Origin of the sequence: Massilia cavernae (genome assembly GCF_003590855.1) — a bacterium.
GTDB lineage: Bacteria > Pseudomonadota > Gammaproteobacteria > Burkholderiales > Burkholderiaceae_D > Telluria_A > Telluria_A cavernae.
In genome coordinates this window covers 1-52,743 of sequence record NZ_QYUP01000020.1, presented here as the reverse complement: position 1 = coordinate 52,743, position 52,743 = coordinate 1, and the positions used below count along the sequence as shown (strand labels likewise).

Annotated in this window: 41 protein-coding genes and 2 pseudogenes; 19 read left to right on the top strand and 24 right to left on the bottom strand. The window is 64.1% G+C overall.

Going from position 1 to position 52,743, the window contains the following annotated elements:
- Window positions 1–209 precede the first annotated feature (209 nt).
- Together D3872_RS02515 and D3872_RS02510 are read right to left on the bottom strand one after the other, a co-directional pair.
- Window positions 210–629 (bottom strand): acyl-CoA thioesterase, encoded by a 420-nt coding sequence (locus tag D3872_RS02515; RefSeq protein ID WP_119809318.1) that lies wholly within the window; start codon window positions 627–629, stop codon window positions 210–212.
- On the bottom strand, window positions 626–1,402 hold the full coding sequence (locus D3872_RS02510) for an SDR family oxidoreductase (RefSeq protein ID WP_119809317.1): 777 nt from the start codon (window positions 1,400–1,402) through the stop codon (window positions 626–628). Before D3872_RS02510 ends, D3872_RS02515 begins: the two co-directional genes overlap by 4 nt.
- Before the next feature lie 162 nt (window positions 1,403–1,564).
- Here D3872_RS02510 and D3872_RS02505 point away from each other — a divergent pair, with 162 nt between their 5' ends.
- The gene (locus tag D3872_RS02505) at window positions 1,565–3,241 is read left to right on the top strand and encodes an electron transfer flavoprotein-ubiquinone oxidoreductase (RefSeq protein ID WP_182915652.1); all 1,677 of its coding nucleotides are present in this window, start codon (window positions 1,565–1,567) and stop codon (window positions 3,239–3,241) included.
- Window positions 3,242–3,246: 5 nt separating this feature from the next.
- Window positions 3,247–4,194 (top strand): alpha/beta hydrolase, encoded by a 948-nt coding sequence (locus D3872_RS02500; protein WP_119809315.1) that lies wholly within the window; start codon window positions 3,247–3,249, stop codon window positions 4,192–4,194.
- Window positions 4,195–4,216: 22 nt separating this feature from the next.
- On the opposite strand, the gene D3872_RS02495 is transcribed toward D3872_RS02500, so the two are convergent.
- The 4 genes from D3872_RS02495 to D3872_RS02480 form a co-directional block, all read right to left on the bottom strand.
- On the bottom strand, window positions 4,217–6,346 hold the full coding sequence (locus D3872_RS02495; RefSeq protein WP_119809326.1) for a putative bifunctional diguanylate cyclase/phosphodiesterase: 2,130 nt from the start codon (window positions 6,344–6,346) through the stop codon (window positions 4,217–4,219).
- 234 nt (window positions 6,347–6,580) lie between these two features.
- Entirely contained in the window at window positions 6,581–7,234 is a 654-nt protein-coding gene (locus D3872_RS02490; RefSeq protein ID WP_182915651.1) for an amino acid ABC transporter permease, read from the bottom strand.
- Between the two features lie 4 nt (window positions 7,235–7,238).
- On the bottom strand, window positions 7,239–8,030 hold the full coding sequence (locus D3872_RS02485; RefSeq protein ID WP_119809324.1) for a transporter substrate-binding domain-containing protein: 792 nt from the start codon (window positions 8,028–8,030) through the stop codon (window positions 7,239–7,241).
- Between the two features lie 79 nt (window positions 8,031–8,109).
- Window positions 8,110–8,541, bottom strand: a complete 432-nt coding sequence (locus D3872_RS02480) for a hypothetical protein (protein ID WP_119809314.1) — start codon at window positions 8,539–8,541, stop codon at window positions 8,110–8,112.
- A gap of 119 nt (window positions 8,542–8,660) precedes the next feature.
- Between D3872_RS02480 and D3872_RS02475 the strand changes: the two genes are divergently transcribed.
- Window positions 8,661–8,870 (top strand): DUF3460 family protein, encoded by a 210-nt coding sequence (locus D3872_RS02475; RefSeq protein ID WP_229459122.1) that lies wholly within the window; start codon window positions 8,661–8,663, stop codon window positions 8,868–8,870.
- A gap of 37 nt (window positions 8,871–8,907) precedes the next feature.
- Here D3872_RS02475 and D3872_RS02470 read toward each other — a convergent pair whose 3' ends face one another.
- The 3 genes from D3872_RS02470 to D3872_RS02460 all read right to left on the bottom strand — a co-directional run bounded on the left by D3872_RS02470 (window position 8,908) and on the right by D3872_RS02460 (window position 10,475).
- On the bottom strand, window positions 8,908–9,204 hold the full coding sequence (locus D3872_RS02470) for a DUF378 domain-containing protein (RefSeq protein WP_220476865.1): 297 nt from the start codon (window positions 9,202–9,204) through the stop codon (window positions 8,908–8,910).
- An 83-nt stretch (window positions 9,205–9,287) separates the two neighbouring features.
- A complete protein-coding gene (locus tag D3872_RS02465) occupies window positions 9,288–9,923 on the bottom strand; it encodes a YcbK family protein (protein WP_119809313.1) in 636 nt (211 codons plus the stop codon).
- Window positions 9,924–9,944: 21 nt separating this feature from the next.
- On the bottom strand, window positions 9,945–10,475 hold the full coding sequence (locus tag D3872_RS02460) for a GNAT family N-acetyltransferase (RefSeq protein ID WP_229459121.1): 531 nt from the start codon (window positions 10,473–10,475) through the stop codon (window positions 9,945–9,947).
- 225 nt (window positions 10,476–10,700) lie between these two features.
- Between D3872_RS02460 and D3872_RS02455 the strand changes: the two genes are divergently transcribed.
- The 4 genes from D3872_RS02455 (at window position 10,701) to D3872_RS02440 (ending at window position 13,676) form a co-directional block, all read left to right on the top strand.
- Window positions 10,701–11,717, top strand: a complete 1,017-nt coding sequence (locus D3872_RS02455) for a sulfate ABC transporter substrate-binding protein (protein ID WP_119809311.1) — start codon at window positions 10,701–10,703, stop codon at window positions 11,715–11,717.
- Window positions 11,718–11,997: 280 nt separating this feature from the next.
- The gene (locus D3872_RS02450) at window positions 11,998–12,882 is read left to right on the top strand and encodes a serine hydrolase (RefSeq protein ID WP_119809310.1); all 885 of its coding nucleotides are present in this window, start codon (window positions 11,998–12,000) and stop codon (window positions 12,880–12,882) included.
- A 164-nt stretch (window positions 12,883–13,046) separates the two neighbouring features.
- The gene (locus D3872_RS02445) at window positions 13,047–13,328 is read left to right on the top strand and encodes a type II toxin-antitoxin system RelE/ParE family toxin (protein ID WP_119809309.1); all 282 of its coding nucleotides are present in this window, start codon (window positions 13,047–13,049) and stop codon (window positions 13,326–13,328) included.
- A 15-nt stretch (window positions 13,329–13,343) separates the two neighbouring features.
- On the top strand, window positions 13,344–13,676 hold the full coding sequence (locus tag D3872_RS02440; RefSeq protein ID WP_119809308.1) for a HigA family addiction module antitoxin: 333 nt from the start codon (window positions 13,344–13,346) through the stop codon (window positions 13,674–13,676).
- 52 nt (window positions 13,677–13,728) lie between these two features.
- On the opposite strand, the gene recD is transcribed toward D3872_RS02440, so the two are convergent.
- The 5 genes and pseudogenes from recD to D3872_RS02415 form a co-directional block, all read right to left on the bottom strand.
- On the bottom strand, window positions 13,729–15,240 hold the full coding sequence (gene recD / locus D3872_RS02435; protein ID WP_229459120.1) for an exodeoxyribonuclease V subunit alpha: 1,512 nt from the start codon (window positions 15,238–15,240) through the stop codon (window positions 13,729–13,731).
- 100 nt (window positions 15,241–15,340) lie between these two features.
- A complete protein-coding gene (locus D3872_RS02430; protein ID WP_119809307.1) occupies window positions 15,341–15,682 on the bottom strand; it encodes a hypothetical protein in 342 nt (113 codons plus the stop codon).
- A pseudogene (recB, locus tag D3872_RS02425) lies at window positions 15,679–19,313 on the bottom strand (exodeoxyribonuclease V subunit beta). Before recB ends, D3872_RS02430 begins: the two are co-directional and overlap by 4 nt.
- The gene (gene recC / locus D3872_RS02420; protein ID WP_119809306.1) at window positions 19,310–22,690 is read right to left on the bottom strand and encodes an exodeoxyribonuclease V subunit gamma; all 3,381 of its coding nucleotides are present in this window, start codon (window positions 22,688–22,690) and stop codon (window positions 19,310–19,312) included. The pseudogene recB and the gene recC overlap by 4 nt, the downstream one beginning before the upstream one ends.
- 67 nt (window positions 22,691–22,757) lie before the next feature.
- Window positions 22,758–25,817, bottom strand: a complete 3,060-nt coding sequence (locus D3872_RS02415; protein WP_119809305.1) for a CHASE domain-containing hybrid sensor histidine kinase/response regulator family protein — start codon at window positions 25,815–25,817, stop codon at window positions 22,758–22,760.
- A 212-nt stretch (window positions 25,818–26,029) separates the two neighbouring features.
- Here D3872_RS02415 and D3872_RS02410 point away from each other — a divergent pair, with 212 nt between their 5' ends.
- Window positions 26,030–28,084 carry a prolyl oligopeptidase family serine peptidase gene (locus D3872_RS02410; protein ID WP_229459119.1) on the top strand — a complete coding sequence of 685 codons (2,055 nt, stop codon included), beginning with the start codon at window positions 26,030–26,032 and terminating at the stop codon, window positions 28,082–28,084.
- A 17-nt stretch (window positions 28,085–28,101) separates the two neighbouring features.
- Here D3872_RS02410 and D3872_RS25515 read toward each other — a convergent pair whose 3' ends face one another.
- Window positions 28,102–28,254 (bottom strand): hypothetical protein, encoded by a 153-nt coding sequence (locus tag D3872_RS25515; RefSeq protein ID WP_182915653.1) that lies wholly within the window; start codon window positions 28,252–28,254, stop codon window positions 28,102–28,104.
- 643 nt (window positions 28,255–28,897) lie between these two features.
- On the opposite strand from D3872_RS25515, the gene D3872_RS02405 reads away from it, so the two are divergent.
- On the top strand, window positions 28,898–29,170 hold the full coding sequence (locus D3872_RS02405) for a helix-turn-helix domain-containing protein (RefSeq protein WP_229459118.1): 273 nt from the start codon (window positions 28,898–28,900) through the stop codon (window positions 29,168–29,170).
- On the opposite strand, the gene D3872_RS02400 is transcribed toward D3872_RS02405, so the two are convergent.
- A complete protein-coding gene (locus D3872_RS02400) occupies window positions 29,145–29,882 on the bottom strand; it encodes a helix-turn-helix transcriptional regulator (protein WP_220476864.1) in 738 nt (245 codons plus the stop codon). The two genes, D3872_RS02405 and D3872_RS02400, sit on opposite strands and share 26 nt — an antisense overlap.
- A gap of 402 nt (window positions 29,883–30,284) precedes the next feature.
- Between D3872_RS02400 and D3872_RS02395 the strand changes: the two genes are divergently transcribed.
- Both D3872_RS02395 and D3872_RS02390 read left to right on the top strand, forming a co-directional pair.
- Window positions 30,285–35,180: a response regulator gene (locus D3872_RS02395; protein ID WP_182915650.1), complete on the top strand. Its 4,896-nt coding sequence runs from the start codon at window positions 30,285–30,287 to the stop codon at window positions 35,178–35,180.
- Window positions 35,176–35,970 (top strand): CheR family methyltransferase, encoded by a 795-nt coding sequence (locus D3872_RS02390; protein ID WP_307719391.1) that lies wholly within the window; start codon window positions 35,176–35,178, stop codon window positions 35,968–35,970. Before D3872_RS02395 ends, D3872_RS02390 begins: the two co-directional genes overlap by 5 nt.
- An 11-nt stretch (window positions 35,971–35,981) precedes the next feature.
- On the opposite strand, the gene D3872_RS02385 is transcribed toward D3872_RS02390, so the two are convergent.
- Entirely contained in the window at window positions 35,982–36,560 is a 579-nt protein-coding gene (locus tag D3872_RS02385; RefSeq protein ID WP_119809303.1) for a glutathione S-transferase family protein, read from the bottom strand.
- A 113-nt stretch (window positions 36,561–36,673) separates the two neighbouring features.
- On the opposite strand from D3872_RS02385, the gene D3872_RS02380 reads away from it, so the two are divergent.
- Window positions 36,674–37,348, top strand: a complete 675-nt coding sequence (locus D3872_RS02380; protein WP_182915649.1) for a YceI family protein — start codon at window positions 36,674–36,676, stop codon at window positions 37,346–37,348.
- Here the strand turns inward: D3872_RS02380 and glpD are convergent.
- Window positions 37,327–38,861 (bottom strand): annotated as a pseudogene (glpD, locus tag D3872_RS02375) (glycerol-3-phosphate dehydrogenase). The gene D3872_RS02380 and the pseudogene glpD sit on opposite strands and share 22 nt — an antisense overlap.
- A gap of 65 nt (window positions 38,862–38,926) precedes the next feature.
- Entirely contained in the window at window positions 38,927–41,020 is a 2,094-nt protein-coding gene (locus D3872_RS02370; RefSeq protein ID WP_119809302.1) for an NAD(P)-binding protein, read from the bottom strand.
- Between the two features lie 124 nt (window positions 41,021–41,144).
- On the opposite strand from D3872_RS02370, the gene D3872_RS02365 reads away from it, so the two are divergent.
- From D3872_RS02365 to D3872_RS02360, 3 genes are read left to right on the top strand one after another with little or no spacing between them, the layout of a single operon-like run.
- Entirely contained in the window at window positions 41,145–41,702 is a 558-nt protein-coding gene (locus D3872_RS02365) for a phosphohydrolase (RefSeq protein WP_229459117.1), read from the top strand.
- 56 nt (window positions 41,703–41,758) lie between these two features.
- Window positions 41,759–42,010, top strand: coding sequence for a hypothetical protein (locus D3872_RS25165; RefSeq protein WP_147373766.1), 252 nt, complete (start codon window positions 41,759–41,761; stop codon window positions 42,008–42,010).
- The gene (locus D3872_RS02360; RefSeq protein WP_119809300.1) at window positions 41,986–42,861 is read left to right on the top strand and encodes a PAS domain-containing protein; all 876 of its coding nucleotides are present in this window, start codon (window positions 41,986–41,988) and stop codon (window positions 42,859–42,861) included. The genes D3872_RS25165 and D3872_RS02360 overlap by 25 nt, the downstream gene beginning before the upstream one ends.
- A gap of 61 nt (window positions 42,862–42,922) precedes the next feature.
- Here the strand turns inward: D3872_RS02360 and D3872_RS02355 are convergent, their stop codons facing one another.
- Window positions 42,923–45,007: an ATP-dependent helicase gene (locus D3872_RS02355; RefSeq protein WP_119809299.1), complete on the bottom strand. Its 2,085-nt coding sequence runs from the start codon at window positions 45,005–45,007 to the stop codon at window positions 42,923–42,925.
- A gap of 488 nt (window positions 45,008–45,495) precedes the next feature.
- Between D3872_RS02355 and D3872_RS02350 the strand changes: the two genes are divergently transcribed.
- The gene (locus D3872_RS02350) at window positions 45,496–46,167 is read left to right on the top strand and encodes a fimbria/pilus outer membrane usher protein (protein ID WP_119809298.1); all 672 of its coding nucleotides are present in this window, start codon (window positions 45,496–45,498) and stop codon (window positions 46,165–46,167) included.
- Window position 46,168: 1 nt separating this feature from the next.
- Here the strand turns inward: D3872_RS02350 and D3872_RS02345 are convergent, their stop codons facing one another.
- Together D3872_RS02345 and D3872_RS02340 are read right to left on the bottom strand one after the other, a co-directional pair.
- Window positions 46,169–47,086, bottom strand: coding sequence for a GGDEF domain-containing protein (locus D3872_RS02345; protein WP_119809297.1), 918 nt, complete (start codon window positions 47,084–47,086; stop codon window positions 46,169–46,171).
- 61 nt (window positions 47,087–47,147) lie between these two features.
- The gene (locus D3872_RS02340; protein ID WP_119809296.1) at window positions 47,148–50,003 is read right to left on the bottom strand and encodes a response regulator; all 2,856 of its coding nucleotides are present in this window, start codon (window positions 50,001–50,003) and stop codon (window positions 47,148–47,150) included.
- Window positions 50,004–50,371: 368 nt separating this feature from the next.
- Between D3872_RS02340 and D3872_RS25160 the strand changes: the two genes are divergently transcribed.
- Window positions 50,372–50,557: a hypothetical protein gene (locus D3872_RS25160; protein ID WP_147373765.1), complete on the top strand. Its 186-nt coding sequence runs from the start codon at window positions 50,372–50,374 to the stop codon at window positions 50,555–50,557.
- Between the two features lie 34 nt (window positions 50,558–50,591).
- On the opposite strand, the gene D3872_RS02335 is transcribed toward D3872_RS25160, so the two are convergent.
- Window positions 50,592–51,416, bottom strand: coding sequence for a PEP-CTERM sorting domain-containing protein (locus D3872_RS02335; protein WP_119809295.1), 825 nt, complete (start codon window positions 51,414–51,416; stop codon window positions 50,592–50,594).
- Window positions 51,417–51,834: 418 nt separating this feature from the next.
- Complete coding sequence (locus tag D3872_RS02330; protein ID WP_119809294.1) at window positions 51,835–52,065, bottom strand: hypothetical protein; 231 nt, start codon at window positions 52,063–52,065, stop codon at window positions 51,835–51,837.
- Window positions 52,066–52,293: 228 nt separating this feature from the next.
- Between D3872_RS02330 and D3872_RS25510 the strand changes: the two genes are divergently transcribed.
- Window positions 52,294–52,470 (top strand): hypothetical protein, encoded by a 177-nt coding sequence (locus D3872_RS25510; RefSeq protein ID WP_182915648.1) that lies wholly within the window; start codon window positions 52,294–52,296, stop codon window positions 52,468–52,470.
- A 40-nt stretch (window positions 52,471–52,510) separates the two neighbouring features.
- On the top strand, window positions 52,511–52,743 hold a 233-nt coding region (locus tag D3872_RS02325; RefSeq protein ID WP_147373764.1), incomplete at its 3' end, for a chromate transporter.

Here is a 52,743-nt window from a genome sequence, read left to right as displayed (position 1 = left end):
CACCAGCGGCACCATCAAGATTGCTGCGGTCACGAGCAGGATCTGGATCAGGCGTTTGGTAATTGGCGGCCGCACCTGGTTGCCGCCATTGCCGGTCATGGTTTTCATGGCCTCGTCCTTTCGGTTGGCAAGCCCCATTTGTCCTGATTCTAGCGCACTGCCCGCGCTTTTTGTTATTCGATCAGCCACAAAAATACGATGCTGGCCGCTTATTCCGGCTCCGGCAACAGCTGCCGCAAGGCATCCGGCAACGGCGCCGATTTCTCGGCCGGGAAGTTCACCCAAACGACCTTGGCGCCGCCATCGGCATGCAGCGCGCCGGCCACGCCGTCGGCGCCGACCAGCCGTATCTCATGATACATCTCGAAGCTGGAGCGTCCCGCCGGGCCGACCAGCGTGGCCACCTCGATCTCGCCCGGATACTTCAGCTGCTTGAGGAACGAGCAGTGCGCATTGACGATGACCGGCCCCTCGCCTTCCGGGTTCGGCGCGCTGGAAATGGATTCCAGCCACGCGATCCGCGCCTGTTCGATATACCTGAAGTACACCGTGTTGTTAACATGGCCCATGGCATCCATGTCGCCCCAGCGGATCGGCATCCGCGTCGTGTGCACCAGCTTCCTGGTCATTGGGCGGTCATGCCGTCGTCGGCGGTGATGATGGCGCCGTTGATGAAGTGCGACTCCTCGGCCGCCAGCAACAGCAGCAGGCCGTCGAGGTCTTCCGGCTTGCCGGGACGCTTGCGCGGCAGCATGTCGATCAGCTTCTTGCCCTGCTCGGTCGCGAAATATTCCTCGTTGATCTCGGTCGAGATGTAGCCGGGGCAGATGGCATTGACGTTGATGCCGTACTTGCCCCACTCCACCGCCATCGCCTTGGTCATCTGCACCACGCCGGCCTTGCTCATGCAGTACACGCCGATCTGCGGCATCACGCGCAGTCCTGCCACCGACGCGATATTGATGATGCGGTGCTGCTTGCGCGGGTCGCCCTTGGCGCGCTGGATCATGCGCTTGGCCGCCTGCTGCGCAACGAAGAACGATCCGCGCAGGTTGGTGTCCATCACATAGGAATAGTCTTCGGGAGTCACGTCGAGCAGGCGCTGGGTGGTCGACACGCCGGAGTTATTGACCAGGATATCAATCGGTCCCGCTTCGGTTTCAGCATGCGCCAGCGCCGACTTGATGCTGCCAAGGTCGGTCACGTCAAGCGTCACCACGTGGGCCGCGCCGCCATCGGCTTCGATTTCGGCGCGCAGCTCCTTGAGGCGGTCGACCCGGCGCGAGGCCAGCACGACCTGCGCGCCGGCACCGGCCAGGGCCTTGGCAAAACGGGCGCCAAGGCCGCTCGAAGCGCCCGTAATCAGCGCGATCTTTCCTTCAAAGTTAACTTCGATGCCCACGTCGGCTCCCTGTGCAATGTGCTGGTGAATGCGTAATCATTACATAAAATACAGGGATTAGATTACTGCATCCAATAAACCCCGTAAAATGCGGCCAACCTTGCAATCAAATCAAAAAAGCCGCACACTCGTGCTAATTTTTTTAAATTCCTTTACCAAACCATGACAGAGCCTATCAACCTTCTCGAACAATACGGCCCGCGCGAAGCAATGGAATACGACGTTGTGATCGTCGGCGGCGGTCCCGCAGGCTTGTCTGCGGCTATCAAACTGAAGCAAATGGCGGCCGAAAAAGGCCAGGAAGTGAACGTCTGCGTACTTGAAAAAGGCGGCGAACTGGGCGCGCACATCCTGTCGGGCGCGGTAATGGACCCGCGTGCGCTGACCGAGCTGATCCCGAACTGGAAGGAACTGGGCGCGCCGCTGAACACGGAAGTGACCGAAGACCGCATCCTGTTCCTGACCGAGAAGAAGGCCTACCGCACGCCAGGCTTCATGGTCCCTGCCTGCTTTGAAAACCACGGCAACTACGTCATCTCGCTGGGTAACGTGGTGCGCTGGCTCGGCCAGCAGGCCGAAGCGCTGGGCGTCGAGATCTTCCCGGGCTTCCCTGCCGCCGAAATCCTGTACAACGACGACGGCTCGGTCAGGGGCGTCGCCACCGGCAACATGGGCGTCGACCACAACGGCAATCCGAAGGCCGACTTCCAGCTGGGCATGGAACTGCACGCCAAGTACACGCTGTTCGCGGAAGGCTCGCGCGGCCACCTGGGCAAGCAGCTGATCGCCAATTACAAGCTGGACGAGGGCAAGGACCCGCAGTCGTACAGCATCGGCATCAAGGAACTGTGGGAAATCGATCCGGCCAAGCACAAGCCTGGCCTCGTGATCCACACCACCGGCTGGCCGCTCAAGTCGGACACCTACGGCGGCTCCTTCCTGTACCACATGGAGAACAACCAGGTGGTGGTCGGCTACGTCATCGGCCTGTCCTACGAAAACCCCTACCTGTCGCCATACGAGGAATTCCAGCGCTACAAAACGCACCCGGAAATCCGCACCTTCTTCGAGGGCGCCAAGCGCATCTCGTACGGCGCGCGCGCGATCACCGCGGGCGGCTTGCAGGCGCTGCCGAAGCTGGTGTTCCCGGGCGGTGCGCTGATCGGCTGCGACGCCGGCTTCCTGAACATGAGCCGCATCAAGGGCAGCCACGCCGCGATCAAGAGCGGCATGCTGGCGGCGGAATCGGTATTCGCCGCATTGGGCGAGAACCGCCAGTTCGACGAGCTGGCCACCTATCCTGCCGCCTTCGAAAAATCGTGGCTGCACGAAGAACTGCATGTCGCGCGCAACGTCAAGCCGTGGCTGTCCAAGGGCCTGTACCTGGGTTCCGTCATGACCGGCATCGACCAGATGCTCCTGCGCGGCAAGGCGCCGTGGACGCTGCACCGCAACTACGGCGACCACCAGTGCCTGAAACCGGCGGCGAACTATGCGCCGATCGCTTACCCGAAACCGGACAACAAGCTGACCTTCGACCGCCTGTCGTCGGTGTTCATCTCGAACACCAACCACGCGGAAGACCAGCCGGTGCACCTGACGCTGAAAGACGCTTCTGTCCCGGTCGGGATCAACCTGGCCCAGTACGCCGGTCCGGAGGCACGCTACTGTCCTGCGGGGGTGTACGAGTTCGTCAAGACTGACGAGGGCAAGGACCGCCTGCAGATCAACGCGCAGAACTGCGTGCACTGCAAGACCTGCGACATCAAGGACCCGACCCAGAACATCGTCTGGGTGACGCCGGAAGGCGGCGGCGGCCCGAACTACCCGAACATGTAAGCGGGATGGCAGCCTTGTTTTCGCTGCGCCGGACCGTCCCGGCGCTGGTCCTTGGCGCGTGCGCTGTTACCGCGCACGCTTCGGATGACGCCTTCCGCGCCGCCGTGGTCATCGATCACGGCTACGACGTACACGCCGGCCAGACTTATGCCAGCGTGAGCGGGCGTGAGCTGAAGCTGGACGTGTACACCCCGGCCGCCAAGCCTGTTGACGCGATTCCGGTCGTGATCAACATCCATGGCGGCGGCTGGGTGTTCGGTTCGCGCGAAGGCGCGTCGCTGACGGCCCTTCCCTACATGCAGATTGGCTTCGCGGTCGTGAACATCGAGTACCGCCTCGCGAAGACGGCGCTGGCGCCTGCCGCGGTGGAAGATGCGCTGTGCGCGCTCCAGTGGGTGGGCCGCAACGCCAAGCGCTACAACTTCGACCTAGGCAAGGTGGTCGTCACCGGCACGTCGGCCGGCGGCCACCTGGCGCTGGCGACCGGGATGATCAAGGGCGATTCGCCGTTCACCAACCAGTGCGCGGCGAACGAACCTGCGTGGGCGGGGCCTTACGTGAACGTGGCGCCGAAGGTGGCGGCGGTGATCAACTGGTACGGGATCACCGATGTGGCCGACATGCTGCAGGGACCGAATGTGCGCTCGTACGCGGTGCAGTGGTTTGGCAGCATGGCGGACCGGATGGCAGTGGCGGCGCAGGTGTCGCCGCTGTCGCACGTGCGCAAGGATGGTCCGCCGGTGCTGACCATTCATGGCGATGCGGATCCGCTGGTGCCGTATGCGCATGCCACGCGCTTGCATGCGGCGTTGAACAAGGCGGGGGTGAAGAACCAGCTGGTGACCATCAAGGGCGGTGGCCACGGTGGATTCACGCTCGAGCAGCATATCGATGCTTACGAGGCCACGCGCGCGTTCCTCGGCAGCCTGGGCATCGTCCCAGCCGCCAAATAAGTTTGCCCTAAAGCCGCGCAGGCTAGGCCAGCGCCTTTCGCGACTCCCTGGCCATCTCCTCGAACTCCCCGGCCGGCAGGGGATGCGCGAACACATACCCCTGCGCGTAATCGCACCCCGCCTCCGCCAGCAGCTGCCGCTGTCCCGGCGTCTCCACGCCCTCGGCCACCACCTTCAGCCCCAGCTTGTGCGCCATCGCGATGATCGCCTCGCACAGCGCCAGGTCGCCGTCATCGGTCTCCAGCTGCGACACGAACGACTGGTCGATCTTCACATAATCGATATCGAACTTCTTCAGGTGCGACAGCGATGAATACCCGGTGCCGAAATCGTCCAGCGCAACCTGCAGCCCCATCGCGCGGTATTGCTGAAGGCGCGCCAGCACCTGCTCGGCGCCCTGCATCAGCACACTCTCGGTAATCTCGATCACGATGCTCTGGCGCGGCAGGCCCAGCTGCTCCAGGTAAGTCAGCCAGCCGTCGTACATGTCGGCGTCGCGGCGGAACTGCACCGGCGACTTGTTGACGTTGACCTGGAACGAGGGATCGATGCTCGCCTGCCACGCATGCGCCTGGCGCGCGGCCTCGCGGAACACCCAGTCGCCGATGTCGACAATCATCCCGTTCGACTCCGCGAACGGGATGAACTCCGCCGGCCCGAGCAAGCCGCGGGTCGGATGGTGCCAGCGCAGCAGCGCCTCGGCCTTGTGGACCGCGCCGGTATGCAATGACACGATGGGCTGGTACAGGATCTCGAACTGCCCGGCGGTGATGGCGCGGCGCAGGTCCGCCCCCATGTTCTGGCGTGCCTGCGCGGCCTCCTGCAAGTCGGGCGTGAAGTAGCTGAAGCGGTTGCGGCCGCCGTTCTTGGAGGCGTACATGGCCTGGTCGGCGCGCGCCAGCAGTTCGTCCAGGTCCTTCGCATCGGGCGGATACAGCGCGATGCCGACGCTGGCCGAAATGAGTACGCGCTGCCCGCGCAGGTCGAACGGCTTGGACAGCGCCGCGATGATGGACTGCGCGATGCGCTCCACGCTGCTCACATGGTCAAGCCCGGACAGGATGACCGTGAACTCGTCCCCGCCCATCCGCGCCAGCGTGTCCGATGAACGCACGCAGGCGCCGATGCGGCGCGTCGTTTCCACCAGCAGCGCGTCGCCGGCGGCGTGGCCTTGCTGGTCGTTGACTTCCTTGAAGTGGTCGAGGTCGATGAACAGCAAAGCCAGGAAGGCGGCGCTGCGGTCGGCCTTGCGGGTCTCCTGGCGCAGCCTGTCCATGAACATGTGGCGGTTCGGCAGGCCGGTCAGGTAGTCGAAGTTCGCCTGCTGCCAGATTTGTTCGGTCGAGGCCTTGCGGTCGGTGATATCGGTGACCATCGCCAGCGCGCCGAGGTAGTTGCCGGCGGCGTCTAAAATCGGGCTGGTCGACATCGTGGTCCAGACCTCGCGCGCTTCCCGGCTGATGAACTTGAACTCGTGGCGCTCCGCGATGCCCTGCTGCCTGCGCCCGATGTTCCGTTCGAGGAGGGCGCGGCCTTCCTGGTCCATGAAGGCGACCAGCGGCCGGTCCAGCATTTCCTCGATGTCGTAGCCCAGCATGGCGGCCATTTTCGGGTTGACGAAGGTGGTGATCGAGGCGGCGTCGATCTCCCAGATGCCTTCCTCGGCGCTGTGCACGATGCGGCGGAAGCGTTCCTCGCTGCGTTCGAGCGCGGCCAGCTTGCCCTCGGCCCGTTCCACCACCACGCGGCAGGCCTGGCCGCTGCCGTCGGCGCTGGCCAGCAGCGTCACTTGCAGCGGCGGGCGGGTACCGACCTGCAACAGGAGCCGGCATTGCAGCGGCGTTTCACTATTGAGCGCGCGGCTGAAGAAGCTGTCGAAATCGGGCAGGTACGCCGGGCTGATGAAGGAGCGCAGCTGATGCCGCTGGGGCGTGGCGCGCGGGATGCCGAGCATTTCGGCGCCCACCAGGTTGGCCTGCAGGATGCCGTGGTCCAGGCCGACCACGAAGTAGCCGACCGGCGCCAGCAGGTACAGGTCGTTGTAGTAGGCCTGCTCCTCCTCATGGCGCAGACGGTCGACGGTGACGCCGCTGACATCGGTTACCGGTTCGGCGGCGAGCGGGTACAGTGGGTTGGGATCGGCGAAAAGCATGCCGTCGCGGGACGCATAAGGAGCGGCAGCAAAGGAGCGGCCGGCTATGCGGACCTGCGGCCGTCCGCGCGGAGCGCGCGTTGCGTCGGAAACCAGGGACACCGGATCATGATCGTTTTCCATCTCACCTCGCAAGTGGAACGTCAAACCGTGTTGCTCGAAAAGCTAGACTAGCATGCGCAAACAGATTCTGTCGAGCATGCCTCATTGATCCAGGCTTATTGGTTTACCTTGCTAGTGTGCCCGGTTCAGGCGGCGCTCGGCGCGCCGCTGGAGTGCTTCGAATGCAAGGCTGAGGCACCAGTAGATCAGCGCCGCCGCTATGTACAACGGCAAGGGCTGGAAGGTGGTGGCGATGACTTCCTTGGTGGCCAGCATCAGTTCCGTCATCGTGATGACCGACACCAGCGAGGTGTCCTTGATCAGGCTGATCAGGGTATTGCTCATCGACGGCACTGCCACCCGCAGCGCCTGCGGCATCACGACGTGGTGCAGGGTCTGCCAGTAGCCCAGCCCGAGGCTGAAGCTGGCGCGCCACTGGCCCACGCTGATGCTCTGGATGGCGCCGCGCAGGCTTTCGGACAGGTAGGCGCCGGCATTGAGCGACAGCGCCAGCACGCCCGCCGTCACCGGCGTGAATTCGATGCTGATGCTCGGCAAGCCGTAGTAGATGACGAAGATCTGCACCAGCAGCGGCGTGCCGCGCATGATGCTGACGTACAGGGAGGCCGGCCAGCGCACCAGCGCCAGCTTCGACAGGCGCATCACGGCGACCGGAAAGCCGATCGCCAGCCCGCCGACCATCGAGGCCATCGCGAAGATCAGGGTGTAGCCGGCGCCGGTCAGCATCACCGGCGCGGCTTCGCGCAGCAGTTCGAACAGGTCCACCGGCTTATTTGGCAGGACGGCTGACGTCGCTGCCGAACCACTTGACCGATATCTTCTTGAGGCTGCCGTCGGCGGCGCCGTCCGCCAGCGCCTTGTTGACCGCGGCCTTGAACTGCGGGTTGCCCTTCTTGAAGGGGATGCCCATGCGTTCGACCTGGCCGACGCGTGCGCCGGCCTTGATCGGCAGCTTCGAGTTGTTCAGCAGGTAGGCGACCATCAGGCTGTCGTTGAGCGCCGCGTCGATGCGGCCGACCGCCAGGTCCTGCAGGTTCTCGGGCGCGGCCGGGTAGCTCTTGACCTCGATGCCCGGCACCGCCTTGGCCTGCTGCTCGAACACGCTACCCTGCCCCACGCCCAGTTTCTTGCCCTTCAGGTCGGCCAGGCTGGCGTAGGCGGCCTTCTCGTTCTTGCGGATGATCAGTTGCGGGCTGGAATAGGTGTAAGGCTCGGAAAAATCGAACACTTCCTGGCGCTTCGGCGTCATGCCGACCTGGCTGACGATCACGTCGTACTTGCCGGCGCCCAGCCCGGCCAGGATGGCGCTCCACTCGGTGGTGACGAATTCCGGCTTCAGGCCGAGCTTGCCCGCCACCAGTGTCGCCACGTCGACGTCGTAGCCTGCCAGCTGGCCGGTCTTCGGGTCCTTGAAATTGAATGGCGGGTAAGTGCCCTCCATCGCGATCCGCAGCGTGCCGCGTGCCTTTGCCGTGGCCAGCAGGTCGGCCGCCGCGGCGGGCAGCGCCAGCGACATGGCGATCAGGGCGGCGGGAAGGAGCAAGGCGCGGCGGCGGGTCATGGTCATGCGGTTCACCAATCAAAACGGGTTGAATCTGGCTTTATAACCCAAAACGCCTCATGTGCATAGAAGCAATGTTTCAGCCGTAGCCCATCTTGCGGTGGAGTGAGCCGAAACGGTGGCCAACCACCAGCGTGGTGCTCTCGACCAGGCAAGACAGCCCGATCACCAGCTGGATCAGCTTGTCGTCGGGCAGCGTCCAGTAGTCGGTGCCCGGGTCTTCGGCGCCGGTGGCGGCGACAATCAGCGGCGCGATCCAGCGCGCATCCTGGTCGACGTCGAGCAGGACGGCGTCCGCGGCGCTGTGCAGGTAGATGTTGCCGCCTTCGGCCAAAGTGAAGCAGACCCCGTAGCCGGTTTCCTGCGGGCCGATGTTCTCCTGCAGGCTGCGGTTATGCTCGTCGATCCACAGTTCGACGTCCTGCACGGTGTCGAGGTGAATCCAGGGGCGGGGACGGAAACGGGGCTTGGCCTCGCCATCGGGCGCGCCGTTGAGTGGGTCTGACTTCATTACACCAAGGAAAATTAACAGCAAGGGCACGTATGCTACGGCATTTCCCCGGCGCCGTATATGCCGAACTTGTTGCCTTGATCCTTAGTCAAACTAGAATGGAAACAGGAGGAAGAGTCATGAAGCCACAAGGCGAATACCGCGTAGGGCACGGCGGCTACGTGTCCGAGTACCAGCAGTTCCTTAACCGCTACACGGCCGAACATCCAAGCCTGGAGGAGGATCAGTTGCGCGGCTGGTATATCTGGTGGGACCACCAGGTGGACTTTAACGAGCTGGACAAGGAACGCAAGGATACCGTGCCCGATAAGCCCTACCACTACGAGTAGGAGTCGTGCGAAGTCCGGCCGGTTCAGGCCTGCCCGCCTAAGGCGCGGACAGGTCGCGCCGGCTTGCTATCTTGGTGGCGAGGTAAATGCCATACAGCGAGGCCAGCCCGACCAGGGCATACACCAGGCGCGACAGCGGGCTCTTTACGCCAAACAGTTGTTCCACCAGGTTGTAGTCGAGGGCCCCGACCAGCCCCCAGTTGATGCCGCCGATGATCATCATGACCACGGCCGCCCAGTCGAGCGAGTTAAGTGCCGCCGCATGGGCAGCAAGGCTTGCGCTGCGCCGTTCGGGGATTTGGCGCCGCTCCATGGTTTCCTTTTGGGTCGCCATTGCGTACCTCCTGTGGCTGGTCGCCGGTAAAGGCATATAGCTAAGACAGGAAATGGCGGCCCAAGGTTCGAAATAAAAGCGCGTCAGCCCTTCCAGGTGCGCTTGACGCCGGTATCGGCATGGATCCAGCCGCCCTGCGCGCTGTTGCGGTAGTAGAAACCGACGCCGCCCTGGCGGAAGCTCTTCACCAGCTCGCCCAGCACCTCCGGGTTCAGGCTGGCGATACGGATGTCGGCCGCCTTGCCGTCCATGTGCAGCGACTGGCGCGCGGCCGGGATGCCCTGCTCGATCAGGCGCGAGTTGGACTTGGCGGTGCGGTAGCCGGACAGGATCTCAAGCGGCTGCGTCATGCCGTAGCGCGCGATGAAGGCCTGGGCGCCCCACAGGGTTTCGAACAGCTTGGGATCGATCGGCGCGGTTTCCTTGCCGTTGACGTCGCGCATCAGGTGGCACAGTTCCTGGTAGGCCGAATCGATGATCTCGCCGTCTTTCCAGTACAGCACCCTGGCGCGCTCACCGCTGGCCGGGCGGGTGACGCTCAGCGTGCGCGGACGCAGCCAGAAGTCGATGTCGAGCGCCTGGGCGTCGAACAGGTCGGGCGGCGGCTGGATATCGGTCGACGGCGAGGCGGCGCGGGCGGTGGAGGCGCCAACCAGCGGCGCCGACAGCGCGCCGGCGGCAAGCAGGCCGCGCTGGAGAAAATCTCGGCGAGTAAGCATCGGAGTATTATTAGTATGGTTTTATTGGCCGCTGCAGTTGCAGAAGCGCTTACGGGACCCGCCGCCGGCGTCAGCGCCTGCCTGGCTCAGGTCTTTCCAGAAAAAGTCGCACTCGAGTCCGTAGCAGGCTTTTTCCTTACCGGCGAAAGTGTAGCCGTTGCGCGCGTAAAAGTCGCGGGCGGTGATGGTGCTTTTTAACTGGAGCTTGCCGATGTCCCATGCGCGTGCCTGGGTTTCGACGGCATCGAGCAAGGCCTTGCCGACGCCGGTACGCATTGCCTCGGGCAACACGTAGCACAGCGACAGCTTGCCGGCCTGGGTCAGCAGGGCGACGCCGACGACCTGGCCTTCGCGGACGGCGACGATGGTGAAATTGCTGGGGGTGGTGAACCATGCCGCGACGGTTTGCGGCGTCTTGTTGCCCAACCAGCTGGCAAGGCGTTCCGGACAGTTCTGGTGGTCCTCGACGCAGCTCTCGGTGATCGAGCGGCGCAGCACGGTGCACACGGCAACGGCGTCAGCAGGAACAGCAGGTCGAATTTCAATACCCATATGCATTCAATCAAAATAATACCGAGCAAGAAGCGTTGCTGCCATTCAACCGGCCCTCACCACGACTGCGACTATACACCGTTGCGCGCAACGGCGCTTCGCACGATCGATGATAAACGTCGGCCAACGCCATGCTATCTAAGCATATGACGAAAGAGTACTTCCGTTTTCGCACCGGATTTTAGACCATGCATATCTGTTTCCACAATAGAGGCACACCGTACCATGAAGACTAAAAACAATGCTCGCGCCCGCGGATTCCTGCTTGCCCTCGCCTTCGGCGCCCTGTCGCTCCCGTTCGCGGCCGCCGCAGAGGACACCGAACTGCTGAACGTCTCCTATGACGTCGCGCGAGAATTGTACAAGGATATCAACCCGGCCTTCATCGCCGACTACAAGAAAACCACTGGCGAAACGGTGACAATCAAGCAATCGCACGGCGGCTCCAGCAAGCAGGCTCGCTCGGTCGCGGACGGGTTGGAAGCCTCGGTCGTCACCATGAACCAGGCCAACGACATCGACATGCTGGCCGACCGCGGCCTCGTCGCAAAGGATTGGGCCAAGAAGTTCCCGAACAACGCGGCACCCTACTACTCGACCATGGTGTTCCTGGTCCGCAAGGGCAACCCGAAAGGCATCAAGAATTGGGCCGACCTGGCCAAGCCGGGCGTCAAGGTCGTAATCCCGAATCCGAAAACCGCCGGTAACGGCCGCTACACCTACCTGGCCGCGTGGGGCTCGGTGCTCAAGTCGGGCGGTACGGAAGCGCAGGCGCGCGACCTGGTGACGCGCATCTTCAAGAACGTGCCCATCCTGGACGCGGGCGGACGCGCCGCCACCACCACCTTCACCCAGCGCCAGATCGGCGACGCGCTGGTGACCTTCGAAAACGAGGTCCAGATGGTGCGCACCGAATTCGGCGACAACTTCGAGGTAGTGTACCCGGCCACGTCGATCCTGGCCGAATCCCCTGTCGCCGTGGTCGACAAGGTGGTCGACCGCCGCGGCGTGCGCAAGCAGGCAACCGCCTACCTGAACTTCCTGTACTCCGAAGCGGGCCAGGAAATCGGCGCCAAACACTTCCTGCGTCCCCGTTCGGAGGCGGCCTACAAGAAATACGCCGCCAACTACAAGCCGATCAAGCTGTTCTCGGTGGATGAAGTCTTTGGCGGCTGGAAAGCGGCCCAGAAGAAGCATTTCGACGACGGCGGCGAGTTCGACAAGATCTACCAGTCGAAGTAAACCGTAGTAACTGTATCAATCGCTCCCGCCGCCCGGCGGGAGTTTCGTTTGTGCGCCCTGTTTTGCCACTTCCCCATCTTGGCAGTTGCCTAAGAGAATTAAACCACAGGATTCTTGTCCTTGAGGCCGCTTTTGGTATGTGCGCCATAGACACTACTGGGCTCAGGTGATATCTTCGCCTTTAGTAGTTGCCCCATAGCCATATACGTTTTATGCTGTGCGCCGCGCTGAGGACACGCGCTTCCGATCCGACTGCTGTCACAAGAACAAACAATAACCCATGATCAAGAAAATTCTCGCTAGCGTACTGATGACCGTATCGGCCGCCGCCTTCGCGGTGCCGTTCGGCTCGCAGTCCGTGCTCGTCGTTGAAGACGGCACCGGCAAGGTACTGCTCGAAAAAAACGCCGACCGCGTGGTATCGATCGCCTCGCTGACCAAGCTGATGACCGCGATGGTCGTGCTCGACGCCAACCAGGACATGGATGAGCTGATCGCGATCGACCGCCGCGACGTCGACACGCTCAAGCACAGCACCTCGCGCGTGCCGGTGGGCGCAAAGATCACCCGCCGCGACGTGTTGCACCTCGCGCTGATGAGCTCGGACAACCGCGCCGCAGCTTCGCTTTCCCGCACTTTCGAAGGCGGCCCGGTCGCCTTCAAGGCGGCGGTACGCGCCAAGATCCGTGCACTGGGCATGACCCAGACCGTGATCGACGAGCCGACCGGTCTGTCTCCATCGAACAAGTCGACCGCCGCCGACCTGGTCAAGATGGCGGGCGCCGCGGCGGCCTATCCAACCATTGTCGAGATGACCACCGACGCCAAGGACACGCTGCGCATCAATGGCCGCCGCGTCGAATACCGCAACACCAACCGCCTGGTCGGCGCCAAGGGCTGGGACATCGGCCTGTCGAAGACCGGTTACACTGAAGAAGCGGGCCGCTGCCTGATCATGCGCATCAAGGCCGCCGGCAAGAATGCCACGCTGGTGATGCTGAACGCCAACTCCAGCTCCTCGCGCGTCCTCGACGCCCTGAACATCCGGCGGTTCATCGGCGGCGGTGACGAGCCGGTGATCCGCAAAGGCAAGGCCTCGGTACGCAAGGTATCGGTGCGCGCCCGCGCCAAGGCCTCGGTCACGAAGAAGCGCCGTCGCCGTTAAACCTGCGGACAGAAACGAAGAAACCGGGCATGTCCCGGTTTTTTTTCGTTCCCGCGTATAGACAGAACCGGTTGAGCAAAGCAATCATGGTTGCGCATCGTCGCTAACATGCTGCACCAAGCGACTAGACTCGTTTATCGCCTTCCGACAAGCGATATACAATAATGACGATCCAGTCCTTTCGATGCAAGCACACTAAAAAATTGTATGAAGGCAAGCGGGTTGCGAAATTTGCAAACCTGATACCTGTCGCCGAACGGAAGCTTCAGTTACTCGACAGTGCCGCAAGCCTGGAGTTCTTGCGGTCCCCGCCTGGCAACCACCTCGAAGGGCTGGGCGGCGACCGACAGGGTCAGCACAGCATCAGAATCAATGACCAGTTCCGGCTTTGCTTCACGTGGACTGAAGACGGGCCGGTCGATGTCGAGATCGTCGACTATCATTAACTGACGGAGCAAGAGATGATCAAGAACGGAATGCGCCCGATCCATCCCGGCGAAATCCTGCGCGACGAGTTTCTGATCCCGCTGGGCATGACCGCCACGGCGTTGGCGAAGGCGCTGCATGTCACGCCCTCGCGCGTGAACGGCATAATCCAGCAAAAGCGCGGCATCTCCGCGGACACAGCGCTTCGTCTATCGCGATATTTTGGCGGCGACGCTCAGTCGTGGCTAAATCTCCAGCAAGCGTATGACCTGAAGCTCGCAGAGAGTACAGGACTGGCGAAAATCATGACTGAGGTTCAGCCGCGGGTCTCTGGCAACGAGAAGAACGGACTTCCGCTGGCAGCCTGATACGCCACGCGGCACGGCTGAAAGAGAAAAAACACGGAAATTTCCTGGTTATTTACGACCGGGCGATCATCTCCCGCAATCCGCTTGCGCGCTGGGTCTTGCGCAAGATGGCTTCGCCCAGCACCGCGCCGGCCGGCGAAACCAGCGTGAACTGTTCGCTCGCGCGCGTGATCCCCGTGTACACCAGCTCGCGCGCGATCATCTTGCCTTCGCGCGGCAGCACCATGACGGTGTGGCGGAATTCTGAACCCTGCGATTTGTGCACCGTCATCGCGTACGCCGTCTCCACATTGCGCAGGCGCGTAGCAAGCACGCTGCGCACCTTGTCGCCCTCGAGGAAGTACACGCGCAGCGAGCCTGGCCGCGCCGGATCGGCCAGCGTCAGGCCGATGTCGCCGTTGAACACCCCGGTGCCGTAGTCGTTCCGGGTGATCATCACCGGCCGCCCGACATACCATTCGCCACGCTTGCGGATCAGGCCCGCCGCTTCCAGCTTGTGCTCGATGACTTCGTTCAGGCCCACCACGCCCCACTCGCCTTCCCGCACCGCGCACAGGATGCGGAAGGCTTCGAAGCTTTTCAGAACGCCGCCCACCCAGGCTTCATGCGTTTCCCCGCCGCCGCCCGCGACGATCGCGGACAGGTAACGCGCGTAGCCGTCCGCCGCCAGCTGCAGCACGTGGTGCTGGTGGGCATTTTCGATCCAGCTGATCTCATCGCCTTCCGCGCGCAGCACTTCCGTGGCGCGCGCGACATCGCCCGCGTTGACCGCAAGCGCCAGTTGTCCGATCGGACCGCCGAAGCGGCGGCTGTGACGCAGCATTACGGTCTGCTGGGCCAGCGGCCCGGCGCTGCCGGTGAATTCCACCGGTATCGCCTCGCCGCTCGCGGCCAGCGCGTAGTCCAGCGTCGCCGCCGTGTAGCCGCCAGCCTGCGCATCGTGGCAAAGGTCACCCAGCACCGCGCCCGCTTCCACCGATGCCAATTGGTCTTTGTCGCCGAGGAGGATCAGCGTCGCGTTGGCGGGCAGCGCATCGAGCAGGCTGGCCATCATTTCAAGGTGGACCATCGAGGCTTCGTCGACGATCAGTACGTCCACGTCGAGCGGATTGCCCTTGTTGTGGGCGAAAGCGCGCGTGTCCGGACGCGCGCCGAGGAGGCTGTGCAGCGTGCGCGCCGCGCCCATGCGGCCCGCCAGTTCCTTCAGCGCCAGCGCCCCGCCGACCTTGCCGGCCAGGTCGTCCAGCGCCTTGTCGATCGATTGCTTCAGGCGCGCGGCCGCCTTGCCGGTCGGCGCGGCCAGCGCGATGCGCAAGCGGCCTGGGTCTTCCGCCGTCGCGAACAGGGACGCGATCAGGCGCGCCACGGTGTAGGTCTTGCCGGTGCCGGGGCCTCCGGTGATGATACCGATCGAGCGCGCAAGGCGATGCGAACGCGACCTTCTGCCAGTCCGGGCGACTCGGCGCCGGCGGCTGGCACGCGAACAGGAATATCGAGCCAGTGGCGCACCGTTCGGGTCCGTCCACTGTACGACCAGCTCGCAGCGGCGCTTCGCGGATCGCACCCTGCCACCAGGGTCTATTCGTCGCGCAGTAGCGACGCAGGTAAAGGCGCCCCCGCCATCGACACCAAGCGGCTGGTCGAATCGACATCGCCCATCCTGCTCACGACCTGTTCCGCGCCGTCAGCTGGTCCGCCCATCCCTTGGCGTTCTTCCGGCAGCGTTGTCGGCGGGCGTTGCCCCCGTAACATGCACTGCTCGTCGCCATCCCCAGCAGGGCTGCGTCCCGCCGCCAGGTCGTGAGCACAAGGCACGCTGTGGCCGCGTCCTTTCCAGCTTCTGAACAGCACGCCCAGGCAGCGACCATCAAGTGCCGCGAAGCGCTGCCGCCGATGGCGACAAAGCGAGCGAATGCAACCCACCCCGACAGGCGGCGCATCTCGCCCGACTCGGTCAGGATATCGGCTTCGTTCCACAACGCAGCGTGCGGCATGTCGTTTCTCATGGTGTCTCCGCCGCGCCTAGCAAGGCATCGAGCGCATCGAGCAGCGCGACATCCGGCTCGAGCAGGTAGCAGCCGCGCGTGACCGGGTTGGCGATCCCGCGCAGGAACAGGAAGATCGCGCCGCCGAGCTGGCGCGCGGGTCGTAGCCGTCGCCCAGGCGGCTCTTGAGCAGCCGGTGCAGCGCCAGCATGTAGATCGCGCCCTGGATGTCGTAGCGGTGCGCCGCCATTCCGCCCGCCATCGCGGCGCGGGTGTAGGCCGCGTCGCCCGGCCCCAGCGCGTTCGATTTGTAGTCCAGCACCCAGTAGCGGCCTTCATATTCGAACACGAGGTCGGCGAAGCCCTTCAGCATGCCGTGCAGCTGGCGCTCCGGCAGCACCGGACGCACGGTGTCGCCCAGCAGGTGCTCGCGGCACAAACGGTCGAGGGCGCCGGTGCGCAGGTGCTCGCTCGGGAACCAGAACTCCATTTCGGGCAGCACCGACGTCAGTTCCGACAGCGGCGCACCCAGTTGCGGCAGGCGCGTATTGGCGATGGTGCGCAGCCAGGTGATCGCGTCTTCCTGGCGATGCCCCCAGCCGGCGCGCTCGCAGCGCTGCGCCAGCCGCGTGGCGAAGTGTGGGTCGTCGACGATGGCAAAGCCCTCCTGCCCCATCCATTCCAGCTGCTCGTGCAGGAAGTTTCCCGGCACCGAGCCGCGCGGGAATCGGTGCCAAGGCGCGTCCTCGGTGCGCGACAGCGGCGCGGCATCCGGTTCTTCCAGCAGCGTTTCTTCCTGCGCGCGCATCGGCACGGCTGTGGCCTGGCGCGTCAGCGAGGTGAAGGATCCGACCGACCAGTCGCGTTCGAACGCCGCCCCGAACGGCGCCGCGTCGATCAGCTCCGGGCGCGCATCGTGGCGGTCGAGCATCGTCACGCCTTCCGGGGCGTCGAGCGAGCGCAGGTCGATCGCTTCGGTGTCGCCGCGCAGGCGTTCCCAGTGCGTTCGCAAATCAGCCGCCGCGATCTTGCCGCCGCCGCCCAGCAGGTAGCCCAGCGCGGAATCGTGCAGGCGGTTGCCGGAGCCGCGCGGCTCTGCGATGGCCGCCACGCCCAGCCACAGGAAGTGGCGTGCGCGCGTCAGCGCCACGTACAGCAGCCGCAAGTCTTCTTCCAGGCGTGCGTTGTCGACCGCGTTCAGCGCTTCGTCCGACAGCGCCAGGTCGATGCGGCGCTGGCCGTCGGCGCCGACAAACTCGAAGAAGCTGCGGTTGCGGCGGTCGGTCTTGCGCGCGGTGACGGCAAACGGCAGGTACACCAGCGGATACTCCAGGCCCTTCGACTTGTGCACCGTGACTACCTTCACAAGGTCGGCGTCGCTTTCGAGCCGCAGAACGCGTTCGTCGCTGCTTTCGCCCTGCCCCGCCACCTGCTCGGCGAACCAGCGTATCAAGGCCTGCTCACCGTCGAGCTGGCTGCTGGCCGACTGCAGCAGCTCAGCCAGGTGCAGCAGGTTGGTCAGGCGGCGTTCGCCGCCCGCTTCGCGCAGCAGTGCTGAGGGAAGCTGCAGTTCGTGGATGAAGCGGCGCAGCATGGCCAGCACGCCCTGGCGCTGCCAGACCGTGTGCAGCGCCTTCAGCTGCTCCACGCGTTCTTCCCATGCCAGCTCGTCGGCCGACAGGCGCGCCAGTGCCGGCAGCGGCAGGCCGGCGGTGCGCGTCGCGAACGCCGCCCGCGCCAGCGCGCCGTCCAGCGGGTTGGCCACCGCGTGCAGCCAGCGCAGCACGTCGGCCGCCTCGGCGCTTTCCAGCACCGAATCCTTGTCGGACAGGTAGACGCTGGCGACCTTGCGCGCGGCCAGCGCGTTGCGGATCGCGGCCGCCTCGCGCCGGTCGCGCACGAGGATGGCGATATCGGCCGGAACCAGGCGGGTGAACACGCCCTTCTCGTCGAAGCCCGCGGCTGGATCGTTCAGCACCCCGACGATATGCTCGGCGCAGTGATGGGCGAAGAACTCGCGGTAGTCGTCGGCGCGCAGGTCCTCGCGGTCGGTGCAGCAGACGGCCAGCGCCTGGTACGGGCCGGCCACGCCGACCAGCTTCTGCGCGCGTCCCTTTGCATCGACGCTGTCGAACGGCAGCGGATTGACGTCGCCCTTCCTGAAACGGAAAGCCCCAGCCGCGAACCCGGGATGCTCGCCGCTGCCCTCCGCGTGCTCGAACAGGCGGTTTACCGCGCTGACCAGCGCTTCGGTCGAGCGGTAATTGGTACCGAGCTTGTAATGGCGGCCCTCGGTGGCGCGGCGCGCGGACAGGTAGCTGTGGATGTCGGCGCCGCGGAAGCCGTAGATCGACTGCTTCGGGTCGCCGATCATGAACAGGCCATGCGCAGGGTCGTTGTCGGCCACGCGGTACAGCAGGTTGAAAATGCGGTACTGGTCGGGCGAAGTATCTTGGAACTCATCCACCATCGCCACTGGGAACTGCGCGGTGATACGGCGGCGCAGCGCCTCACCGTTGGCCCCCTCCAGCGCAGCCTTCAGGCGGTCGAGCATGTCGGCGAAGCCGAACTGGCCGCTGCGCTGCTTCAGTTCCGCCATGCGGCGCGCGATGCTGGCCGCCGCATGGCGGTACAGTGCATGCGACAGCGGATCGATCCGCTTCAGGGCTTCCCACAATGAGGTGGTGTAGGCGAAGCAGTCCGGCACGTCGAAGGCGTAGCCCTTGCTGCAGGCGTCAATGATGCCGTCGGGAGTCAGCCGGTGCCAGGCGGTGTCGCTCATTGCGGGCATCAGCATAGCCGGGTCGACGGCCCAGGCGCGCAGCGCATCGAACCACTTCACGAGCGAATCGGCGCGCAGTTTGTTCCCGTTGAAGCACTTCGGCGCAAGTTCGCGCTGGCCCGCGATCCAGCGTTCCATGTCGTTGGCGCGGCCGGTCCAGCCGCGCTTGAGATGTTCCAGCTCCGCCGCCTGTTCGCGCTGGATACGCCCGATCAGCCCGGCCAGCGGTTCATTGTCCACGGCGCCCAGCACGTCGATGCGGCGCACCAGGTCGCGCACGGACTGCTTGAGGGCTTCGACGTCGGGCCAGCATTCCAGCAGGCTGCCCAGCGCGGAGGCGTTGAGCGGGTAGATGTTCTGGCGCCAGTAGTCGTGCGTCGCGTCTTCGAACAGCGCCTTCTCGTCGCTGACCAGTTCTTCGTCGAACAGGCTGCCGCTGTCGAAGGCGTGCTCGCGCAGCATGCGCTGGCACCATGCGTCGATGGTGAAGATCGCCGCTTCGTCCATCGTCTCGGCCGCCAGTACCAGCCGGTGCGCGGCGATATTGCGTTCGCTGTCGCTGCCGCAGGCATCGGCAAGGCTGGCGAGGAAATCGTCGTTCAGTTCGAGCTCGCCGCGGAAGTACGCAGCAGCCTCCATCAGCCGTTCGCGCACGCGGTTGGACAGCTCGCGCGTGGCGGCACGGGTAAAGGTCATCACCAGGATCTCGGACGGCAGCAGCGGGCGCGCGAATCCGTCCGGCCCGCCGTGGCCAAGCACCAGCCGCAGATAGAGTGCGGCGATGGTCCAGGTCTTGCCGGTGCCGGCGCTGGCCTCGATCAGGCGCGACCCGTGCAGCGGAAAACTCAGGGCTTCAAGCAACTGGCTCATTCTTCTTCCTTGTCGAGCGGCGTCACCGTGATGTCGTTCCCCAGCCAGTGCGCCAGCGGCGCGTACAGCGCTTGCGCGCATGCGAACCACTCCGGCTCGGCCGACAGCGCCGCGAAATCGGGCCACAGGCGCGCCAGGCATTCGTCCTCGCCCTCGCCCATTTGCTCGAAGCCGCCGTTGTAGGTGCCGCGCGGGTCGCCGTCCTGCACCAGCGCCAGCGCGGTCTTGCAGGCCACCGGCAGCGGCTGGTCGAGGTTGCGGCGCCACAGCGCCACCAGCGCCGCTAGCCGGGCGCGCGCCTCAAGCGGATCGAGCGGTTCCATCGCGATGATCGCGTCACGTGCGACCAGGAAGCCGCGCACCTCCGCACCGGCAACGGCGGCCGCCAGCTGTCGCAGCCACGCGCCTATCAGCTTGTCGCCGCGTACCGCCTTCGATTTCGTGAGAACGCGCGACGACATCTGCATCAGCCACGCCGTTCCGGCCGCGCCGCAGCGCAGCTTGTCGATCCAGTCGTCCAGCGCGATGCCGCCGAACTCCTCGCTGACGGCCAGCTTGGGCGCGTCGGCGCCGAAGCTGGCCGCAAGGGTCAGCCATGCGGTACGCACCGGCACCAGCTCGTCGATCAGTTGCTTCTGCCAGCGCTCGCCCACAAGCCCGATCGGCAGCACGCCTTCGCGCGCAAGGCGGCCGGCGCGCTCGGCCAGGCTGGCGCGCACGTCTTCCAGCGCCTCATGTTCGCTGGCGTCGTCGAGCAGGCTGTCTTCGAGGAAGTAGCGCTTCAGTGCGTCGAGCGAAAACGGCTCTTCGTCCTCGCCCAGCAGGTCAGGTTCGGCGAAGCTCACACCGAGGCGGCGGCGGAAGAAATGACGCGCCGGCTGGCGCATGAAGTCATGCAGTTCGCGCAGCTTGAGGCGGTAGTCTGGTTCCAGCTCGTACGGCGGCAGCTCCTGCGTGCCGATGCCGCCATCCGCGCCGTGTGCCGCGCGCCATTCGCCCGCATAGGTCAGCAGCCCGCCTTGCTCGAAGTAGCGGCGGCTGAACGGCTGCAGCGCATGCACCGTGGTCATCTCCGCGGGATCGAGTTCCCAGCCCGCTTCGAGGTAGTCGCGCAGCTGCGACACCAGCACCGACGCCGGCTGCTCGCTGTTGTCGCGCACATTGCGCCCCACCCAGCTGATGTACAGCTTATCGCGAGCGGCCAGTACCGCTTCCAGCATCAGGTAGCGGTCGTCGTCGCGGCGCGAGCGGTCGCCTGGGCGCGCCATGCCGGGCAGCGCCAGCAGGTCGAAGTCGGCCTGGCGCGCGCGACGCGGGAAGTCGCCGTCGTTCATGCCGAGCAGGCCGATCACGCGGAACGGCACCGCACGCATCGGCATCAGGGTGCAGAAGGTCACGCCGCCCGACACGAACTGGTGGTTCAGGGTCGGCTCGTCGAGCGCGCCCAGCCAGGCTTCGCGCAGCACAGCCAGCGGCACTTCCTCGTCGTAGCCTGCGTTGTCGCAGGTCTCCAGCCAGCCCTGCAAAGCGTCGTTCAGCTGCGACAGTGTCAGCCGGTCGGCCTCTTCGCCGGCCTTGAAGAAGGCGGCCAGCAGCGCGCGCGCCTGCTCGCCCCATGCGGCCGGGCTGCGCGGCTGCGCCAGCGTCGCGCGCCACGCCAGCAGGGTTTCAATCAGTTGCGCCAGCGAACCGGCCAGCGCGGCATCCAGCCCGCCGACTTCCGAGTACGGCTCGATTCCGCCGAAGCTGGCGCCCGCGCCGCTCGCATAACCGAGCAGCATGCGGCGCACGCCGAAGATCCAGGCATTCTGTTCGCCCGCCGCGCCCAGCCCGAGGCCGGCGCGGTGTTCCCCGTCCAGCCCCCAGCGCACGCTGGCGCCTTCGATCCAGTGGCCCAGGGTCGGAAGGTCTTCCGCATCGAGCCCGAAGCGCGCGGCCACCGCCGGCACGTCCAGCAGGTCGCGTACTTCGCTCTGGCGGCAGCGCTGGTGCGGCAGGCGCAGCAGCCATTCGACCGCCACCAGCAGCGGGTTGACGCTGCGGTCCTTGACATCGCCGATCTCGAACGGGATGAAGCGTGGATCGCTGCGCTTGTGCTGGTCGAACACCGCGTGGATCGCCGCGGTGAAGGTGTCGATGTCGGGCACCATCACCACCACGTCGCGCGGGCGCAGCGACGGGTCGGCCGCGAACCACGACAGCAGCTGGTCGTGCAGCACTTCCACTTCGCGCTGCACGCTATGCGCCACCGCGAACTCGATCGAACGATCGCCAGCTGCCCGCGGCCTGCGTTCGTGGTCCTTCACCGGTACCAGGTCGCGCACCGCCGCCTGCACCTGCGCCAGCAGGGTATCGCCCTCGCCTTCGCTGAAGAGGTCGATGCGCATGTTCTCGAAGCCTTCCTGCGCGGCGCTGTCGAATTCGTCGAGCATGCGCACGAAGTCGCGGCCTTGCCGTCCCCAGCTTGCCAGCAGCGGATGGCTGTGGGCGTGCATTTCCTCCAGCGGGATGGCGGACAGGTCGACGCCGCCGCGCGCGCCCTGGCGCTTGTGCGCGGCCTTCAGCAGGTCGCGCCCTTCGATAATGTCGCCCCAGTAGAACTGGCATGGGTTGGGCACCGCCAGCAGCACCTGGGTGTGGCGCGACAGCGCGGCCACCGCCTGCAGGGTCTGGAAAGGCAGCGCCGAAATGCCGAACAGGACGACCCGGCGCGGCAGCCTGCCGGCCGGCTCCGCCCCGTTTTCGGAAGCCTGCACGAACATGTCATGGATGGTGGCGCGCCCGCTGTCGCGGCCATGTCCGGGAATGCTGTCGATGACGGCACGCCAGAGCTGCGCCTGCCAGCGCTGCTCCGGCCCGAGCGGCAGCGCATCAAAGCTTGCGGTGCGCAGCTGGTCGCGCCCGGCCGCCCAGTCGGACAGCCAGTCGGCGCGGTACACCTGGTATTGGTCGAACAAGTCGGACAGGCGCTCGGCCAGCTGCAGGCGGCGCTCCGGGTCGCCGTCGCCCAGGAAGTGGCGCAGCGGCTGGAACACGGGGTCAGCCAGCAGCGTGGGCAACAGGCGCATCAGGCGCCAGGTGAGCGGACCCTTGTCGAACGGCGACTGGATCGGTACGCGTTCGCGCCCCAGCATGCCGCGGTAAGCCTCCCACAGGAAGCGCGCGGGCAGCGCCACGCGGGTGGCGGCGCACACGCCCAGTTCCTCGGCCAGCGCGATCTTGAGCCATTCGGCCACCCCGTTCGACTGAACCAGGATGGTTTCCTGTTCCAGCGGCGACAGCGGATTGTTGCGCAGCCATCCGAAGACGGCGGCGCGCAATTGTTCCAACTGGTTGCCATGCAGGATAAGCAGGCCGGGCGTGACGGGTGAAGGCATGTTGGGCAAATGATACCGCACTGGCGGGGCTGCACAGGATACTATGTTTGGCCAGCCCCGTGAATGGTCAGGAGCTTCCCGGCGCGGCCTCGGTGAGCTCCTGCGCGATGTGATGGTTCAGGCGTTCCAGCAGCGCGTACATGGCATCCACCAGCGCGCGCGCCTGCTCCGGGTCGAAGCGGCCGCGCATCTCCTCCAGCGCCAGGCAGAGCTCGCCGAAGCTGGCCGCGCCCACCGCGCGCGCCGACGACTTGATGCGGTGGCCCAGGTCGGCCACGCGCTCGCCGTCGCCGCGGTCCAGCGCCTGTTCCAGCTCGGCCAACCCGTCGCGGGCGGAATCGAGGAACATGAAGCCGTACTTGCGCATCTTGGCCGGATTACCGGAGAAAGTGCGCGCCAGCACACCCACGTCCAGCATCTGGCTGTCGATCGACACCACCGGCGCCGCCGCCATGCGGGTCGGCGCCGATTCGGCCGCCAGCGGCGCGCGCCGGCGCCCGTTGCGGCGCGGCCGCGTGCGCAGCCATTTGGCGATCACGGCGAACAGCACGTTGGGCGCGATCGGCTTGGCGATGAATTCGTCCATGCCGGCGGCCAGGCAGCGCTCGCGGTCCTCCTTGCCGGCGTTGGCTGTCATCGCGATCACCAGCGTGTCGCACAGGCGCCGGTCGGCGCGGATCAAGCGGGTGGCCTCGAATCCGTCCATCACCGGCATCTGCACGTCCATCAGCACGCAATCGAAGTGCTCCTTCAACATCAGGTCGATCGCCTCGCTCCCGTTGTTGGCGATGAGGACAGTCGCTCCGGCCTCTTCCAGCAGCTCCTGCCCCACCTGCTGGCTGAAGATATTGTCCTCCACCAGAAGGATGTAGGCGCCGCGAATTTCGTCCAGCACTTCCTGGCTGGCAGGCTCCTGGCCGGCGTCGAGGAAGCTCGCGCGAATGCCGAGGCGCGCGGTGAACCAGAAGGTGCTGCCTCTGGCCGGCCGGCTTTCGACGCCCACCTGGCCGCCCATCAGCTCCGCCAGCTGCTTGCTGATGACCAGGCCAAGGCCGGTGCCGCCGTACCTGCGCGTGGTCGAAGTATCGGCCTGGTGGAAGGGCTGGAACAAGCTCGCCATCTCCTCGTCGCTCATGCCGATGCCGTTGTCATGCACCTCGAAGCGCACCAGCACTTCGCCGTCGCGTTCCTCCGCCGGATGCGCGCCGATCCGGATCACGCCGGACTCGGAGAACTTGATCGCATTGCCGGTGAAATTGAGCAGCACCTGCTCCAGCCGCAGCGGGTCGCCGCGCAGCTGGTGCGACAGGCCGGGCGCGACGTCGAACTCCAGCGACAGGCCCTTGGCGGCGGCGGCGTCGCCAAGCTGGCCGGAGATGTTCTGCATCAGCGCATCGAGTTCGAAATCGAGCACTTCCAGGTTCAGTTTCCCGGCCTCGATCTTCGAGAAATCAAGGATGTCGTTGATGATCCCGAGCAGGTGCTGGCTGGAGTGGTAGATCTTTTCCAGGTAGTCGCGCTGCTTCGGGTTGGTGACGGTTTTCAGGGCCAGGTGCGACATGCCGATGATGCTGTTCATCGGCGTGCGGATCTCATGGCTCATGTTGGACAGGAAGTTGCTCTTGGCCTGGCTGGCAGCGTCGGCCTGCGCCTTCAGCTTGTGCAGCTCGGTCACGTCGGTGCCAAGGCCGATCACCGCCGTCACTTCGCCATTGAAAGTGACCGGCACATTGACCGTCCACAGCTGGCGCACCTCGCCGTCGACCTCGATGAACTGGATGTGGCCGGACTGGCGGCGTCCATGTTCGAAGATATCGCGGTCCTGATCCCAGTAGGCGTCGGCCTGGAACTGCCCCAATATCTCGGAATCGAGCCTGCCGACGATGTCCTCCGGCTTGCGGCCCATGAAGGCGGCGGCCTTGGCGTTGACATAGCGGTAGCGGCGCTCGCGGTCCTTCATGTAGACGTGCGCGTCGACGCTGTCAAGCACAGAGTCGAGTAGCAGGCGCTGCTCGATGGCGCCTCGGCGCGACCAGTAAAGCGTGCAAAAGAAGGCGTAGATCAGCATCGTGCCTGCGAAGCCGGTGATCATCGCCACCGGCGGGAAGTAGCGGTCGAAGGTGGTGTACAGGTCGCGCTTCCTGGCGATGAACTGGGCCTTCCACTGGGTGCCGTTAAAGTCGACCGGCAGCACGATTTCGAAATACCGGTCGCGCTCCGCCAGGTTGACGCTGGCCGGATTCAGCGAACCGTCGTCGTTGAACAGCACACGGTCGCCGGGCAGCACCGCCAGCGGACCGCGGCCCGATGTGGCGCCGGCTCCGTACAGCGCCATCTTGACGCCGGGCACCGACATTTCGTCCAGCGCGCCCTGCACCAGCGCGGCCACGCCGAAGCCGACGCCGACCGAACCGATATATGCGCGGCGCCGCTGCTCCACAGTGGCGGCTGGCGCGCCGGTACGGTACACCGGCATGCGCATGCCCAGGCCAAGGCGCGGCTTGGGATGGGTAAGCTGGATCGGCTGGCCGGAGGCGCCCAGGCGCCCGGTGTCGCGCGCCACGTCCAGGGCCCTGGCAACCGCCGGGTTGGCGGCGATGTCGACGCCCAGCCTTTCCGACATCCCCGCCATCGGTTCGATGTAGGTCAGCACGGTGTAGTCGGCCTTGCGTGCCGGCGTCTTGACGGTAAAAGCGGGATAGCCCGCGGGATCGAGGCTGCGGTCGTTGCGCACCGCCTCGGTGAACTCCTCGCGCCCGGCCTCGGTGACATGGACGGCGTAATTGACGCTTTCCAGCGCCGGGAAATGGCGCGCGATGTCCAGCGATTCGACGTAGCGGTGGAACTGGGCGCGCGTGAGCGGCTCGTCATGGCTCTGGAACAGCGCCACCATGCCGCGCACTACCTCGGTGTAGGCGCTGGCGCGCGCGGCAAGGCTGTACTGGGCGCTACGCGCAACGCTGTTGAAGCGCTGGCGCGCATCGTTGTCGGTGGTCCTTGCCGCGCCCGTGTACAGCAGCGCGCCGACAATCATCGACAGCGTCACCCCCGCGCCCAGCAACAACACGCGCGAGGCGGCGCCTCCCGTCACCGGGTTGCGTAAGCTGCGCGGGGATGCATGCGTCATGTGTGTCTTGTTGGCGGTTCGGCGCCGTATTGAATATAAGTGGTCTGCGCAGCATACCCTCAATGTTCGCGGAAAACCAAACACTGCTGTAGCAAATCGGCACGCGCGCGATTGACTGCGCCGGCGCGGCGGTGCAGATTTCCCTGGAGCCAATGTTGTTAAAATAGGCAAGCAGATGCGGCGCGCATTTGTCCGTCAAGACAAGGAGAATCATGCGAAAGATTGCAAGTGGCCTGCTGCTCGGCTTGGCCGCGCTGGGCGGCGCCCGCGCCCAGCCCGCGCCGGCGCCGGCCGATAAATACATGTGGCTGGAGGACGTCGGCGGCAGCGACGCCATGGCCTGGGTCGGCGCGCACAACGCCACCGCGCGCAAGGAGCTCGAAGCCTCAGCGCGCTTCCCGGCCCTGCACGCCCGCCTGAAGACCATCCTCAATGCGAAGGAGCGCATCCCCTTCGTGACGGCGCATGGCGACTATGTCTACAACTTCTGGCGCGACCCCGCCCACGTGCGCGGCATCTGGCGCCGCACCACGCTGACCTCGTTCGCCCAGCCGGAACCGGCATGGGAAACCGTGATCGACATCGACCAGCTTGCGCGCGACGAGAACGAGAACTGGGTGTGGGACCGCGCCACCTGCCTGAAGCCGCGCGGCGACCGCTGCCTGGTGTCGCTGTCGCGCGGCGGCGGCGACGCCCATGTGGTGCGCGAGTTCGACCTATCCACCCGCGCCTTCGTGGCGGGCGGCTTCACGCTGCCCGAGTCGAAAGGCGGCGCCACCTGGATCGACCGCGACACCCTCTTTGTCAGCACCGATTTCGGCCCTGGTTCGATGACCAGTTCTGGCTACCCGCGCATTGTCAAGGAATGGAAGCGCGGCAGCAAGCTGGCCGAAGCGGCCACCGTATATGAAGCGCGCGCGAGCGACCTGTCGGCCGACGCCTGGAAGGATTTCACGCCCGGCCACGAGCATGAGTTCATCGAGCGCCAGGTCACCTTCTACAGCAGCGAACTGTTTTTGCGCGAAGCCGGCAAGCTGGTACAGGTGCCCAAGCCCGATGACGCCCGCGCCTGGACGGTGCGCGGCCAGCTGGTGATCGAGCTGCGCTCGGAATGGCAGGTGGGCGGCGCCACCTATCCCCAGGGTGCGCTGCTGGCGGCCGGCTTGCGCGACTTCATGCAGGGCGGGCGCAGCTTCGAGGTGCTGTTTACGCCGTCGCCGACACGCTCGCTGGACGGCGTGGCGAGCACCCGCGGCACCCTGATCCTCAATGAGCTGGACAAGGTGCGCAACCGGCTGGTGGAACTGCGCCAGGTCGACGGCAAGTGGCAGCGGCGCGCGGTCGAGGCGCCGGCCTTCGGCGCACTCAGTGTCGCCGCGGTCGACCCGATCGAATCCGACCAGTACTTCCTGACGGTGGCCGACTTCCTGGCCCCGACCTCGCTTTACCTCGGTGCGGCAGGGGACGACAAGCGCGCCCTGCTCAAGTCGATGCCCGGCTTCTTCGATGCTTCTCCCTATGTGGTGCGCCAGTTCGACGCCACCTCGAAGGACGGCGTCAAGGTGCCCTACTTCGCCGTCATGCGCAAGGACGCGAAGCTGGACGGCACAAACCCCACCGTCCTGTATGGCTACGGTGGCTTCGAGGTGTCGATGAAGCCCTTTTACAGCGGCGTCACCGGCGAGGCCTGGCTGGCGCAGGGCGGCGTCTACGTGATGGCCAACATCCGCGGCGGAGGCGAGTTCGGCCCGCGCTGGCACCAGGCCGCGCTGAAGGACAAGCGCCAGCGCTCCTTCGACGACTTCATCGCGGTGGCGCAGGACCTGATCGCGCGCAAGGTGACCAGCCCGCGCCACCTCGGCATCATGGGAGGCAGCAATGGCGGGCTGCTGGTCGGCGCCGCCCTGACCCAGCGTCCCGACCTGTTCAACGCGGTAGTGTCGCAGGTCCCGCTGCTGGACATGCGGCGCTACCACAAGCTGCTGGCGGGCCCGTGGATGGTCGAATACGCGCCGGACGATCCGCGCAAGCGAACACATCAGCCGCCTACTCGCCGTACCACCAACGGTGTCCCGAACAAACGCTATCCGCAGCGTGCTGCTTACCACGTCACCCGCGACGACCCGCGTCCATCCGGCCGACGCGCCAAGATGGCGGCCGCTGATGCAGGAACCAGGAGGCCACGAACTGCTTTACTGGGGAGAACACGAGGGCGCCCACGCCCGGCGCGGCCAACAACGACCCAGCAGGCGCAGATGTGGCCCTGACCATTGCCTTCCTGCTCTCAAGCCAAAGCTTGAAGTAGCCGCCACGCGCCGGCCCACACCGGCCCGCCGCCGTGCGCCATCAGGAGGCCATACGGCGCGTGTGCGCCAGCGCCGCGATAGGTGGCGGCCACGTCGACATACAGCGCACCGCGGTCTTCGACGCCGATCACGCAGGGATCGCGAAGCGCGCGTCCACCACGCCGGCGCGGCGCAGCATGCGTTCGATGGGCGGGTGGCTGGTCACCCGTCACTACTGCTCGATCCCCGAAAATGGAAAGCCGTGCGAGATGATCTCGCCGATCACTCCTGTGATCTGCGAGAAGCCGAACGGGCGGTCATGCGTCTCGATGGCGAAGCGGGCTCAGCTCCCAGATGTGGGATTGCTGGGCGGTTCCTGGCGTGCAGCAGTACGGCGAACGAATCCTTCAGCATGTTAGGCCCTTCGTATGGCAACAGGCGCAGCAGCCCGCGCAGCGGCCCGCCTGGCTGGCGGATCATCATGCTAACATCCGTTCGAGGCGTCGTAGCCGTCGATCTCCCATGCCGCTCAGACCGGCCAACCTCCCAGCCCCAGCCTGTCTTTGAAGACCTGCCCGCAGGTGTGCATTCCACAGGTCGCGGACGGGATTTGAAATCACGTCGTGCGGCGATACGAATTTGCAGTGCCATTTGTAACCTCGCTGTCGTTAAAAAGTTATGCAACCTGCATAAAAGAATCATGCAAACGACATAAAAAGGTAACTATCAGAGTTGCTAGGTGGCTAATGGGGCTGCAGGTGGAATACTGACTTTTTACCTACAAGGAACGTCAGTATGGACCAGGACTTCACCTATCACGACACGGATATCGACGAGCGTGTCGGCGCGGAAAACGATAGAGGGAACTTCGGGGGGCTGCACAGCGCCGAGCTGAAGCGGTTCCGCGTCGGCAAGCGCGAGAGCCAGGAAAAATTCTGGGGCCGGTTCGGCGTCACCCAGTCGAGCGGCAGCCGTTTCGAAACCGGGCTCGGGATCCCGGCGCCGGTGGCGATTCTCGTGAAGCTCTACCTCAACGGCAAGCTCACCGATGGGGATCTTCCGGGGTAAGGATGCCCATGCCGATGGCCTTGACCAGGGCTTGTTGGCGGGTACTGACCCCGAATTTCTGGCGGACGTTGGCGATGTGAAAGTTCACGGTCGCTTCCGAGCAATTGGTGATCTTGGAAATTTCCCACGACGATTTGCCCACCATCACCCAGTTGAGCACCTCCAGCTCGCGCCTTGTCAGGCGCGGGCGTTCCACCGCCGCCAGTTCGGCTGGAGGCATGACGAAACGCATCGACGATTCGAAGGCATAGTCGCGGATCAGCGCCAGCCCCGCCATGGCGTTGGCAGCCTCTCGCTTGTCCGGCAACATGTCGGACGCAAAACTGACCACGCCGAACTCGCCGTTCGGCCCGTGGATCGGGAAGGTCACGCCCGAGCGGATGCCGTGGCCGCAGGCCTCCTCATAGAACTCGCGCTGGCGCGGCGCGGCGTTGAAGGTTTCCGGTTCCCACACGATCGGCAGCGTACTCTTCATGCAATGGCTGACGGTCGGGTCGACATAGTGCAGCAGGTCGGCGTCATAGCGGTCGCGCCAGGAGCTCGAGTAGTTACTCTGCAAAAAAGCCGATTCCAGCTTGGCATGGCGCGAGCCCACCACTCCATACAACACCTGGTCGAATCCCTGCTGCCGTGCCAGCGAAAACAAGGTGTCGCGCCAGGACGACTCGTTCCCGCTGTTTAACAGCTGCGTGAGCTGTGACATCTCAACCATTACTTCTCCAGAAGAACCGTATATACATCGTAAAGCAGCCATAACTAAACTTCAACATCCAATAACCGGCCGCAAGAGAATGCACGGGCGTCCAACGCGCACCGACGTAGTGAATGTGCAACGCAATCGCGCACGCTTGCGCTCGAACTGTGCGTCCGGAAAGTTTGGTTTCGTGTAGGCTACGAAACTCTTTGCATGTTATTTCGCTAACGAAATTGTTAAACTTGGTCTTCATGGCATATTCTGGCACGGCCGCGGGTACATATCGACTCGCCAGCGAACCGGAGTATTGTTCGCCCCTGCGGCCGCGTTACATCCCTTGCAGGTCTAGTCCGACCTGCATATCCCGACAGACCAAGCCCGGCCCAACCGTTCCACTCCCAAAAAACGAGGACTATGTCGATGAACAACATGACCGAAATGGCCGAAGAACTCGATGCTAAGCTCTTGCTGTCGACGCTGATGGCGCTTAAAAAAGGCGACTTCAGCGTGCGCATGCCATCCGACTGGACTGGCGTCTCCGGCAAGATCGCCGACACGCTCAACGAGATCATCGAGACCAAGGAAAAAATGGTCAAGACGGTGACCGAGGTGTCGCGCGTAGTGGGCCGCGAAGGCCGGCTTACCCAGCGCGCCGCGGTCCCCAACATGGTCGGCGGCTGGGCCACGATCATCAGCTCGGTCAACACCCTGATCGACGACCTTGTGCGCCCGACCACGGAAATGGCGCGCGTCATCGGCGCGGTGGCGAAAGGCGACCTGTCGCAGACGATGGCGCTGGAAGTGGACGGCCATCCGCTGAAGGGCCAGTACCTGCGCGCGGCGATGACCGCGAACACCATGGTGGAACAGCTGTTGTCGTTCTCCTCCGAAGTGACGCGCGTGGCGCGCGAGGTGGGCACCGAGGGCAAACTGGGCGGCCAGGCGCAGGTGAAGGGCGTGGCGGGTACGTGGAAGGACTTGACCGACTCGGTCAACTCGATGGCGGGTAACCTCACGTCCCAGGTGCGCAACATCGCGGAAGTGACGACGGCGGTGGCGAACGGCGACTTGTCCAAGAAAATCACGGTGGACGTGCGCGGCGAGATCCTGCAGCTGAAGGACACGATCAACGTCATGGTGGACCAGCTGCGATCGTTCGCGTCCGAAGTAACCCGGGTGGCGCGTGAGGTCGGTACCGAAGGAAAGCTGGGCGGACAGGCATACGTGCCGGGCGTGGGCGGCACCTGGAAGGACTTGACCGACAACGTCAACTTCATGGCGTCCAACCTGACGGGCCAGGTGCGAAACATCGCGGCGGTGACGACGGCGGTGGCGAACGGCGACTTGTCCAAGAAGATCACGGTGGACGTGAAGGGCGAGATCCTGGAACTGAAAAACACCATAAACGTCATGGTGGACCAGCTGTCCTCGTTCGCATCCGAGGTGACGCGCGTGGCGCGCGAGGTGGGTACCGAGGGTAAGCTGGGCGGCCAGGCGCAGGTGAAGGGCGTGGCGGGTACGTGGAAAGATCTGACCGACTCGGTCAACTCGATGGCGGGTAACCTTACCGGCCAGGTGCGAAATATCGCGGACGTGACGACCGCGGTGGCGAACGGCGACTTGTCCAAGAAAATCACGGTGGACGTGAAGGGCGAGATTCTCGAACTGAAGAACACCATCAACGTGATGGTCGACCAGCTGAACTCCTTCGCCTCCGAGGTAACGCGGGTGGCGCGTGAGGTGGGTACCGAAGGCAAGCTGGGCGGCCAGGCGAACGTACCTGGTGTCGCGGGTACGTGGAAGGACTTGACCGACGGCGTGAACTCGATGGCGGGTAACCTGACCGGCCAGGTGCGAAACATCGCGGACGTGACCACCGCGGTGGCGAACGGCGACCTGTCCAAGAAGATCACGGTGGACGTGAAGGGCGAGATCCTGGAACTGAAGAACACCATTAACGTCATGGTGGACCAGTTGTCCTCGTTCGCATCGGAGGTGACGCGGGTGGCGCGTGAGGTGGGTACCGAGGGCAAGCTGGGCGGCCAGGCCTACGTGCCGGGCGTCGGCGGCACCTGGAAGGACTTGACCGATAACGTCAACTTCATGGCGTCGAACCTGACGGGCCAGGTGCGTAACATCGCGGCGGTGACGACGGCGGTGGCGCGGGGCGACTTGTCCAAGAAGATTACCGTGGACGTGAAGGGCGAGATTCTCGAACTGAAGGACACGATCAACGTCATGGTGGACCAGTTGTCTTCGTTCGCATCGGAGGTAACGCGCGTCGCGCGCGAGGTGGGTACCGAAGGCAAGCTGGGCGGACAGGCAAACGTGTCCGGCGTTGCGGGTACCTGGAAGGACTTGACCGAGAACGTGAACCAGCTGGCGGCAAACCTGACCAACCAGGTGCGCGCGATTGCTGAGGTGGCGACGGCGGTGACGCGAGGCGACTTGTCGCGCTCGATCCAGGTGGAAGCGCGCGGCGAGGTGTCCTACCTGAAGGACAACATCAACGAGATGATCCGAAACCTGAAAGAGACCACGCAGAAGAACGCGCAGCAGGATTGGCTGAAGACCAACCTTGCGCGATTCACGCGACTGCTGCAGGGCCAGCGCGACTTGCAGGCGGTGACCAAACTGATCCTGTCGGAACTGGCCCCGCTGGTATCCGCGCACCACGGTGTGTTCTACATGATGGACTCGCAGGAGATCGACGCGCGCCTGCGCATGATCGCCAGCTACGGCTACCGTTCCAGCCGCAAGCTGCCGACCTCCTTCCTGCCCGGTGAAGGCCTGGTGGGCCAGTGCGCGCTGGAGAAGAACCGCATCTGGCTGACCGACGTGCCGCGCGATTACATCGCCGTCTCGTCCGGCCTGGGCTCGGCGCCGCCGAACAACATCGTCGTGCTGCCTATCCTGTTCGAACAGCAGGTCAAGGCTGTGATCGAGATCGCATCGCTCGACCGCTTCACCGAAACCCACCTGTCCTTCCTCGACCAGCTGATGGAATCGATCGGCGTGGTGCTGAACACCATCGAGGCGAACAGCCGTACCGAATCGCTGCTGACCCAGTCGCAGTCGCTGGCGCAGGAACTGCAGCAGACCAACCAGGAACTGGCGGAGAAAGCGCGCCTGCTGTCCGAGCAGAACATCGAGGTGGAACGGAAGAACCGCGAGGTGGAACAGGCGAAACTGGCGCTGGAAGAAAAGGCCACCCAGCTGGCCCTGTCGTCCAAGTACAAGTCCGAGTTCCTTGCGAATATGTCACACGAACTTCGTACCCCGCTTAACTCGCTGCTGATCCTGGCGCAGCAGCTGTCCGACAACCCCGAGGGCAACCTGTCGGGCAAGCAGGTGGAATTCGCGAAGACCATCCACGGCTCCGGCTCCGACCTGCTTACCCTGATTAACGACATACTCGACCTGTCGAAGATCGAATCCGGTACCGTGACGCTGGACGTTTCCGAGTACCGCTTCTCGACCCTGCGCAACTACGTCGATCGCACCTTCCGCCACATGGCCGAAGCGAAGCACCTCGGCTTTACCGTGGAACTGGCCGACGCCCTGCCGACAGCGGTGATGACCGACACCACGCGTCTGCAGCAGGTGCTGAAAAACCTGCTGTCGAACGCGTTCAAGTTCACCCACCACGGCAAGGTAGCGCTGGAGATCTCGCTGGTCACCAGCGGCTGGACCAGCGACCACCCGAACCTGGTGCATGCCGACGCGGTGCTGGCGTTCTCGGTAAAGGATACCGGCGTGGGTATCGCCTCCGACAAGCTGCAGCTGATCTTCGAGGCGTTCCAGCAGGCCGACGGCTCCACCGCCCGCAAATACGGCGGCACCGGCCTTGGCCTGTCGATTTCGCGCGAACTGGCGCGACTGCTGGGCGGCGAGATCCGCGTCGAATCGGTGGTCAACGCCGGTTCGGTGTTCACGCTGTACCTGCCGTATAACCGCGCCGGCTTCATCAACTACGAGCAGGCGCGCCAGCCGCAGCCTGCTCGCCTGGCCCCGCCGGCGCCTGCCTCCTACCCTACCCCCGCCCGCTTCGACAACGAAGTAGAAGTCATCGACGACGCTAGCGAGCACGCCCAGCTGGTGGAATACAGCTCGGTCATCGACGACCGCTCGCTGGTGGCGCCGGGCGATCCTTCGGTCTTGATCATCGAGGACGACGAACGCTTCGCCAAGGTGGTGGTGGAATTCGCGCGCGAGAAGAACTTCAAGGTGATCGTCACGAGCCAGGGCGACTCGGCCCTGTCGCTGGCGCGCGACTACTTGCCGTCGGCAATCCTGCTCGACATCGACCTGCCCGACATCGACGGCTTCACGGTGCTGGACCGCCTGAAGCGCGACCCGAGCACCCGCCACATTCCGGTACACGTGATGTCCAGCCTGCGCGAGCGCGAACGCGCGCTGCGCCAGGGCGCGATCTCGTACATGAACAAGCCGGTCAATAAAGAGACGCTGCAGGAGGAATTCACCCGCATCCAGAAGTTCCTGCTGGGCGGCAAACGCAGCCTGCTGGTCGTGGACGACGAACAGGCGCAGCGCGACTCGATCGTCAACCTGATCGGCGACGGCGACATCCGCATCGTGGCGGTGGAAACGGGCGCAGCGGCGCTGGAAGCGCTGCGCGGCTCGCACTTCGACTGCATGGTGCTCGACCTGACGCTGCCGGACATCAGCGGCTTCGACCTGCTGGACGTGATCGGCAAGGACCCGGCCTTGCGCGACCTGCCGATCGTGATCTACACCGCGAAGGACTTGAACCGCAAGGAAGTCACGAAGCTGAAGCGCTACGCCAAGACCATCGTGATCAAGGATGCGCGTTCGCCCGAGCGCCTGCTGGACGAGACGGCGCTGTTCCTGCACCGCTCGCACGCATCGCTGCCGGAACTGCAGCGCCGCATGCTGGACGAGATCCATGCCGCCGACGGCGGTCTCGCGGGCCGCAAGGTACTGATCGTCGACGATGACCTGCGCAACATCTTCGCGCTGTCGTCGCTGCTGGAGCGCCAGCAGATGCAGGTGTCGTTCGCCGAGAACGGCCGCGACGGCATCGAGGTGCTGGAGAAGGATCCGAGCATCGAGATCGTCCTGATGGACATCATGATGCCGGAGATGGACGGCTACGACACGATGCGGGCGATCCGCCGCATCCCGAAGTTCAAGTCGCTGCCGATCATCACCCTGACCGCGAAAGCGATGAAGGGCGACCGCGATAAATGTATCGCGGCCGGTGCATCGGACTACATTACCAAGCCGGTGGACGTGGCCCAGCTGCTGTCCCTGATGCGGGTATGGCTGCATTGATCGGCCACTGCTCGAGGCCCTGTTCCAGCGCTATGGCTTCGACTTCAGGTCATACGACCGGCTGGCTGTGCGGCGCAAGATGCACGCCCTGATGCAGGAGCGTGGATTGTCGTCCGTGTCGATGCTGCAGAACCGCGTGCTGCACGAGGCTGGCGCGAGCCATGCCCTCCTGCGCGCGCTCAGCGTGCCGCCGGCGGAGCTGTTCGACAGTCCCGAGCTTGCCCGGTCGCTGCGCACGGTGTTTCGTTCCAGCCTTGGCGCGTCGGCCATGCCGCGGATCTGGCTGGCCGAATGCGGCGGCGCAGAGGAAGCCTGGTCGCTGGCCATCCTGCTCGCCGACGAGCAGCTGATCGCCAGAACCGAGATCCATGCGACGTCGTCCAATGAGCAGGTGTTGGCCAATACGTTCGACGCAGGCATCGATCCCGCGCGCATGCCGGAGTACCAGCAGCGCTACGAACAAAGCGGAGGCTGCGGAAAGCTGGAGGACTACTTCGAAAAGGAGGGTGGACGGCTGGTGCTGGTCCCGCAATTAAGGAGCCGCATCAGCTGGGCGCAATACAACCTGGTGACGGACGCGTCGTTCAACGAGTTCGAACTGATCGTGTGCAGGCGCGCCCTGCCCGACTTCGGGCCGGTACTGCGGCGGCGCGTGCTGCGGCTTTTCCATGACAGCCTGTCGCGGTTTGGGATGCTGCTGATCGACCGCGAGTTCGAAACGGGCGAGCCGCTGAGCGATAGCTACCAGCATGTACTCCCGTATCAAGGTTTGTACAAGCGGGTGGCGTAGCAGCCGCTTATCTATGCAAACTTCTCCATGCTTTCGTCCAGGTCAGCCTCGATATCCCTGCTCGACGGCAGCATCAGCAAGCCGCGCTGCACGCCTGAACGGGCCTTGATCGCCTGCGCCCAGCGCTTCAGGTTTGGGAAGTCATCCACCGAAATGCCCGATCTCATGTGCGTTCGAATCCGAACCCAGTTGGCGATATCGGCAATCGAGTAGTCGCCGGCGAGATACTCGTTGCCCTGGAGCCGCTCGTCCATTACGCGAAACAGGTGCATCCTGCTGGCCTCGTCCTTTATTGCGTCGATGCCGCCCATCTGGAACATCAACCATTGGAGGACCTTGGAGCGCCCCTTCATGTCGGAAGGCATCAACTTGCCGGTTTTTTCGGAGAGGTAGATCAGGATGGCGCCGGATTCGAACACGACGAAATTGTCTTCGTCGCGGTCGTTGATGGCGGGGATGCGGCCATAGGAGACTGTTTGCTCGCTGTTCTGCTTATCCAGCGCGTGCAGGGCGTATGGGAGTTGCAGCTCTTCCAGCGCGATTGAAACCATGTGGCCGTCCGGTGTCGCTGCTGAGTACAGATCGATCATGGCGGGCTCCCCCTTTTAGTGCGCGGATATCGATCTTAGCGGGATTTGGAGGCGCGTGCCGTATTTGGCAGGACGTTGACACGGCGGACTTGCGGGACAATAGTGGAGGAATCATGAAACGCTATCTTGCTCCCCTGCTCCTCCTTGCCGGCTGCGTGGCGCCGATGGCGCCGCGACAGCCACAGCCGCCCTTGGCAGCGGATGCAGGCGCGTGGTATGCCGCTGCGGCGGCTGCGGGAAAACCTGTGTATCGGCTCGACCCAGGCAAGTCGCTGATCGCAGTGAAGGTGTACAGCGGCGGGCCGTTCGCGGCCATGGGCCACGATCACCTCATCGCCGCCCGCAATCTCAACGGTTTTGCGGCGCCGGGCGATGGCCGGGCCGATTTCCAGTTCCGGCTCGATGAGATGAGCATCGACGAAACCGCACTGCGGCATGGCGCGGGGATGGCGAAAGCCGTGCCGCGGGAAGCCATCGAGGGTACCCGCGAGAATATGCTGGGACGGGTGCTGCAGTCGGCCAGCTATCCGATCGTGAAATTGAGCGCGGCGAGCATTCCGGGATCAGCGGGCGTTGTGCGGCTTTCGATTTCGCTGCATGGGGTAACACGCACTGTCGATGTCCCGGCCTCCGTGACCATGGATCGGGAAACCCTCAACGCGACTGGCCGTTTCACGTTGAAGCAGACCGATTTCGGCATCACGCCGATGTCGATCTTCGGCGGCGGGCTGGTGGTGCGCGATGCGATGGACCTGGAGTTCCGGCTTCACGCGCGCCGCATGCGCTGATCGATCCAGTCGTCCAGCACCTCTTCCGCGCCGCCCCCCGCATGCAGGCCAAGCTTGGAGCGGCGCCACAGGATGTCCTCTGCGCACACCGCCCACTCTTGCTCCATCAGGTAGTAGGCTTCGGCTTCGTACAACCCGGGTACGATCTGCTTGCCCATGTCCGGAATGCCCTGGCGCCATGCAAGCAGCAGGTGGATGCGGGTGCCGTAGGCGCGCGCGTAGCGCTCCGCCAGCGCCGCGGGTAGCCATGGATAGCTGCGCTTGACACCCTCCAGCCACTGTCCGAACTCCAGCACCGAGCGGTTTGTCGGGCGCCCTCCGAACAGGTCGCCGCCAGGAAGGCAGGCGCCGGCTGTCCATCCGCCGGTGCGGTTGCCCAGCACCGGCCCAAGCCAGTCGACGGCTTCCTCGGCCAGCTTGCGGAAGGTGGTGATCTTGCCGCCAAAGACCGTCAGCAGCGGCGAGCCTGCGTTGTCGGTGTCGAGGATAAAGTCGCGCGTGGTTGCCTGCGCGGTCGCCGCTTCGTCCTCGACCAGCGGACGCACACCGGAATAGCTCCAGACCACATCCGACGGCGCTATCGCGCGCCTGAAGTAGCGGTTCGACAGCTGGCACAGGTAGGCTACCTCCGCTTCGCTGATCGCCACCTCGTCAAGGTCGCCCGCGTAATCGAGGTCGGTAGTGCCGATCAGCGTGTACTCCTGCTCGTAGGGCATCGCGAAAACGATGCGGCCGTCGGGTGCTGGAAGATGTACGCGTAGTCGTGGCTAAACAGGCGCGGGACGACGATATGGCTGCCCTTGATCAGCCGCAGCGCGCGGCGCGGCGCCACGCCGGTGGCGACCTGCAGGAACTGCGCGGCCCACGGGCCGGCGGCATTTACCAGGCTGCGCGCCCTTACTTTCGTGGTTCGCCCGCCGGCGTGCGCCAGCGTTGCGTGCCAGTGGTCGGCGTCGCGCGTCAGGGCCGTGCAGGCTGTGCGCGTCAGGATGCTGGCGCCGCGTTCGCGCGCGGCGATCGCGTTCAGCACCACCAGCCGCGCGTCGTCGACCCAACCGTCGGAGTAGACGAAACCGCGCGTGAACATCTCCTTCAAGGGCTCGCCCGCCGGGTGACCGCGCAGCAGCACCGCTTCGGAACCGGGCAGGAACTCGCGCCGGGCCAGCGTATCGTAGAGATAGAGTCCGGCGCGGATCAGCCACACGGGCCGCTGCCCGCTGTCGTGCGGCATGACGAAGCGCAGCGGATGCATGATGTGGGGCGCGCTGCGCAGCAGCACCTCGCGCTCGGCCAGCGCCTTGCGCACCAGCCGGAATTCGTAATGCTCCAGGTAGCGCAGGCCTCCGTGAATCAGCTTGCTCGACGCGGATGAGGTGTGCGAGGCCAGGTCGTCCTTCTCGCACAGCACCACGCGCAGGCCGCGGCCGGCAGCATCGCGCGCGATGCCCGCGCCGTTGATCCCGCCGCCGACGACCAGCACGTCGGTTTCGATCACGTCATTGGTCCCGCCCATCCACCGCTCCATGTGCGCCGCAATTGGCCCCTTGTTTCAATTGTGTACCGAAAGCATGGAAGCTGTCACTCATCGCTTTCACCTTCGATCTTCCCGGGATAGCCGCAGATCGCGCGCGAGGCCTGCATGCCGCCCATGACGGCCGCTTCGATGCAGCCCGCATCCGCACCGGTCTTGAGCCAGTCGCCCGCCAGGTACAGGTTGGAGAAGCCGCTGCCGTCGGCAGGCAGCCGATACTGGGCGGTACCGGCAGCGCACTGCACATAGCGTTCGGATGGCCCGACGTTGGCGCGCCAGTACTGCGCCCCGAAGCGCGCCTCGCCATCGCGCCCCTGCGGATCGGCCAGCCAGTGCCACGGGAAGGCTCCGGGACGGCCGGCCGATGGCCACAAGGCCACGATCTCGCCATCGAGCTGGCGGATGGCGCCTTCCTTCGCAAGCGCGGTGGCGCGCGCGGGAAAGCCGTGTTCGGACGGCGGCGGGTAGGCGGACATCGGCAGCACGCTGCAAAGGTAGGAGACGTTGCCGGGCCGCCGGCCGGCAGGCCAGTCCTCGCGCGGCAGCAGGTGGTCCATCGGCGCCCAGGTGTCGTATGGCTTGGAGAAGCCGGTCAGCACCGGCTGCTGGCCGCCAGGCTGCGCCGGCCAGCCAAGCTCGCCCAGGTCGCGGTCCATCCACACCTGGTAGGCCTGGGTCGACACGGTGCGCAGCTGTTCCGACGCGGCCTTCAGCGGCGCGCTTTGCGCCAGCAGCCGTGGGCACAGCGCTGCCAGCGAACCCGCCGGAATGCCGAACACCACCGTATCGAAGTCGCGGCCGCGCTGCAGCGTCATTTCGGGCAGCGGCTGGCCGTATTCGCGCTGGTAGATGCCGGGCCAGTCGCTCCAGTGCGATTCCAGGTCCACTTCGCGCTCCTGCAGCAGCACCGCCTGCGCAGGATCGACCTGCGCGTAGTTGGGCGCGGACGGCCAGCAGTCCAGGCCCTTCACGTTCACCAGCGGGCTGTAGCGGCCGTCGCGCAGCGACAGCTGGCGCGTGATGCGGATGGCGCCGACCTCGTCGCCGTCGGGCAGGAGCTCCTCCACCTTGTGGAAGAACCGGAACTTGACGCCGCGCCCGGCCAACACCTGGTATAGCGGCGTGAACACGGTGTCGCCCATCCCGGCCTGCATCTTGTACATGAAGCTGCCCTTGTATCCAAGGCCGCCGCGCATCATGAAGCGCAGCATGGTGCCAGCTTCCACGGTAGGCTTGGCGGCTTGGCCGTTCTCATACGCGAACACCAGGTCGTACACCGCGCGCACCGGCGTCGATCCTATGCACAACTCCGGGTCGCCTCCATGCATCGCCAGCCAGGCGCGCAGGTCATGGCCGTTGATGACGTCGAAGCCCTTGATGAACACGCCGTCGGCAAACAGGCCCTTGAGCACCGTGCTGCCCACTTCGAGGCTGATGCGCACGCGCCGCAGCGCTTCGCTGGTGGGCGCGAATTCGCGGTAGCCGTTGCGCAGGCGGGCGCGCATGCCGTCCAGCGCCTGCGCCAGCAGCAGGTGCTGGTGCATCGGGTGCTTGCGCGAGTCGTCTGGCAGGGTGCGCGCCAGCGCCGCCAGCAGCCGGTACGAGCGCGCCACTTCCGTTCCATGCAACGCGGCGCCCTGCAGGCTGCCCAGTTCCTCCAGCCAGCGGCCGATCCAGCCGAGCAGCGTCATCGCCATCTGCCACATCGTCACCGGCGCGCCGACACCAGGCTCGCCCGGCAGCGGCTGCATCACGATGTGCCAGGGGCGCCACTCGCCATCGACCGGGTCGGCCAGCGCGATGTAGTCGTGCGGATGGAAGGCGTCCTTCAGCGCGGCGAGCGGTGCGCCGGGCGCGCGCCCAAGCCGTTCGTAAGCGCCGCGCATCATCGTGAACGCATTGCTGTAGGAGCCGAACCAGACGTGCAGACCGTGTTCCTCGATGCGCTGCGCGTGCAGCGCGTTGCGGCCGCTGGCGCCCTTGCCGCCCAGCCGCCAGCCTTGCTGGTAGACCGTGATGTCGTAGCGGTCCTGCCATCCAAGGGGCGTGGACAGGTGCCATGCCGCCGAAAGCGATCCCACGCCCCCACCGAGAATGGCGATTTTCTTGCGCTGTGCGCCTGTTGCCGGCCCGGTCGTCATCGCGATTTCCCCTCAATGTCCGGGGATCAGTGTATTTTCATCGGCAGCGTGTCATGTTCGAAAATATCAATGCTGCGAGGTGGTCCGGGCGCAGTGTGTAAGATGACGTACAGGCCACAGAACCATGCATCCGATGATCACGACCACTTACGTTTCCACTTTTTCGGGCAACCGCTTCTACCCGCTCGAGCCGCACATCGACCACGTTGCCATCGAGGACATCGCGCACGGATTGGCCTACCAGTGCCGCTTCAACGGCCAGACCTGCGAGTTCTATTCGGTGGCGCAGCACAGCCTTGTGGTCGCGTCGCTGGTGCCCCCCAGGCTTCGCCTGGCGGCCCTGCTGCACGACGCCGCCGAGGCCTACCTGGGCGACATGGTCAAGCCGCTCAAGGTGCTGCTGCCGGAATTCGCCGCCATCGAGGAGAAAGTCACGCTGATCATCGGCGCGACCTTCGGCGTCGATTTTTCCGACTACGCGCCGATCAAGACCGCCGACCTGGTGGCGCTGGCCACCGAAAAACGCGACCTCATGCCGCACTCGGTCGAGCGTTGGGCTTACCTCGACAGCATTCGCGCCCTGCCGGAACGCATCGTGCCAATGAGCCCGCGCGAGGCAAAACTGGCTTTCCTCGACACCTTCGACGCCCTCTATGGGACCGACGCTAAGTCACGGATTTAACACGGTTTTTTTTGATATCCACAAGAAGTGTGGATAACGTTGTGGATAAGGCCTGCTTGACAAGCCAGAACGCCCGTATCCATGCGGTTTTTAACAAACTGCCCGGTTTGGAGGCAAAAATCTATGCCAATAAAATCAAACACTTAGGCGATCATGCTGCTGCGCGTCAAAGTATTGATGAGGCAAATTCCTACAAAACGGGCCAGCGGGGGATAACTGACAACAGGCAAAGGCAAAGGCAAAATTTTTTGACAAATGCCCCGCGAAGCCCTACTGTTGCCGCATGCCATCGCCCGACCATGAACTGATCCTTGAAGAGGATGACCCTGCCGAGGCCGCCCCTCAGGCGGAACCGGCGCCCTGGCGCATCCTGATCGTCGACGACGATGTCGATGTCCACGTCGTCACCAAATTCGCACTCAGCGCCGCCAGCTTCCAGGGCCGCCGCCTGAGTTTCCTGCACGCCTATAGCGGCAAGGAAGCCCTCGCCATCCTGCGCGATACGCCCGACATCGCGATGATGCTGCTCGATGTGATCATGGAAACCGACGACGCCGGCCTGCGCGTCGCGCGCCAGGTGCGCGAAGAGCTGCACAACGACCTGGTTCGCATCGTCTTGCGCACCGGCCAGCCGGGCCAGGCCTACGAGCATGGCGTCATCGTCGACTACGACATCAACGATTACTGGTGCAAGGCAGACCTCACCACCCGCAAGCTGTTCACCACGGTGATCGCTTCGCTGCGCGCCTACTCCACCCTGTCCGCCTCCAAAGCCGCGCGCGATGCGCTCGGCACCGAGCTGGCGCGGGCGCGCAACGTGCAGGCCGCGCTCAATCCGCTGGCACTGGTGCTGACGCTCGATGGCGACGGGGTCGTCACCGACGCCAACGAGCGCTTCTGCAGGGTGCTTGGCGTGGTCCGCGACGCGGTAGTCGGCAAAGCTGCCGGTACGCTTCGTCCACCCGAGTTCAGCGAGGAGTTGGCGCATGAGGTGCGCAGCGCGCTGGTTCGCGGCGGGGGCTGGGCTGGTGATGTCGACATCAATGGCGCAGGGGGTGAGCCTGTTCACCTTCGTTGCGCCTCCTTGGCGTTCAAGGACACGAAGGGCGGGATTTACCAGTACGTGGCAGTTGCCACCGAACGGACCACGAACGCCTGATCCGTCGGTCCCGGCATTGCCGGAAACGACTTCCCGCGAACGACGTGCTCTAGCCAACACCCTACTTCCACGCATTCCTAGCCCGCTCGCGCACCATCATCCTCACGCTGTCCGGCATCGGCTTTTTGCTATGCGCCTGGTCAGCCGTCAGCCATACGCATTCCTCGAAGTGCTTCAGCATCGCCGGGCTGACGAAGCGCGTGCGCGCCGCATACACATGGCGGTCGCCCATCTGCGCCTGCTGCTTGATGAAGAAGCGGTTCGGCACTACCAGGTGCAGATGCTCCTTCGCGCGCGTCATGGCCACGTAAAGCAGCCGCCGCTCCTCCTCGATTTCGCCCGCGCTGCCGGTGCTCATGTCCGACGGAATGCAGCCGTCCACCACGTTCAGCACGTGCACAGACTTCCACTCCTGCCCTTTGGACGAATGGATGGTCGACAGGATCACGTAGTCTTCGTCGAGATTGGGCGGTCCGGCGCGGTCGCTGGTCGCTTCCGGCGGGTCGAGCGTGATCTCGGCAAGGAAGGTCTCGCGCGAGTCGTAGCCGCCCGCCAGCTGCGCCAGCTGTTCGACATCGGCCGCGCGCACCTGGGCGTCGTCGTGCATGCGTTCGAGCTGCGGCAGGTACCAGTTCTTCACCAGCCCGATATCCGCCGGCCAGCGCAGGCCGGGCGTGCGCAGCGCGCGGTACAGCGCCACGAACTCCTGCCACTCGCCGCCCGCCCTGGATGGCGGCGCAAAGGCTTCCAGCGCCAGCACAGGCTCGGCGGCTTCCGCCAGCGAATCGAGCAGGCGGCTGGCCGTGGCCGGACCGATGCCCGGTATCAGCTGGGCCACGCGGAAGCCCGCCATGCGGCCGCTCGGGTTCTGGGCAAAGCGCAGCACCGCCAGCACGTCCTTGATGTGCGAGGCCTCGAGGAACTTCAGGCCGCCGAATTTGACGAAGGGGATGTTCCGGCGCATCAGCTCCAGTTCCAGCGCTGCGCTGTGGCTGGCGGCGCGGAACAGCACCGCCTGCGAAATCAGCGGCATGCCCGCCTCGCGGTGCTCCAGGATGCGGTTGCACACCCAGCGCGCCTGCTCCGCCTCGTCGGGAATCAGCACCAGCTGCGGCTTCGCTGTGGACGCCTTGTCGGTCCACAGCGTCTTGGCGTGGCGTTCCAGCGCCGCCGCAATCACCGCGTTGGAGGCGTCGAGGATCGGCTGGGTCGAGCGGTAGTTGCGCTCCAGCGTGATCATGTGCGCGGGCTGCGAGAACTGCTGCGGGAAGTCGAGGATGTTGCGCACGGTGGCGCCGCGGAAGGAGTAGATCGACTGGGCGTCGTCGCCCACTACCATCACGCCCTTCCCGTCCGGCTTCATGCCGGTGATGATCGACGCCTGCAGGCGGTTGGTGTCCTGGTATTCGTCCACCAGCACGTAGTCGAACAGCGAACCGATCTCCGAGCCCAGTTCGGGGTCGGACGCCATCTCGGACCAGAACAGCAGCAGGTCGTCGTAATCGAGCACGTTCTGCTCCTGCTTGGCGTCGACGTAGGCGCCGAACAGGGTCTTGAGTTCCTGTTCCCACTCGCTGCACCACGGGAAGGTGCTTTGCAAAACGTCCTGCAGCGGCTCGCGGCTGTTGACCACGCGCGAATAGATCGACAGGCAGGTGCCCTTCAGCGGAAAACGTTTGGCGGACTGGGTCAGGCCGATCTCGTGGCGCACGAGGCCCATCAGGTCTTCCGAGTCGCCGCGGTCGTGGATGGTGAACGAATCGTCCAGGCCGATCCGGCCCGCGTAGTCGCGCAGCAGGCGCGCGCCGATGCTGTGGAAGGTGCCGGCCCACGGCAGCGTGGTCGGCGCCTGGCTGCTGCGCAGCTTCATCACGCGCTGCAGGACGCTGCCGGCGCGGTTGGTCATCTCCACCGCCGCGCGGCGCGAGAACGTCAGCAGCAGGATGCGCTGCGGGTCGGCCCCGGCCTGGATCAGGCGCGCGACCCGGTGTGCCAGGGTGCTGGTCTTGCCCGACCCGGCGCCGGCGATCACCAGCAGCGGGCGCGGGTTGGCTTCGCCCACATCGTGCTCGACGGCGGCGCGCTGCTCCGGGTTCAGGCTGGCGTATGGATCTTCGGGGACGGTTTTTTCGGCAACTGCATGCATCTGGAGCATTCAAACAGGGAATTGATACAACTGTACATTTATCCAGTTGTGAAGCGCAAGAAGATTTCCCAGCGATACGCCAGTTATTTGTCGCGCACGCACGGCATTCACATGGCGAATATCCGGCCGGCAAGCGTTTTCGCCGCTAAGTAGCCGAAACTAAAGCACTTTTTCAGATATCCACATTCGCTGTGTATAACTTTGTGGAAAACACCCCCTTGACACCCCGGAAGCCAATACTGATGCGGCTTCCAACAAAATGCACATTCCACAGGCATCCTTCAAAGCCTATATAAATCAAGCACTTGCGAAGTCAAGCCGGGAGCCGCGAAAAAAGAATTTGAAAATTTATTCAAGGAATTTTTGTGTATAACCGCGCGTTCGAAGGTGCTCATGCATGGCCGCATTCGATGATTTTTTGATATCGAAAACGGGCCAGCCCTGCGGCACTGCGCCAGGGCGGCTGGCGCTACCGGGCACGCAAGGCCGTGTTCGATCATGGCGGCGAGGATATCGGCGCCGCTTACCTGGGCACCCGCGGCGAATTCATGCTGAATGCCAATCGCGTGAATGGCCAGGCCAACCTGCAACTGGCGGCACGCGGCGGCATTGCCCTGCTCGGCGGCCATGCCCGGGCAACGCGCAGGCTGGACCGAAGTTTCGCCATGGTCGAGGTGCCCGTCAGCCAGGCGATCGATATCTACGCCAATCATGTCAAGGTCGGCCAGACAGGCACAGATGGTGTCGGCTTCATTCCACGCCTGATCCCGTACGAGGTCAATACCGTTTCCCTGGACGATGCCGGACTACCCTTGTCGATATCACTGGATATGGCACAGAAATCGCTTGATCCGGATCCCAGGTCGGGCAGTCTTGTGAAGTTCAGCGCACGAAAAAACCAAAGCGCGACACTGATCCTGACGGATGAATTTGGCAAGCCACTTGCCATCGGCACCCGCGTTCGTGTGGATGGCAGTATTGCGGAACAGGAAGTCGCATTGCGCGGACTAGTCTTCATACCTGAGATCGACTACCCGGCCACCGTCGTGGTGCTTGACGGCGACGCACACCCACGCTGCCGTTTCACTATCCCAGCAACACCCCAGGCAGAGCTGTTCCCGGTACTGGGACCATTTGCCTGCACTCAGGAGGACGAATGAATCATTGCCAGGGGGGCTCCGGCAAGCCCGGACCTTCCCGCTCCGCGACGTGCACACGGTTGCGCTCTTTCTTGGCGCAGTAAAGCGCCGCATCCGCCGCCGCGATGACCGTAACGGCATCGTCGCGCCCGCCCATGCGCGTGATCGCCAAGCCCAGGCTGACAGTCACAATGATTGCGCCGGCTGCTGTCTGTACAGGTGTTTCAGCGACGCGGTCGCGAATTCTTTCGGCTACCGAATGGACGTCGGACCGCTCGCCGCCCGACGCGATGATCAGGAACTCCTCGCCGCCATAGCGCCCAATCCTGTCATAAGTGCGCAGCGCGTGATGCATCCGGCGTGCTGTTTCCTGCAGCACGGTGTCGCCTGACAGATGTCCATACGTGTCATTAATCCGCTTGAAATGGTCGAGGTCTGCCAGGATCACGCCGATGCAGCTTCCGTCACGCGCGGCCCGCGCCAACTCCTCCTGCAAAGTACCCATGATCATGCCCCGATTCCACAAACCGGTCAGGTGGTCATGCATGGCCTGGAAGCGCAGCGTTTCGTGCAGCGCCAGGATGCGTTGCGCGACATGCAGGCGCGCGGCGAGATGCTCTGCGTCGAAGGGTTTGGTGATCAGGTCGTCGGCGCCCGCGCCCATGCCTTCAAGGTAACTGCCTTTGCCGGAGCGAGCCGTGAGCAGGATGATGTAGGTGTATTGCAGGCGGGGTGCGGCGCGGACCATGCGGCATAATTCCAACCCATCCATATCGGGCATCATCCAGTCCGAGATAAGCAGGACATGCTCGCCCTGTTGCCAGGCTGCCAAGGCGCTGCGGCCATCGGCAACGGCCGTCACCGCGTGTCCCAATTTCCTGAGCGTTGCGCCCAGCACGAGGCGCGAACTGGCATCATCTTCAGCAATCAGTATTTTCATCAGATTTGCTCCGAGAAACCTCGTTCGTCAGGACGAGGAGTGAAACGAGGCGGGGCGGACGTCAACGGTGACAGACCTCGTTCTGCGACACACCACGGACGCCGAGGTCTTCGATATCGCTCCGGACCCGTCCGAATTCCACACCAAGCTGATCGATCAAATCCTGCGCACCGCTGAGTGGCCCATTGTCGTCGAGCGCCTGCAGCCGCCGCGCGATGTCGGCCATGCGCAGCGCGCCGACATTGGCACTTGCCCCCTTGAGAGCGTGCGCCACCTGGCGCAGCGCCAGCATGTCCCCGGAGCTTGCGCACCGTCGCAAGGCGCCGATCCGCTCCAACCCATCATTTTGGAAAGAAGCATAGATCTGTTCCAGCAAGGACGGATCGGACTGTGCCGTCAAGTCGCGCAAGCGGGCCACGACCTCGGCGTCGAGGGCGGCGGCCGCTACAGGATGGGTGGTCCCGGCAGCGGCTCCGGCTGTTTGACCAGCGCCGCCTGCGGCCGGTTCGCTATCCCCGCGCAGCCATCTGGCCAGGGCGGCGGCGAAGGCTTCCTGCTGCACCGGCTTGGTGATGTAGTCGTCCATGCCGGCCTGCACGCAACGTTCGCGGTCGCCCTGCATCGACTGTGCCGTTACCGCAATGATGGGTACCTGCGCTTTGATATCGGTTCGGGCGCGAATCGCGCTGGTGGCCTCGAAGCCATCCATCTCGGGCATCTCGCAATCCATGAACACGAGGTCATAGGATGATGCTTCCATCATGTCCAGGGTTTCCCGGCCGTTAGCGGCAATGTCGACCCGGCAGCCCAGATTTCGCAGCATCATCGCCGCGACAATCTGGTTGGTGGCGTGGTCCTCGGCCAGCAGGACGTGGGCGGCGAATTGTGGGCGATCCGCGACGCTGTCACCGTGCATGGCGCGGTCCTCGGCGGCGGCGCGGCGCGTCACGCCGCCGGCACGTCGGGGAACGCGATCATTCCAGGCGCTCACGAGCGTGGCAAGCAGTTCCGACTGACGCGCCGGCTTGACCAGGTAGGCGGCGAAACCGATCTCTTTCAAGCGTTCCATGTCGCCCCGTTGCCCGAGCGACGTGAGCATCACCAGTACGGTATCGCTCAGCATGGGATCGGCCTTGATCGCGCGGCCCAGCATTTCGCCATCCATCTCCGGCATCTGGAAATCGAGAATTGCAAGCTGATAGGGATCGCCGGCAAGATGTGCCTCGCGCAAGGTGCGCAGGGCTTCGCCAGCAGATGCGCAGCTCGTATTGCGCATCTTCCATGCGCTCGTTTGTTCTTGCAGCACACGCCGGTTAACACTGTTATCGTCCACGATCAGGACCCGCGCACCGTCCAGGTCGGCCACCGGCAAGGCGAGCGGAGCGGCATCGGCATGGCGCGGCAGATGCAAGACGAACCAGAAGATCGAACCTTGTTCCGGCACGCTGGTGGCGCCGATCGTTCCACCCATCAATTCCACCAGTTGCTTGCTGATCGCTAAACCCAGGCCCGTGCCTCCGTAACGGCGGGTGGTGGACGCGTCGGCCTGGGTGAACTTGTCGAACAAACTGTGCAGTTTGTCCTGTGAAATGCCAATGCCGGTGTCTTCAACGCTAATGCGCAACGAGACCAGGTCGTCGGTTTGCGCCTCGGCCTGGATGTCGATCAGTACCTGGCCATCGTGAGTGAACTTGACGGCATTGGTGGCCAGGTTGGAGAGCACCTGGCGGATGCGCCCCGGATCGCCGACCAGGTGGCGCGGCACATCCGGCGGATAACGCACGATGATGTCGATTTCCTTCTCCGCAGCGCACATCGCGATCATGCCCGCCACCTCTTCTGCCGCCACCAGCAGGTCGAATGGAAGCGGCTCTATCGTCAATTTCCCCGCCTCGATCTTGGAAAGATCGAGAATGTCGTTGATGATGACGAGCAACGTTTCGCCACTCGCGCGGGCAATGCCGGCCAGCTCGCGCTGCGTCGCGCTCAATGGCGTATTCAGAAGCAGTCCGACCGTGCCGAGCACTCCGTTCATCGGCGTGCGGATCTCATGACTCATGTTTGCCAGGAACTCACTCTTGGTGCGGCTGGCGCTCTCTGCCGCTTCCTTGGCGATCTGCAGTTCGTCGTGCGTCCGGGACAGCAGCTTGCCATGGGCTTTCAACTTCGCATGCGCTGCGCGCAAACGATCCAGGGCAATGCGGCGGTCAATCAAGCTGGCGAGCGAACCGCCGCTGAACAGGACCAGCACCACCGAAGTGACCATCAGGGCGAGCAGCGTCGGCTCGGCGCTCCTGCCGCCGACGGCGCAAATACTGCCAGGAGCAAAGCTCGCCCCATGCATCGCCGTGTAGTGCATCCCGGCGATGGCAATGCCCATGATCACCGCGCCGAACGTCTGCTGTTTAAGGGACGACAAGCCTGTCCTGTCGCCGACGAATACGATCAGCAGGGCGCCGATCGCGGCGACTATGGCAATGACAATTGACAGCGCGAATATCAGCGGGTCGTAACTGATTGCGGGCTGAATTTTCAGTGCCGCCATGCCGGTGTAATGCATGGCGGCGACACCCAGTCCCATGAAAGTGCCGGCAACCGCAATTCGCCCGAATCGCACGGCACGGTTTTGCAATAAATAGAAACCGAACAGCGTGGCCGCGATAGCGGGAAAAATCGACAGCACCGTCAGTTGGATATCGTAGGCGATCGGTATCGGCAAATGAAACGCGAGCATGCCGATGAAATGCATCGACCAGATCGCCACGGCTAAAGTCACGGCGCCGGCGGTCATCCATATGATCCCCGCCCTTCCTGTGCTTTCTCGCATGTGCTCCGTATGCGAGAGTGCCGAGAACGAGCCGAACATGGCAATCAACACCGACAACGCCACCAGATAACCATTCCAGATAATTGGCATTTCAAGCTTCCGCTGGTTTTAAATACGGAAATGAGACCGGCACATGGCCGGTTCCGCGTTCCGTTGAGATGAGTGCCTCAGTTTTGCGAGGGGCGAGGCTGGCGGTGGCCTGCGCAAAGACTGGCCGAGGATAAATGGCGTTTTATGGCGTGCACCGCCGCGATTGGGTATATCGCGTGAGCGGAAGAAAAGGTGGCGTCATCAAGGCCGTGCCGGCCTTGATCGGTCATTGCAGCTGTGTTCATAACGTGTGCATCGCTTTCGGAGGCAGTTTATTAACCATCACTTAATGATTCGACGCTAAATATACACTATTTGCACCATGGGAAACATTATCTGGACAATCTATTGGGGATTTGGAGCGGCACGTGAAACTTCGCTATGCAATGCGCGTAATCGTCGTCAAAAATTCTGCAGTGACGGCACGTCAGGGTCATGGCTGCTTCGCCAATGCGACCGTCATCCACGCTGCGGGCAAGGTCAGCCCGCTGGACGATAGCGCCGTAACGCCGGACCCCGCGAAAAAGCCCCGTAGTTTCGGGGCTCTTTGCTGATGGCGGCCGCGCGATGCGGAGTTCATGTCAAGAATTACTTCAATGGGCGCCTCCGCCCCATTGCCATGAACCCGATCATGCCGCCGGCGAGAAGCAATAGAGTCCCAGGCTCCGGAACCTGTCCGTTATCATTATTCGGTATGGCTGTCAGCAATGCCTCTGAGTGAGAGATAATGATGTCGCCGTTGATGAGACCCAGGCCATGCGCGAAATTATTAAATGCGATGTGAATCGCGTTGACCGCCAAGCCAAGGGAGTTGATGCCGTCACCGGTATGAATCTGCTCATTCAGCGTGACCGTGAGCCCGGGTGCGCTGAACAGCGGTGTATTGGGCGCCGGGGATGCCACGATAAACGGCATGCCATTCACCATCAGACCTTCCAGGTTACTTGTTCCGACCGAGCTAAGGGCGCCAAAATCTCCGCTGACAGCGGCCGTCGACTGGACGACCTGCGCCGTCAACAATCCTAACAGCGCGGAAAGATTCAGGACGGTGGCGTCGGCGTCTGCAAATCGGCTACCGGGTGCGCCATCCACATTGGATGACGCGTTAACCGTCTGCAAGAACGCAGACAACGGGAGCGAGATAATCTGCGCCACACTGTCGCTGTCGTTGTATGGCGCCGGCGCGCTGCCGCCAGCCGTTGGCACGGGACCGCTGCCAATTGCGAATGGGAGTCCAATGAGCGGGGTAAGTGTCAGATTGGCCGATTCGCCATACGAAGAACTTGTGCCGCTGACGACGGTGGCACTAGCGTGTGGCGCGAGACACAATAACGTGAAGCTTACCAGCAGACCGACGGTTGTACATTTCAACATGATTTTTTCCTTAGTTAGGATGCGACGTAACAAACCCATAATCCAGACACCTTGATCAATCCCAGGTCAAACCAAAATATGCGGCGACTGGTATGTCGCATAGGGAGCATGATCCATGCCATTGCGTGAAATCAATGACTTAACGTATGCAAATTGCATATGTGTAAATATTGTCGACAAGGAAATATATCATAAGCATCTTACAACACCCTGGCTGGCGCGGTCTTGAAAGGTTTCCCGCTGGCGGCATGCCCATCGCTCAAGTCCAGCAGGGCGCGCAGCGGCTTGCCGGCGCGGCAACCTGCTACGTCCAGGGTTCCAAGGTTGAGTCGAATTCTTGACGCAAGGGCGACGGCGACCCTGGCGTGAAAACCATTTGGCAGGGAATTCAGGAAGTACGCGCGGCCAAGTTGACGATAAAGGCGGTACGCGACGCAGATGACCGCGTTGTATGAACCTACAGAATGCAGGAGGTGCGGCGGCGGCGGCCCGGCTCAAGCAGGACGCGTTCGATGACGTGCGGGGCGATGCCGTGGGACTTGAGGTATTCGAGGGCCGAGACGGTATTGCAGGCTTGCTGGACAGAAATGGCGTGGTTCACGATGTCTCGTCTTCGCGCATCGGTGCGTTCGTAGGGCGGTCCGACGATAGCCAGGTTGCCGGCGCCGGCAGTTTCATATTGAGTCATCGCAATTCCCTCGCAGGATCAGACCTGGATCAACTTGTCGCTATCGGAGTATCCTCGAACAATCTCCAAAGTCAATGTCAGCTTCCCATCGAACGCGTAATTATTAAGTTACTCGGCATTCAATCTATCGCGCATCCGGTCCGCGCGGAAACGGACGCTGGCCGGGGCGTCGCCAGGGATAGAATCCGGCCATGCGCACAGTCCGTGACGCGTGGAGGAGCTATTCGAATGGCAACGATCATCGAGCCACCGCTGGGTCCCGGCGACGACGCCGAGCCCGGTACACCCGGCGCAGGCGAAGACATCTGCGACAAATGCAGCGGCACCGGTAGCATGCCGGACGGCACTCCCTGCGCCAACTGCGGCGGCACCGGCAGGGTCATCGAGGGAATCGGCGACGGCTAGGTCCGTGGACAAGGGTTGCCGCCAGGCGCGATAATGGGCGATGAACTTCCCAGACAGCGCAAGCCGGCCGCAACCGCACTCCCTCACCGATCTGTTCGTTTCATTCACCCTGCTTGCGTTGCAAGGTTTCGGCGGCGTGGTCGCGGTCGTCCAGCGCGAACTGGTCGAACGCAAGCGGTGGCTGACGCAGGAAGAATTCATCGAGGACTGGGCGGTCGCGCAGGTGATGCCCGGGCCTAACGTGGTCAACCTGTCGATGATGATCGGCGGGCG

Coding starts and splice junctions, on each gene's coding strand:
- D3872_RS02515 (WP_119809318.1), bottom strand. CDS start 629: ATGACCAGGAAGCTGGTGCACACGACGCGGATGCCGATCCGCTGGGGC.
- D3872_RS02505 (WP_182915652.1), top strand. CDS start 1,565: ATGACAGAGCCTATCAACCTTCTCGAACAATACGGCCCGCGCGAAGCA.
- D3872_RS02500 (WP_119809315.1), top strand. CDS start 3,247: ATGGCAGCCTTGTTTTCGCTGCGCCGGACCGTCCCGGCGCTGGTCCTT.
- D3872_RS02495 (WP_119809326.1), bottom strand. CDS start 6,346: ATGCTTTTCGCCGATCCCAACCCACTGTACCCGCTCGCCGCCGAACCG.
- D3872_RS02485 (WP_119809324.1), bottom strand. CDS start 8,030: ATGACCCGCCGCCGCGCCTTGCTCCTTCCCGCCGCCCTGATCGCCATG.
- D3872_RS02480 (WP_119809314.1), bottom strand. CDS start 8,541: ATGAAGTCAGACCCACTCAACGGCGCGCCCGATGGCGAGGCCAAGCCC.
- D3872_RS02475 (WP_229459122.1), top strand. CDS start 8,661: ATGAAGCCACAAGGCGAATACCGCGTAGGGCACGGCGGCTACGTGTCC.
- D3872_RS02470 (WP_220476865.1), bottom strand. CDS start 9,204: ATGGCGACCCAAAAGGAAACCATGGAGCGGCGCCAAATCCCCGAACGG.
- D3872_RS02465 (WP_119809313.1), bottom strand. CDS start 9,923: ATGCTTACTCGCCGAGATTTTCTCCAGCGCGGCCTGCTTGCCGCCGGC.
- D3872_RS02460 (WP_229459121.1), bottom strand. CDS start 10,475: ATGGGTATTGAAATTCGACCTGCTGTTCCTGCTGACGCCGTTGCCGTG.
- D3872_RS02455 (WP_119809311.1), top strand. CDS start 10,701: ATGAAGACTAAAAACAATGCTCGCGCCCGCGGATTCCTGCTTGCCCTC.
- D3872_RS02450 (WP_119809310.1), top strand. CDS start 11,998: ATGATCAAGAAAATTCTCGCTAGCGTACTGATGACCGTATCGGCCGCC.
- D3872_RS02445 (WP_119809309.1), top strand. CDS start 13,047: ATGACGATCCAGTCCTTTCGATGCAAGCACACTAAAAAATTGTATGAA.
- D3872_RS02440 (WP_119809308.1), top strand. CDS start 13,344: ATGATCAAGAACGGAATGCGCCCGATCCATCCCGGCGAAATCCTGCGC.
- D3872_RS02430 (WP_119809307.1), bottom strand. CDS start 15,682: ATGAGAAACGACATGCCGCACGCTGCGTTGTGGAACGAAGCCGATATC.
- recC (WP_119809306.1), bottom strand. CDS start 22,690: ATGCCTTCACCCGTCACGCCCGGCCTGCTTATCCTGCATGGCAACCAG.
- D3872_RS02415 (WP_119809305.1), bottom strand. CDS start 25,817: ATGACGCATGCATCCCCGCGCAGCTTACGCAACCCGGTGACGGGAGGC.
- D3872_RS02410 (WP_229459119.1), top strand. CDS start 26,030: ATGCGAAAGATTGCAAGTGGCCTGCTGCTCGGCTTGGCCGCGCTGGGC.
- D3872_RS02405 (WP_229459118.1), top strand. CDS start 28,898: ATGGACCAGGACTTCACCTATCACGACACGGATATCGACGAGCGTGTC.
- D3872_RS02400 (WP_220476864.1), bottom strand. CDS start 29,882: ATGGTTGAGATGTCACAGCTCACGCAGCTGTTAAACAGCGGGAACGAG.
- D3872_RS02395 (WP_182915650.1), top strand. CDS start 30,285: ATGAACAACATGACCGAAATGGCCGAAGAACTCGATGCTAAGCTCTTG.
- D3872_RS02385 (WP_119809303.1), bottom strand. CDS start 36,560: ATGATCGATCTGTACTCAGCAGCGACACCGGACGGCCACATGGTTTCA.
- D3872_RS02380 (WP_182915649.1), top strand. CDS start 36,674: ATGAAACGCTATCTTGCTCCCCTGCTCCTCCTTGCCGGCTGCGTGGCG.
- D3872_RS02370 (WP_119809302.1), bottom strand. CDS start 41,020: ATGACGACCGGGCCGGCAACAGGCGCACAGCGCAAGAAAATCGCCATT.
- D3872_RS02365 (WP_229459117.1), top strand. CDS start 41,145: ATGCATCCGATGATCACGACCACTTACGTTTCCACTTTTTCGGGCAAC.
- D3872_RS02360 (WP_119809300.1), top strand. CDS start 41,986: ATGCCATCGCCCGACCATGAACTGATCCTTGAAGAGGATGACCCTGCC.
- D3872_RS02355 (WP_119809299.1), bottom strand. CDS start 45,007: ATGCATGCAGTTGCCGAAAAAACCGTCCCCGAAGATCCATACGCCAGC.
- D3872_RS02345 (WP_119809297.1), bottom strand. CDS start 47,086: ATGAAAATACTGATTGCTGAAGATGATGCCAGTTCGCGCCTCGTGCTG.
- D3872_RS02340 (WP_119809296.1), bottom strand. CDS start 50,003: ATGCCAATTATCTGGAATGGTTATCTGGTGGCGTTGTCGGTGTTGATT.
- D3872_RS02335 (WP_119809295.1), bottom strand. CDS start 51,416: ATGGGTTTGTTACGTCGCATCCTAACTAAGGAAAAAATCATGTTGAAA.
- D3872_RS02330 (WP_119809294.1), bottom strand. CDS start 52,065: ATGACTCAATATGAAACTGCCGGCGCCGGCAACCTGGCTATCGTCGGA.
- D3872_RS25510 (WP_182915648.1), top strand. CDS start 52,294: ATGGCAACGATCATCGAGCCACCGCTGGGTCCCGGCGACGACGCCGAG.